Origin of the sequence: Enterobacter cloacae complex sp. CDL013, assembly GCF_049238805.1 — a bacterium.
GTDB lineage: Bacteria > Pseudomonadota > Gammaproteobacteria > Enterobacterales > Enterobacteriaceae > Enterobacter > Enterobacter hormaechei_C.
This window is the reverse complement of the sequence record NZ_JBMKGT010000007.1, coordinates 341,433-386,975: the sequence shown is the minus strand read 5'-3', so window position 1 is coordinate 386,975 and position 45,543 is coordinate 341,433. Positions and strand designations below refer to the sequence as shown.

The 45,543-nt window shown below is 52.2% G+C and carries 48 protein-coding genes and 1 pseudogene (1 of these 49 cut by a window edge); 28 read left to right on the top strand and 21 right to left on the bottom strand.

What is annotated here, in order from left to right; genetic code table 11:
* The first annotated feature begins 428 nt into the window (after nucleotides 1–428).
* The 7 genes from ACOTXD_RS16970 to ACOTXD_RS16940 all read left to right on the top strand — a co-directional run bounded on the left by ACOTXD_RS16970 (nucleotide 429) and on the right by ACOTXD_RS16940 (nucleotide 5,599).
* A complete protein-coding gene (locus tag ACOTXD_RS16970; RefSeq protein ID WP_241237784.1) occupies nucleotides 429–812 on the top strand; it encodes a hypothetical protein in 384 nt (127 codons plus the stop codon).
* On the top strand, nucleotides 805–1,146 hold the full coding sequence (locus tag ACOTXD_RS16965) for a hypothetical protein (RefSeq protein ID WP_023306399.1): 342 nt from the start codon (nucleotides 805–807) through the stop codon (nucleotides 1,144–1,146). Before ACOTXD_RS16970 ends, ACOTXD_RS16965 begins: the two co-directional genes overlap by 8 nt.
* Nucleotides 1,147–1,781: 635 nt before the next feature.
* Entirely contained in the window at nucleotides 1,782–2,003 is a 222-nt protein-coding gene (locus tag ACOTXD_RS16960) for a hypothetical protein (protein ID WP_126501413.1), read from the top strand.
* Nucleotides 2,000–2,362, top strand: coding sequence for a hypothetical protein (locus tag ACOTXD_RS16955; RefSeq protein WP_023306398.1), 363 nt, complete (start codon nucleotides 2,000–2,002; stop codon nucleotides 2,360–2,362). Before ACOTXD_RS16960 ends, ACOTXD_RS16955 begins: the two co-directional genes overlap by 4 nt.
* A 16-nt stretch (nucleotides 2,363–2,378) precedes the next feature.
* Nucleotides 2,379–3,410: a major capsid protein gene (locus tag ACOTXD_RS16950; protein ID WP_022649287.1), complete on the top strand. Its 1,032-nt coding sequence runs from the start codon at nucleotides 2,379–2,381 to the stop codon at nucleotides 3,408–3,410.
* Nucleotides 3,411–3,543: 133 nt separating this feature from the next.
* Nucleotides 3,544–3,741: a hypothetical protein gene (locus ACOTXD_RS16945; RefSeq protein WP_126501411.1), complete on the top strand. Its 198-nt coding sequence runs from the start codon at nucleotides 3,544–3,546 to the stop codon at nucleotides 3,739–3,741.
* Nucleotides 3,734–5,599 (top strand): cell envelope integrity protein TolA, encoded by a 1,866-nt coding sequence (locus ACOTXD_RS16940; RefSeq protein WP_126501409.1) that lies wholly within the window; start codon nucleotides 3,734–3,736, stop codon nucleotides 5,597–5,599. The genes ACOTXD_RS16945 and ACOTXD_RS16940 overlap by 8 nt, the downstream gene beginning before the upstream one ends.
* A 42-nt stretch (nucleotides 5,600–5,641) precedes the next feature.
* On the opposite strand, the gene ACOTXD_RS16935 is transcribed toward ACOTXD_RS16940, so the two are convergent.
* Both ACOTXD_RS16935 and ACOTXD_RS16930 read right to left on the bottom strand, forming a co-directional pair.
* Nucleotides 5,642–6,313: an EAL domain-containing protein gene (locus ACOTXD_RS16935; RefSeq protein WP_032676205.1), complete on the bottom strand. Its 672-nt coding sequence runs from the start codon at nucleotides 6,311–6,313 to the stop codon at nucleotides 5,642–5,644.
* Nucleotides 6,314–6,534: 221 nt separating this feature from the next.
* Nucleotides 6,535–8,208, bottom strand: a complete 1,674-nt coding sequence (locus ACOTXD_RS16930) for a tyrosine-type recombinase/integrase (RefSeq protein WP_164552222.1) — start codon at nucleotides 8,206–8,208, stop codon at nucleotides 6,535–6,537.
* Between the two features lie 112 nt (nucleotides 8,209–8,320).
* On the opposite strand from ACOTXD_RS16930, the gene rluB reads away from it, so the two are divergent.
* Nucleotides 8,321–9,196, top strand: coding sequence for a 23S rRNA pseudouridine(2605) synthase RluB (gene rluB / locus ACOTXD_RS16925; RefSeq protein ID WP_061856455.1), 876 nt, complete (start codon nucleotides 8,321–8,323; stop codon nucleotides 9,194–9,196).
* Nucleotides 9,197–9,232: 36 nt separating this feature from the next.
* Here rluB and cobO read toward each other — a convergent pair whose 3' ends face one another.
* A complete protein-coding gene (gene cobO, locus ACOTXD_RS16920) occupies nucleotides 9,233–9,823 on the bottom strand; it encodes a cob(I)yrinic acid a,c-diamide adenosyltransferase (protein WP_003856796.1) in 591 nt (196 codons plus the stop codon).
* Nucleotides 9,820–10,581, bottom strand: coding sequence for a YciK family oxidoreductase (locus ACOTXD_RS16915; RefSeq protein WP_017384219.1), 762 nt, complete (start codon nucleotides 10,579–10,581; stop codon nucleotides 9,820–9,822). Before ACOTXD_RS16915 ends, cobO begins: the two co-directional genes overlap by 4 nt.
* A 252-nt stretch (nucleotides 10,582–10,833) precedes the next feature.
* On the opposite strand from ACOTXD_RS16915, the gene sohB reads away from it, so the two are divergent.
* The gene (gene sohB, locus ACOTXD_RS16910; RefSeq protein ID WP_421766469.1) at nucleotides 10,834–11,880 is read left to right on the top strand and encodes a protease SohB; all 1,047 of its coding nucleotides are present in this window, start codon (nucleotides 10,834–10,836) and stop codon (nucleotides 11,878–11,880) included.
* 35 nt (nucleotides 11,881–11,915) lie between these two features.
* Here the strand turns inward: sohB and ACOTXD_RS16905 are convergent, their stop codons facing one another.
* Complete coding sequence (locus ACOTXD_RS16905; RefSeq protein WP_003856804.1) at nucleotides 11,916–12,167, bottom strand: YciN family protein; 252 nt, start codon at nucleotides 12,165–12,167, stop codon at nucleotides 11,916–11,918.
* A 398-nt stretch (nucleotides 12,168–12,565) separates the two neighbouring features.
* Between ACOTXD_RS16905 and topA the strand changes: the two genes are divergently transcribed.
* The 6 genes from topA (at nucleotide 12,566) to acnA (ending at nucleotide 20,051) form a co-directional block, all read left to right on the top strand.
* Nucleotides 12,566–15,163, top strand: coding sequence for a type I DNA topoisomerase (gene topA, locus ACOTXD_RS16900; RefSeq protein ID WP_003856806.1), 2,598 nt, complete (start codon nucleotides 12,566–12,568; stop codon nucleotides 15,161–15,163).
* A gap of 186 nt (nucleotides 15,164–15,349) precedes the next feature.
* Complete coding sequence (gene cysB / locus ACOTXD_RS16895; RefSeq protein WP_006810844.1) at nucleotides 15,350–16,324, top strand: HTH-type transcriptional regulator CysB; 975 nt, start codon at nucleotides 15,350–15,352, stop codon at nucleotides 16,322–16,324.
* 336 nt (nucleotides 16,325–16,660) lie between these two features.
* Nucleotides 16,661–16,801, top strand: coding sequence for a YmiA family putative membrane protein (locus ACOTXD_RS16890; protein ID WP_213083754.1), 141 nt, complete (start codon nucleotides 16,661–16,663; stop codon nucleotides 16,799–16,801).
* A 2-nt stretch (nucleotides 16,802–16,803) separates the two neighbouring features.
* Nucleotides 16,804–16,974, top strand: a complete 171-nt coding sequence (locus tag ACOTXD_RS16885) for a hypothetical protein (RefSeq protein ID WP_006810843.1) — start codon at nucleotides 16,804–16,806, stop codon at nucleotides 16,972–16,974.
* Between the two features lie 137 nt (nucleotides 16,975–17,111).
* Nucleotides 17,112–17,210, top strand: coding sequence for a small membrane protein YmiC (ymiC, locus tag ACOTXD_RS16880; protein WP_032103392.1), 99 nt, complete (start codon nucleotides 17,112–17,114; stop codon nucleotides 17,208–17,210).
* Nucleotides 17,211–17,375: 165 nt separating this feature from the next.
* Entirely contained in the window at nucleotides 17,376–20,051 is a 2,676-nt protein-coding gene (gene acnA / locus ACOTXD_RS16875; protein WP_022651350.1) for an aconitate hydratase AcnA, read from the top strand.
* A gap of 36 nt (nucleotides 20,052–20,087) precedes the next feature.
* Here acnA and ribA read toward each other — a convergent pair whose 3' ends face one another.
* The gene (gene ribA / locus ACOTXD_RS16870) at nucleotides 20,088–20,678 is read right to left on the bottom strand and encodes a GTP cyclohydrolase II (protein WP_061856454.1); all 591 of its coding nucleotides are present in this window, start codon (nucleotides 20,676–20,678) and stop codon (nucleotides 20,088–20,090) included.
* Nucleotides 20,679–20,875: 197 nt separating this feature from the next.
* Here ribA and pgpB point away from each other — a divergent pair, with 197 nt between their 5' ends.
* The 5 genes from pgpB to yciH all read left to right on the top strand — a co-directional run bounded on the left by pgpB (nucleotide 20,876) and on the right by yciH (nucleotide 24,524).
* Complete coding sequence (gene pgpB, locus ACOTXD_RS16865; RefSeq protein ID WP_003856815.1) at nucleotides 20,876–21,643, top strand: phosphatidylglycerophosphatase B; 768 nt, start codon at nucleotides 20,876–20,878, stop codon at nucleotides 21,641–21,643.
* Between the two features lie 148 nt (nucleotides 21,644–21,791).
* Nucleotides 21,792–22,100 (top strand): LapA family protein, encoded by a 309-nt coding sequence (locus ACOTXD_RS16860; protein ID WP_003856817.1) that lies wholly within the window; start codon nucleotides 21,792–21,794, stop codon nucleotides 22,098–22,100.
* Nucleotides 22,101–22,106: 6 nt separating this feature from the next.
* Entirely contained in the window at nucleotides 22,107–23,276 is a 1,170-nt protein-coding gene (lapB, locus tag ACOTXD_RS16855) for a lipopolysaccharide assembly protein LapB (RefSeq protein ID WP_003856819.1), read from the top strand.
* A gap of 184 nt (nucleotides 23,277–23,460) precedes the next feature.
* Entirely contained in the window at nucleotides 23,461–24,198 is a 738-nt protein-coding gene (gene pyrF / locus ACOTXD_RS16850) for an orotidine-5'-phosphate decarboxylase (RefSeq protein WP_003856820.1), read from the top strand.
* Nucleotides 24,198–24,524: a stress response translation initiation inhibitor YciH gene (yciH, locus tag ACOTXD_RS16845; protein WP_003856822.1), complete on the top strand. Its 327-nt coding sequence runs from the start codon at nucleotides 24,198–24,200 to the stop codon at nucleotides 24,522–24,524. Before pyrF ends, yciH begins: the two co-directional genes overlap by 1 nt.
* A 103-nt stretch (nucleotides 24,525–24,627) precedes the next feature.
* Here yciH and osmB read toward each other — a convergent pair whose 3' ends face one another.
* The 3 genes from osmB to ACOTXD_RS16830 all read right to left on the bottom strand — a co-directional run bounded on the left by osmB (nucleotide 24,628) and on the right by ACOTXD_RS16830 (nucleotide 26,081).
* Nucleotides 24,628–24,846 carry an osmotically-inducible lipoprotein OsmB gene (osmB, locus tag ACOTXD_RS16840; protein WP_003856823.1) on the bottom strand — a complete coding sequence of 73 codons (219 nt, stop codon included), beginning with the start codon at nucleotides 24,844–24,846 and terminating at the stop codon, nucleotides 24,628–24,630.
* Nucleotides 24,847–25,108: 262 nt separating this feature from the next.
* The gene (locus tag ACOTXD_RS16835; RefSeq protein ID WP_003856824.1) at nucleotides 25,109–25,861 is read right to left on the bottom strand and encodes a DNA-binding transcriptional regulator YciT; all 753 of its coding nucleotides are present in this window, start codon (nucleotides 25,859–25,861) and stop codon (nucleotides 25,109–25,111) included.
* A 37-nt stretch (nucleotides 25,862–25,898) separates the two neighbouring features.
* Nucleotides 25,899–26,081 (bottom strand): hypothetical protein, encoded by a 183-nt coding sequence (locus tag ACOTXD_RS16830; protein ID WP_003856825.1) that lies wholly within the window; start codon nucleotides 26,079–26,081, stop codon nucleotides 25,899–25,901.
* 191 nt (nucleotides 26,082–26,272) lie between these two features.
* Between ACOTXD_RS16830 and ACOTXD_RS16825 the strand changes: the two are divergent.
* Nucleotides 26,273–27,141 (top strand): annotated as a pseudogene (locus tag ACOTXD_RS16825) (crotonase/enoyl-CoA hydratase family protein).
* Here ACOTXD_RS16825 and pdeR read toward each other — a convergent pair.
* The 4 genes from pdeR to fabI all read right to left on the bottom strand — a co-directional run bounded on the left by pdeR (nucleotide 27,138) and on the right by fabI (nucleotide 33,284).
* On the bottom strand, nucleotides 27,138–29,129 hold the full coding sequence (pdeR, locus tag ACOTXD_RS16820; protein ID WP_003856827.1) for a cyclic di-GMP phosphodiesterase: 1,992 nt from the start codon (nucleotides 29,127–29,129) through the stop codon (nucleotides 27,138–27,140). The pseudogene ACOTXD_RS16825 and the gene pdeR overlap by 4 nt on opposite strands.
* Nucleotides 29,130–29,333: 204 nt before the next feature.
* Entirely contained in the window at nucleotides 29,334–31,268 is a 1,935-nt protein-coding gene (locus ACOTXD_RS16815) for an exoribonuclease II (RefSeq protein WP_023324795.1), read from the bottom strand.
* 88 nt (nucleotides 31,269–31,356) lie between these two features.
* Entirely contained in the window at nucleotides 31,357–32,343 is a 987-nt protein-coding gene (locus tag ACOTXD_RS16810; RefSeq protein ID WP_045333123.1) for a CMD domain-containing protein, read from the bottom strand.
* Between the two features lie 152 nt (nucleotides 32,344–32,495).
* Nucleotides 32,496–33,284, bottom strand: coding sequence for an enoyl-ACP reductase FabI (fabI, locus tag ACOTXD_RS16805; RefSeq protein WP_003856831.1), 789 nt, complete (start codon nucleotides 33,282–33,284; stop codon nucleotides 32,496–32,498).
* A gap of 393 nt (nucleotides 33,285–33,677) precedes the next feature.
* On the opposite strand from fabI, the gene ACOTXD_RS16800 reads away from it, so the two are divergent.
* Nucleotides 33,678–35,018: a sensor domain-containing diguanylate cyclase gene (locus tag ACOTXD_RS16800; protein ID WP_032658628.1), complete on the top strand. Its 1,341-nt coding sequence runs from the start codon at nucleotides 33,678–33,680 to the stop codon at nucleotides 35,016–35,018.
* A gap of 8 nt (nucleotides 35,019–35,026) precedes the next feature.
* Here ACOTXD_RS16800 and ACOTXD_RS16795 read toward each other — a convergent pair whose 3' ends face one another.
* Both ACOTXD_RS16795 and ACOTXD_RS16790 read right to left on the bottom strand, forming a co-directional pair.
* Entirely contained in the window at nucleotides 35,027–35,848 is an 822-nt protein-coding gene (locus ACOTXD_RS16795) for a helix-turn-helix transcriptional regulator (RefSeq protein WP_061856452.1), read from the bottom strand.
* 47 nt (nucleotides 35,849–35,895) lie between these two features.
* On the bottom strand, nucleotides 35,896–36,297 hold the full coding sequence (locus ACOTXD_RS16790) for a RidA family protein (RefSeq protein ID WP_003856835.1): 402 nt from the start codon (nucleotides 36,295–36,297) through the stop codon (nucleotides 35,896–35,898).
* Between the two features lie 132 nt (nucleotides 36,298–36,429).
* On the opposite strand from ACOTXD_RS16790, the gene ACOTXD_RS16785 reads away from it, so the two are divergent.
* Nucleotides 36,430–37,020 (top strand): TetR/AcrR family transcriptional regulator, encoded by a 591-nt coding sequence (locus tag ACOTXD_RS16785; protein WP_003856836.1) that lies wholly within the window; start codon nucleotides 36,430–36,432, stop codon nucleotides 37,018–37,020.
* Here ACOTXD_RS16785 and sapF read toward each other — a convergent pair.
* The 6 genes from sapF to pspF form a co-directional block, all read right to left on the bottom strand.
* Nucleotides 37,017–37,823, bottom strand: coding sequence for a putrescine export ABC transporter ATP-binding protein SapF (sapF, locus tag ACOTXD_RS16780; protein WP_003856838.1), 807 nt, complete (start codon nucleotides 37,821–37,823; stop codon nucleotides 37,017–37,019). The two genes, ACOTXD_RS16785 and sapF, sit on opposite strands and share 4 nt — an antisense overlap.
* 1 nt (nucleotide 37,824) lies before the next feature.
* Nucleotides 37,825–38,817 (bottom strand): putrescine export ABC transporter ATP-binding protein SapD, encoded by a 993-nt coding sequence (gene sapD / locus ACOTXD_RS16775; protein WP_003856840.1) that lies wholly within the window; start codon nucleotides 38,815–38,817, stop codon nucleotides 37,825–37,827.
* Nucleotides 38,817–39,707, bottom strand: coding sequence for a putrescine export ABC transporter permease SapC (gene sapC, locus ACOTXD_RS16770; protein WP_003856843.1), 891 nt, complete (start codon nucleotides 39,705–39,707; stop codon nucleotides 38,817–38,819). The genes sapD and sapC overlap by 1 nt, the downstream gene beginning before the upstream one ends.
* The gene (sapB, locus tag ACOTXD_RS16765; protein ID WP_003856845.1) at nucleotides 39,694–40,659 is read right to left on the bottom strand and encodes a putrescine export ABC transporter permease SapB; all 966 of its coding nucleotides are present in this window, start codon (nucleotides 40,657–40,659) and stop codon (nucleotides 39,694–39,696) included. Before sapB ends, sapC begins: the two co-directional genes overlap by 14 nt.
* Entirely contained in the window at nucleotides 40,656–42,296 is a 1,641-nt protein-coding gene (sapA, locus tag ACOTXD_RS16760; protein WP_003856847.1) for an ABC transporter substrate-binding protein SapA, read from the bottom strand. The genes sapB and sapA overlap by 4 nt, the downstream gene beginning before the upstream one ends.
* Nucleotides 42,297–42,384: 88 nt before the next feature.
* Nucleotides 42,385–43,377: a phage shock protein operon transcriptional activator gene (gene pspF / locus ACOTXD_RS16755; protein WP_160863291.1), complete on the bottom strand. Its 993-nt coding sequence runs from the start codon at nucleotides 43,375–43,377 to the stop codon at nucleotides 42,385–42,387.
* Nucleotides 43,378–43,528: 151 nt separating this feature from the next.
* Between pspF and pspA the strand changes: the two genes are divergently transcribed.
* The 5 genes from pspA to ACOTXD_RS16730 form a co-directional block, all read left to right on the top strand.
* The gene (gene pspA, locus ACOTXD_RS16750; RefSeq protein ID WP_022651342.1) at nucleotides 43,529–44,197 is read left to right on the top strand and encodes a phage shock protein PspA; all 669 of its coding nucleotides are present in this window, start codon (nucleotides 43,529–43,531) and stop codon (nucleotides 44,195–44,197) included.
* A gap of 49 nt (nucleotides 44,198–44,246) precedes the next feature.
* Nucleotides 44,247–44,471: an envelope stress response membrane protein PspB gene (pspB, locus tag ACOTXD_RS16745; protein ID WP_003856853.1), complete on the top strand. Its 225-nt coding sequence runs from the start codon at nucleotides 44,247–44,249 to the stop codon at nucleotides 44,469–44,471.
* Nucleotides 44,471–44,830, top strand: coding sequence for an envelope stress response membrane protein PspC (gene pspC, locus ACOTXD_RS16740; protein WP_045346336.1), 360 nt, complete (start codon nucleotides 44,471–44,473; stop codon nucleotides 44,828–44,830). Before pspB ends, pspC begins: the two co-directional genes overlap by 1 nt.
* 12 nt (nucleotides 44,831–44,842) lie before the next feature.
* A complete protein-coding gene (gene pspD / locus ACOTXD_RS16735) occupies nucleotides 44,843–45,067 on the top strand; it encodes a phage shock protein PspD (RefSeq protein ID WP_003856857.1) in 225 nt (74 codons plus the stop codon).
* Between the two features lie 195 nt (nucleotides 45,068–45,262).
* Nucleotides 45,263–45,543: the start of a sugar phosphorylase gene (locus ACOTXD_RS16730; RefSeq protein WP_126501407.1), read on the top strand. The gene runs 1,417 nt beyond the window's last position; only the first 281 of its 1,698 coding nucleotides appear in the window; its start codon is at nucleotides 45,263–45,265; the stop codon falls past the right edge of the window.

Below are 45,543 nucleotides of genomic sequence, written 5' to 3'. Positions count from 1 at the left end.
TACCAGACACCAGCTGAATTCGCAACAGACTGGCGAAACAGGAAATATGAAGAAAAACCAACCGACATTACTAACTGAAGGTTGTAGCTAATCCTGGGGGCAGGTCAGAAACCCTGCATTACTTCTATAAATCCAAACCGACAAAGATCAGCTACGGTGACATTATCGAACGTTCTGGATGTTCGCAAGGTGGTGTGATGTTCTGGCTACATTCTCTTAAATCTTTCGGTGTGATCGATTTTAAAGAAGCTGGACATCTCGACATAACAATAAAATCTATGATCTCGGATTATGAGATCATTTATTCGAACGACTAAATAACAACAATCGGGAAACTTTTATGATCATCGCTATGTATTGGTTATTTGCATTTTACGCAGTATGGACATTAACGAGAAAACACGGAAGTTTCCCTCTACGAGGAATGAATGGGACGAAAAGAACGAAGTAACATTGTTAGAATCGAAAAAGCCACTCGCGCCAGCAAACGTAAATACACCTCTTCTCTACAAGACCTCGCAAGAGAGTCTATTCCAGGAAAATGGATCACCGAAATAATAGAATACCCTGCAACGGTGCCCGTAGGGGCAGAGTTTGAACTATTGCAGGATGTTTTATCGTCAACGGATAACGTCTTCTATAAACCACGCCGCCGCCGTGAATACCGTGTTGATTCATCGAATCTTAAGAAGTGGCAGCTATACGCAGAAAACTATATTGACTGGGTGGGATATTCCCAAACTAACGGCTTATCTCACCACATACAAGATTTTGACATTCTCTTTGACGACAAGGAAAACAACAATGAATAATAAAACTTTGGACATCGTGAACAACGTGAACACCCTAATTAACTCTTTCCACGATATTTGGCATTTACCAACCCTACAGCTTGTTAATAAGGCGTGGCGTGAGAGAACGCCCTCCGTGCTCCTGGAGGCGGTGCAATACACTGAACAGGCAATCACTGCCCTTGAACACTGGTATGCTGCTGTAGAGCACCTGGTGCAGATGAACGGGGATACCGTCACCGTGGATCAGGCGTGGCGCATTGCCAATGATATGGAGGAGCTTGCCCTCGCTATGGAACACACCACCGTTGAACTCGGAGAGCTTGCCATCCAGATCGCGGAAGAATGCGCATAACATAAAAGTTACGAAATGCCTTGACTTATTGTGCTATTTATGTCATAATTAGAGTTATAGGGTAAGAATTCGAATCACTTCTCCCTCCTGAATGCCGTTTCCCATAGCGGCACTCTTTCCATTCGAATGTTCTCTCTGAAAGTGTTGGTTCTTTCTTCTTTGTCTTGTTTAGTTCCGAAGGAATGCGCGGGATGTAATGTCTCGTTGTGTTGGTATTGCATCGCAATCACCGCGCATCTCCGACTTTTTCAGAAAGGGCATTCGCTCTTTACTCATTCATTCCGTTAGGGTGAATGTAGTCAGACTGAATAAATGCCGTCAGTGGTAGTTACGTTCAGGCTGGCAATCTCTTATTACTATTCCAGTGGTGATATTGAGATTCCATTCCCACTTCTCGCCATGACAGAAGGGCTTCTGTTTTGAAGTGGGAGCAATGACGGGCGATCCTTCTTCTGTTATTCGTAACAGTTGCGCCCTTCATTATTTTAGATGTCATTCTTTAACATCATGATCCTCCGAAACGAAAATGATTTTAACAGAATGCTTTCTAACAAGGGCATATCTCCTGGCGACTTCGGTCGCCTTTCTTACGCTCAATGCGTAACAGAAAAGTTAATAAAACGCGAAGGAACAACATGTTTCTATTAAATAACAAATCGCGTGTACTCAAATATAAAAATGATGTTCTCACCGTCAATCCTCAGATGATTGAGATGGTGGCTCAGTATGCTGGTTGTTCGGTTGATGAAGTGATCAAAGCGATGGATACGTGTTTTCCTGACGAATCACCAAAACAAGAAACAACTATTCAGGATTTGATTGCACGTAAAGTAAATAAGGAATCAACCAAACAATGATTATTGACCTATCAGAAGTCTTTCCGGTACGTAAAAGCTACACAGATATTGTGAGTGCTGCGACCGACAATTTTGCAGCAGTAGACAGTAAAGTGTTTGCTTCTCTTCCTGCTGATGTGCAGTGCGGCGATGTGCTCGATATCACTGGCGCTCTCTATACCTCTGGGAATGTGGCTTATGTCGTCGTCTCAGACTTCGTTAAAGCTGGTAGTAATAAGCCTGTGAACGTCCTACGCGCTCCTAACGTTGGATCATACGTTGCCCTCAAGAGCGACAATCTCAACGCAGCTAACCACGCAGCAGCGATCAGCGCATTACAGGCGCAAGGCTTCGCCACTCGTGAATTTTTCACCTCTTAAGCAAGGAAGATAAATAATGATTATTGGAAACGAGCGTATCGACCTTTCCCCATTATTCCAACTAACCAGCACCAGAAATTTCCTACTCAGTTCTCTAAATCTCTTTGATGGTGTGGGCGTTTCTTCTCATAAAGTTAGTGTGTCCCGTCTGCTGGAAGATAACACCAGCCTGTTCAACCAGCCTACGGCGCGTTTCTCAAACGAGCATAACACCACGCAGCGTCAGAGCGGCAAAGAATGGCTAATCGAGCTTCCGTATTTCCTTCGTGAAGATCTGATCACTCCGTCAGATATTCAGGGCAAGCGTAAGCCAGGAAGCGATATTCAAGAAACAGTGACGGACATTTACAGCGATTACATGGGTAAACACGCTGTAGCGTTTATGCGAACCCGTGAAAGTTACCTCGCACGATCACTCTTCTCTGGTCAGGTGTATACACCTAAGACAGACGATCTGTTAATCGACTTTGGCGACCTGTTCGGCGTAGCCCCGATGAATGCCACTCTTGATCTGTCAGCTACAGATAGCAGCACTCTACGTGCGATTGACGACATGGTGAGTCAAATCACCGAAGCGGCACAAAGCCAGGCGGCGGCAGTGGAGCGAATTATTGTTTTCGCCAAGGGTGGATTCTATAGCGATCTGCGTTTCAGTCCTGCGATGGAGGCGGCTTTCCGCTATGTCAGCCCACTTGATGAAGGGAACGTAGTGTTCCAGCATCGTGAACTACTTCCAGGTGTAAGCACCTTTTCGATCCCTGGCTCAAATGTAGATGTGATCAAGGTGACAGATCCGCTCCTGATCGCACAAATGGGTGATGCCGACGCTATCGCCATCCCGCAATTCGCTAAGGGAAGTGGTATTTACACCAATATCTACGGCGCGGCTTCGTCAACGTTCGAACTCCTTAATGCTGCACCTGCGGAAGTTTATAGCTGGAGCTTCGAAAGTGAGCGCGGAAACACGATCAACGTGATCTCGGAAAACTCAGCACTGCCAGTTAACCACGGCCTGAACTTCTCCGTTCACATTAAAGCCTCAGAATAACGAGCGATAGACGGTAGTTCTTCCCGTCTGAAATAAAGAAGAGCTTTTAATCAGGGGCGTAGGGAACTGGAACACGCAAAGCAAATGCGCCAGCCCTTGCCCCTTTTTATTTCCAGAATATGAGGAAAGATAGATGCAAGTGATTTTAAAAAGCGCGGGGCTTCACCTCGCCGTAAATGCTGAAACAGCAGAAGAGTTATTAAATCTGGCGGGAGTGTGTCGTGTGCTTGAAATAGATCACGGTCATCTACGTCAGTTATTACATCGTGGGCGTAGTGTATCAGATGCACTTAATTATCCGGTGAGTAAGAAAGGCGGTGGCGATGCTTGATATTTCGGTCAGTCAGATCCGCAATACGGTTACATTCGTGGTGGATAAGCAGAGCATTGCTCTGGCTAAAGCCGCAGCGGATAACCTTCAAAAGCACTTCCAGAAAATAGCCGATCCCAAGATTCGCTTCCAGGCTCAGAAGCAGCGCAGACAGAAAGCTCGTCAACAAGCCGATGATGCACGTTTTAATGATAAACCTCGTGATACGAAGGAAATGAAAGCCCAACGTGCGGCGCAGAAGCAGAAAGCCAGGGATGAAAAGGCCAATCTGAAAGCGAAGCAGCAGCTACAGAAGCGCCAAGAGACAGCCGAGCTTAAACTTCGCCATGCAGGGCTACAAGTGTCAGGAATTAAAGGTAAATACGGACTTGATCCTAAATCTCAATATGAAGCGTTACGTTTCATACGTCAGCAAACAGAGGAATTTGCCAAAGGCAATCTGACCAGTGCCCGTATGAACGCATCTATTCGTGAGCGTGTAACCCTGTTACGCAGAGAAGCCGCACAGCAAGCCAAAGTGACACAGGCACAGCGTACCCAGTATGCCGCAGCAGCCACTAAGCTAAAGGCTCAGAAGGGCGGGAATGCTCCTATCGTCGGTGGTGGGGTATTAGGAAGCCTTGCGTTAACGGCTGGCTCCCTCGGAGTGGGGCAGCGAATTGTTGACAAAGGGAATGAAAATCTTGACCTGGTGCGACAGTCGGCTCTTGTTAAGACAAATCCTAATGCAATCAAGACAATGGTAGCCTGGGGGCAGCAACATGGGGTTGACTCAGCTAATACATCTAAAGCCGTTGATAATATGAAAGATGTTCATGAACGCCTCGCCATGACTGTTAACGATGCTCAAATGAAGAATGGCGAATGGAAGGGTGGGGATGGTGGCATTACGTCGATAATGAACAAATTTGGATGGAGTAAGGATCAGATTTCCAAGTTCCAAGATTCACCACTCGATTTTGTTCAAGCTACAGTGAATGAAGGGCAACGCCGTGGTATGTCACAGGCTCAGATTGGTACGCTGATTGAGAGTTTAGGTGATGACCTGATGCACTACACAGATATGTTCATGAATAACGGAGCTGAGTATAACAAGACGCTGAAACAGCTTGTGGAAAGTGGTCAAACTCTTAACGACGAGCAAATCAAACAAACCTACGCTTACGGCGATCTGTCTGTGGCAATGGGTAATCTGATGAATGGTGTGGATAATTCTTTATTCACCGGATTCATGAAAGGCTTCGCTGATGGTGGTGATGACCTTGTGAAGAACACCAAAGTGATTACTGAATCGGCTGGAATGCTCGGAGAGGGGTTAGGCAATCTCTCGAAAGAAATCACCGGATTTGTGGGTGAGATTTCCAGTGTGGTGAGTGATATCAATGCTGGGCTTCGCTCTCGTTTCCCAGAGTGGTTTAGCAATGCTAACAAACCAGCGGCACAGAGTTTGTATGATGGTGCTGTTACAGGAAGTGCCAACAGTGCTGCCGATTGGGTGCAGGACAAGACAGGGTTTAATACCCGTAGTGTCGGTCATGCTGTTAAAGGTTGGTTAGGAATAGATGATAAGCCTACAGGGACAGCGGTAGAACAGTACGGCCTGAATGGTGATTCTCTGCGAGGGGGAGCGCTTCGTGATTCTGCTATATCATCCCTAACCAGCACCAATAGTGCGCCATCGTACAACCTTGCACCTGTATTCAATCTCAATCTTGAAGCGTCTGTTCCGCTCACCATCGCCAGCGATAGCTCAAGATTAAGCGATTACATTGATTTCCAGGCGAGAGCCTCACAAGCAAGTTTCGCACAGTCACTAACCTTGTCAGCCTTGAGCGGTCAAAGCAGTACAGGCGGGTGATACATCAAAGGGGCGTAAGCCCCTTTTTTGATGGTTTCAACACTACAGCAATAAATCCACGTTTTTAAAAGGGACAGATTTAAAAAGATACCCCTGTAATCCCCAAATCCCCACCTCACGCAGTAACCCCATATGATCTCTATTCTCAATCCCTTCAATAATAATTTTGTCACAGTGTTTTTTGATTGATGCAATCAGCTGGTTGAAGGTTGGTTTCTGCACCTGTTCATTAAAGAAGCAGCGATCTACCTTTACAACCTCAAAGTATCCTTCCATCAAACTAACTACATTCGCGTTTCCTGCGCCAAGGTCATCGAGCCATAGCCCATTTACACCCTGGCTCAGCGATTTTAATAAGGGACTTTTCAATCCCTTATCCAAACCAGGGAAATGCTCAGAAAGTTCAAGTTTGATGAATGGCATCGATTCGAAAGTTTGTCTAAGTATGTAGTCATGACGTATCAGAAAAGCCATTTGCTGATCAATGTTCAGTGTACAAAATAGATTCTTTTGCTCGAACCACGTTTGCTTAATGGCAATGTTTCCACATTGTTCGTATAGGAAAAGCCGCTTCCTATCTAAATCCCAAGATGAAATTACGAACTCAGGGTGAAGGGGACGTCCATCTGAGGTAATGAAGCGAGTGAGAAGCTCAACGCCTAACAACCTCTCGTCAATGCTCACAATTATTTCCGCGATAAATTGAGTCTGCATGTGTTTACTCCATGAATGTAACAGACTGATAATGATGCATTTAAAAATGCTGATCAATAAAAGCGATCAATTAGCAATATACGATTGATAATAACGATTGATATAAGCGATTGAAATATGGGGGGAAAATAAATTTCAGATCATTCCTAATCATGGGTTAGGGGGATGAGGATTTATGTGTTCTTGAGCGGGAAGATATAAATGGGGCATCAGCCCCTTTTTTAGTTCTGGAAGTCAACTACACATAACAGGTCTTTAAGCGGTGGGCGATGCGTGTAAATAGAGGTGACGCCTAAACTTTGGGTTCGGGAATGACCAACTACAAACTGCATCAAAGGTAAAGACACGCCCCCAGATGCAAGGCAATGGCTTACGAAGGTGTGACGAAGACTATGTATGCGCCTTTTTAGCCCAAACTCATCATAATCAGGGATACCTGTTTCATTCATCAACTTACCCCATTCGACTGTTGCTGTGGTGTAGTTAGGTAAGTCACTGAAAATCAGATCACCATCGTTTAGAGCATCGGCAAGACTGAGTAAACCTGACTCTAAAACCTTATTGAGTGGTATCTGGCGTTGGGCATGTTCGGTTTTCCCGTCTTCTATATAAATGTACCAGCGTGAAGTTTCTTCATCTAAACGGATGTCCCGCTTTCTGATAGAGGCAATCTCGCCACGTCGAGCACCAGTATAAATGAGGGTGAGGAAGTACCATTTGCGCCAATCGTTATTTTCCAGTGAGAACAGCTTGGTTTTAAGCTTACTCAACTCAGTGTTGCTGAAATGACCTCTCCGATTAGGCTTCACCTCATATGTGATTCCATCGGTTGGGGATTTCTCTAACTGGTCTTTGGTTTCGACGAGGTAAGTTTTAAAAAGCGAGCGCCAGATCTTGAGATGTTTTTCAACATGCTGACTACTGATCAGATCTTCCTCTGGTACGTCATAATCAATGCATTCAGGCAAAGATAGGCGCTTGTATGGCAGCTTAGTACGAGTAGGTAAGTTTTCGGTCACTTTCAGCGCTTCACGAATATCTTGCTTAGTAACCCGATCAATCGGTTTATCACCAATAACGTAAATCAGCACATCAAAGAAACGCTGGTTCTCGTTAGCGATGCTTGCTCGCCATTTTTGACCTTTTTCTTCAACATACTGCGTCCATGCTTCGGAAAGTTTGATTGCTTGGCTTGCGGTATCTTTAACTTCCGTTGAAAAAGCCTGGTTTGTTTCAACCCTACTTTGGGGTGAAGATTTTAGTTTCTGCTCTTCTAACTGATTTTGCAGTGTTGCAATGAGTTGGCGATATCGTAGCAAATCTTTCGAATAGAATGCTTCATAGGCTTGCGCGACGGTCGCGCGGCTCATATCAAGTGCAGCACCTACTTGATTCGCAAAGGGCAAATCTCCCTTGGAAAGTTCAAGTTTATTCATGTGAAGACTTGCAAGCACTTCGTTTGCTGTCTGATCGCTACCATTAACCACGCGTTGGAAGTGAGCTTCCGAATAGCCTTGTGCGGCTTCTACCGTATCTGAAGCAGATAATAGACAATTAGGATGTATGTTTCTGTGCCACTGTCCTAACTCCGGCAGACGCTCCACCTCTGCAATATCTCTTTCGAGTGCATGTAGAAGATAGTTGTCAAAGTCCTGCTTAGTGGCAGCTCGGTAGCCTTGCATTTTGCGTTTGAACTCTTCGAGGCTCATCGTTCCATTCTGCACAAGGGGAATGAAAGGGCGGATCTGATTCATGATCACTTCTGCTTGCTTTCGGCTATCAGTACCGAGACTCAGACGCACAAAACTTGTTGAATCATTTAGTCTAAAGTTAGTGTAGTATGTGCGCCCACGAATCATTGTGTGTGACAGCTTGTGTGACACGTTGTTTGCCATGCTGTGTACCATGAAAGAGTTACAGATCAGTGAGTTAAGTCGATTTATTGGCTAACTCGTTGTTTTAGAAAGTATACCAGACGCCTGTGAAGGCGACACCTGAGGAAGCTCAATGAGCGAGAAGTTACAGAAAGTGCTGGCGCGTGCCGGCCACGGTTCGCGCCGTGAAATCGAAGCCATTATTGAAGCAGGCCGCGTGAGTGTGGACGGTAAAATCGCCACGCTCGGTGACCGCGTTGAAATCGTACCGGGGCTGAAGATCCGCATTGACGGCCATCTTATCTCCGTGAAAGAGTCTGCTGAACAGATCTGCCGCGTGCTGGCTTACTACAAGCCGGAAGGCGAACTGTGTACCCGCAACGATCCGGAAGGTCGCCCGACGGTGTTTGACCGTCTGCCAAAACTGCGTGGCGCCCGCTGGATTGCCGTAGGACGTCTGGACGTGAACACCTGCGGCCTGCTGCTGTTCACCACCGATGGTGAACTGGCAAACCGTCTGATGCACCCGAGTCGTGAAGTGGAACGTGAATACGCCGTTCGTGTTTTCGGCCAGGTTGATGAGAACAAACTGCGCGACCTGTCGCGTGGCGTTCAACTGGAGGACGGCCCAGCGGCGTTCAAAACCATCAAGTTTACCGGTGGTGAAGGCATTAACCAGTGGTACAACGTTACCCTGACAGAGGGACGTAACCGCGAGGTGCGTCGTCTGTGGGAAGCGGTCGGTGTCCAGGTAAGTCGCTTGATTCGCGTCCGCTATGGCGACATTCTGCTGCCGAAAGGCCTGCCACGTGGCGGCTATACCGAGCTGGATCTGCCGCAAACCAACTACCTGCGCGATCTGGTTGGCCTGACGCCAGAAACCTCGTCGAAAGTGGCGGTAGAGAAAGATCGTCGTCGCATGAAGGCGAATCAGATCCGCCGTGCGGTGAAGCGTCACAGCCAGGTCAGCAGCAATCGCCGCTCTGGCAGCCGTAATAACAACGGTTAATTGAAAAGCCCGGTGAATACACCGGGCTTTTTTTCTTCAGTAATCAATCCCAATTTGCGCTTTGATTCCCGCATCGAACGCATGCTTAACCGGACGCAGCTCGCTGACGGTATCGGCCAGCTCCAGAATATCCCGATGACACCCGCGCCCCGTGACAATAACCGTCTGATGCGCTGGGCGGTTTTTCAGGGCAGCCAGCACGGCCTCCAGCGACAGATAGTCGTAGGCGACCATATAGGTGATCTCATCCAGCAACACCATGTTCAACGACGGGTCAGAGAGCATCCTTTTAGCATGCTCCCAGACGGCGAGGCAGGCTGCGGTATCGGTTTCTCGGTTCTGGGTATCCCAGGTAAAACCGGTCGCCATCACCTGAAACTCAACGCCATGCGGCTCGAGCAGATTACGCTCGCCGTTGGGCCATTCACCCTTGATAAACTGGATCACGCCCACTTTCTGCCCATGTCCGACTGCGCGGGTGGCGGTACCAAATGCGGCGGTGGTTTTTCCTTTACCGTTGCCGGTGAACACGATGAGGATCCCGCGCTCGTCCTGAGCGGCTGCCACGCGTGCATCAACCTGTTCTTTCAGACGCTGCTGGCGCTGCTGATGACGATCTTCACTCATTGCGATATCCCCGGTTTGCGGCCTGGCTGGGCATCGAAGGTCATTCCGGTTTTACGACGGCTGTCGTCACCCATCAGCCACAGGTAAAGAGGCATAATATCGGCCGGGGTTTTAAGCTTTTGCGGATCTTCTGTCGGGAAGGCGCTGGCACGCATTTTGGTGCGCGTACCGCCCGGGTTAATACAGTTAACCCGCAGGTGGCGGCTTTGGTACTCTTCGGCCAGCACCTGCATCATTCCTTCGGTGGCAAATTTTGAGACGGCGTAAGCCCCCCAGTTCGCACGCCCCTGACGCCCCACGCTGGAGGAGGTAAAGACCAGCGAGCCGGAATCGGAGTTGAGTAATAAAGGAAGCAAGGCCTGGGTCAGAAAAAACGTCCCGTTGACGTTAACCTGCATCACCTGCTGCCAAATCTCTGGATCCTGTTCATCCATCGGGCGCACTTCGCCCAGTAACCCCGCGTTGTGCAGTACGCCATCCAGACGCGGATAATGCGTGCTGATACGCTGGGCAAGGGCCTGACATGACGCTGGCGTACAGGTCAGCAGATCGAGCGTATACCAGGGCGTGGGGGTACCGCCGGCGTTTTCGATTTCACGGGCGACGGCCTTGAGCTTTTCTTCATTACGTCCCAGCAGAATAAGGCTCGCACCGTATTCAGAATAGGTCAGCGCCGCTTCGCGACCAATCCCGTCGCTGGCACCGGTAACCAGAATGATGCGGTTCTGTAGAAGGTTTTTTTGTGGCTGATAATGCACGGTGGCTCCTCAGGCGCATTGGGCGTAACTTGCACCTTTATTTATGACTTTTCGGCTTTATGCCCGAAACAGCGTCAGAATTCAATCAGTCTACAGGACAGATCGCTGGGAAATTAACAATTTGCAAAGATTTAAACCAGAAACGGGGGATTCCTGAAGCCGCCTCGCAGAGGTAATGTCCAGAGCGAGACGCCTGCGCAGGGCTGTTGTACACTGGCGTGAAAGATTCGTGGTTAAATCAAGGTGGAACGCGTGGAATTACTTTCTCAGTATGGGTTGTTTTTGGCCAAAATCGCGACGGTGGTTATAGCTGTCGCGGTGATTGCCGTCCTGATTGTCAACCTGACGCAGCGTAAGCGTCAGCGTGGTGAGTTACGCATTACCCGCCTGAGCGAACAGTATAAAGAGATGCAGGAGGAGATGTCTCTGGCGCTGCTTGACGATCATCAACAGAAGCTGTGGCTAAAAGCCCAGAAGAAAAAACATAAGCATGACGCCAAAGCTGCGAAGGCGAAAGCTAAACTCGCCACGCCACAGGCTGACGCAAAACCGCGCGTCTATGTGCTCGATTTTAAAGGTAGCATGGATGCGCATGAAGTCTCCTCACTGCGTGAAGAAGTGACGGCGGTGCTGGCCGTGGCGACAGTCCAGGATCAGGTGGTGGTACGCCTTGAAAGCCCGGGTGGCGTAGTGCATGGGTATGGACTGGCGGCTTCGCAGTTACAACGTCTGCGGGATAAACAGATCCCGCTCACCGTGGCGGTAGATAAGGTCGCGGCGAGTGGCGGCTATATGATGGCGTGCGTGGCGGATAAAATCGTCGCGGCACCGTTCTCCATTATCGGCTCGATTGGGGTAGTCGCGCAGATCCCTAACTTCAATCGTTTCCTGAAAAATAAAGAGATCGACATTGAACTGCATACGGCGGGCCAGTACAAACGTACGCTGACGCTGCTCGGCGAAAATACCGAAGAGGGACGGCAGAAATTCCGGGAAGATCTGAACGAAACCCACCATCTGTTCAAAGATTTCGTGCACCGCATGCGCCCAACGCTGGACATTGAGCAGGTGGCTACGGGCGAACACTGGTACGGCACGCAGGCGCAGGAGAAAGGGCTGGTGGATGAAGTGGGTACCAGCGACGACCTCCTGCTCAACCTGATGGAAGGCCGTGAGCTGGTGGGGGTGCGCTTCACCCGACGTAAGCGCCTGCTCGACCGTTTTACCAATAGCGCGGCAGAAAGCGCGGATCGCCTGCTGCTACGCTGGTTGCAGCGCGGACAAAAGCCGCTGCTGTAAAGAAAAACGCGAGGCAGATGCCTCGCGTTTTCGTTTTAATCGACCAGGTGGTACTTCTCTGAGAGGGTATGCGCCAGGTATTTAAACATGTTAAATACGGCGGTGCTTTTTGGGGTGGGTAATCCTTGTTCATCAAGGAAGTATTCACCGCTGAACACCAGCACGCCATTACGTTGTTCCACGCCAGTCGCTTCAATCCCCGCCAGGGTGTCTTCATGGTCGCGAATGAGTTTGTTTGCTTCGATAAGCAGTGAAGCTCGGTCAATGGGTTGGGTCGTATTCTGCATATTCCACTCCTTAAACAGTGACAATAGTCTACGCCTGGGTCGCTTCGGGGGCAAATTTTCCCTGTTATCCGAGGGGATAAGGAACAGGGGCTGGCTGGCGGGATTTGCTTTTGCATGCTAATAAAGTTGCGTAACGAATTTTATCAGGTACAGTGTGCGCTTTCGTCATTCTGGCAACAGAATTGCTTGACATTCGACCGGGAATTCGTCACGAATGAACTTTGATGTGAGAAAAATACCCGAAAACTCAATGACCTGGATGTCGCCATTCTGACGTTCGGTAACACATAGGGGTTGATATCCCCTGACGACGTCGCAATATCAATGGCTCGTCGTCAGCGGAAGGGAAATCAACGTGCGGCGTATTCCTGGAAGAATTAAATTAGGTAAAGGTGAATATGGGTAAAGCTCTCGTCATCGTTGAGTCCCCGGCAAAAGCCAAAACGATCAATAAATATCTGGGCAATGACTACGTGGTTAAGTCCAGCGTTGGTCACATTCGCGACTTGCCGACCAGTGGCTCAGCCAGCAAAAAGAGCGCAGACTCTACCTCCACCAAAGGGGCTAAAAAGCCTAAAAAGGATGAACGTAGCGCGCTTGTCAACCGCATGGGTGTTAACCCATGGCACAACTGGGATGCACATTACGAAGTGCTGCCAGGCAAAGAAAAAGTCGTTAACGAGCTGAAACAGCTTGCTGAAAAAGCAGACCACATTTATCTCGCAACCGACCTTGACCGCGAAGGGGAGGCCATCGCATGGCACCTGCGGGAAGTGATCGGGGGTGATGACAAACGCTACAGCCGTGTAGTGTTCAACGAAATTACAAAGAATGCGATTCGTCAGGCGTTTGAAAAGCCGGGTGAACTGAATATCGACCGTGTTAACGCTCAGCAGGCGCGTCGCTTTATGGACCGCGTTGTAGGCTACATGGTCTCGCCGTTGCTGTGGAAAAAGGTCGCTCGCGGCCTGTCTGCGGGGCGTGTGCAGTCTGTTGCTGTTCGTCTTGTTGTTGAGCGTGAACGCGAGATCAAAGCGTTCGTCCCGGAAGAGTTCTGGGAAGTGGATGCGAATGTCACCACGCCGGGCGGCGATGCGCTGCCGTTGCAGGTGAGCCACCACAACGACAAACCGTTCCGACCTGAAAATCGCGATCAGACCATGGCCGCCGTGGCGCTGCTGGAAAAAGCGCGTTATCAGGTTCTGGATCGTGAAGACAAACCGACCAGCAGCAAGCCTGGCGCACCGTTTATCACGTCAACGCTTCAGCAGGCGGCGAGTACGCGTCTGGGTTACGGCGTGAAGAAAACCATGATGATGGCCCAGCGTTTGTATGAAGCGGGTTACATCACCTACATGCGTACTGACTCCACCAACCTGAGCCAGGACGCTGTCAACATGGTGCGCGGCTATATCGAGGACAACTTCGGTAAGAAATATCTGCCGGACAGTCCTAATCAGTACGCCAGCAAAGAGAATTCTCAGGAAGCGCACGAAGCGATTCGACCTTCTGACGTTTCCGTTCTGGCAGAATCGCTGAAAGATATGGAAGCGGACGCCCAGAAGCTGTATCAGCTGATTTGGCGCCAGTTCGTAGCCTGCCAGATGACGCCAGCGAAATACGACTCCACCACGCTGACCGTCGGCGCGGGTGATTTCCGCCTGAAAGCGCGCGGCCGTATTCTGCGCTTCGACGGCTGGACAAAAGTGATGCCTGCGCTGCGTAAAGGTGATGAAGACAGAACGCTGCCTTCAGTCAACAAAGGTGACGAGCTGTCGCTGGTTGATCTGGTCCCGGCTCAGCACTTCACCAAGCCACCTGCGCGCTTTAGCGAAGCATCGCTGGTGAAAGAGCTGGAAAAACGCGGCATCGGTCGCCCGTCCACCTATGCGTCAATCATTTCGACCATTCAGGATCGTGGATACGTTCGCGTTGAGAACCGTCGTTTCTATGCTGAAAAAATGGGGGAGATTGTCACCGACCGTCTGGAAGCGAACTTCCGCGAGTTGATGAACTATGACTTCACCGCGCAGATGGAAGACAGCCTCGATGAGGTTGCCAGCCATAAGGCAGAGTGGAAGAAAGTTCTCGACAGCTTCTTCAGCGATTTTACCAATCAGCTTGAGAAAGCCGAGAAAGATCCTGAAGAGGGCGGCATGCTGCCGAACCAGATGGTACTGACGAGCATCGACTGCCCAACCTGTGGCCGTAAAATGGGGATCCGTACCGCGACCACGGGCGTGTTCCTCGGTTGCTCTGGTTATGCGCTGTCACCGAAAGAGCGTTGCAAAACCACCATCAACCTCGTGCCGGAGAACGAAGTTCTCAACGTGCTGGAAGGGGACGATGCGGAGACTAACGCACTGCGCGCCAAACGCCGCTGTAAGAAATGCGGCACGGCGATGGACAGCTACCTGATCGATCCAAAACGCAAACTGCACGTTTGTGGCAATAACCCGACCTGCGATGGTTATGAGATCGAAGAAGGTGAGTTCCGCATTAAGGGCTATGACGGTCCGATCGTTGAGTGTGAGAAATGTGGTTCCGAAATGCACCTGAAAATGGGACGCTTCGGTAAGTACATGGCATGCACCAACGACGACTGTAAAAACACGCGTAAGATCCTGCGTAACGGTGAAGTTGCGCCGCCGAAGGAAGATCCGGTTCCGCTTCCTGAGCTGCCGTGTGAGAAGTCAGACGCGTATTTCGTGCTACGTGACGGCGCTGCCGGGGTATTCCTGGCGGCCAACACCTTCCCGAAATCGCGCGAAACCCGTGCGCCGCTGGTAGAAGAGTTGTACCGCTTCCGTGACCGTCTGCCGGAAAAACTGCGTTACCTGGCCGATGCGCCACAGCAGGATCCGGAAGGCAACAAAACCGTGGTGCGCTTCAGCCGTAAAACGAAGCAGCAGTACGTGGCGGCAGAGAAAGAGGGCAAAGCGACCGGATGGTCAGCCTTCTTCGTCGACGGGAAATGGGTTGAAGGCAAGAAATAATCTTCCCTTACCGTAATTTACCTGTGAAAGGGCCGGACTTCCGGCCCTTTTTTATTACGTAGTTATTATTTTTTGTTCCGTACTATACAGCCTGGCTATAAATGATATAGTGGTTATAGTTAACCCGTTTCTTATTATTAAATCGTCTTAAGCGATTGACTCATGCGCTAAATCGGATGGTCTGGCATGAAATTACAGCAGCTTCGCTATATCGTTGAGGTCGTCAATCATAACCTCAATGTCTCTTCCACCGCAGAGGGTCTTTATACCTCGCAGCCCGGCATCAGCAAGCAGGTGCGTATGCTGGAGGATGAGTTAGGTATTCAGATCTTTGCCCGCAGCGGTAAGCACCTGACTCAGGTCACGCCGGCTGGACAGGAAATCATACGCATCGCACGGGAAGTGCTCTCCAAAGTCGACGCCATTAAATCCGTCGCTGGGGAACATACCTGGCCGGATAAAGGCTCTCTGTATATTGCCACCACGCACACCCAGGCGCGTTATGCGCTTCCCGGGGTGATCAAAGGTTTCATCGAACGCTATCCCCGCGTTTCCCTGCATATGCATCAGGGCTCACCGACGCAAATCGCAGAGGCCGTATCTAAAGGCAATGCAGACTTCGCTATCGCGACGGAAGCCCTCCATCTGTACGATGATCTGGTCATGCTCCCGTGCTACCACTGGAACCGCTCTATTGTCGTGACCCCGGATCACCCGCTGGCGGGGAAGGGCGAAGTGACAATCGAAGAACTGGCGCAATACCCGCTGGTGACCTATACGTTCGGCTTTACGGGCCGTTCTGAACTGGACACCGCGTTTAACCGCGCCGGATTAACGCCACGGATTGTCTTTACGGCGACGGATGCGGACGTCATAAAAACATATGTGCGTCTGGGCCTGGGCGTTGGGGTTATTGCCAGCATGGCGGTAGATCCTGTCTCAGACCCGGATCTGGTGCGTCTGGATGCGCATGATATTTTCAGCCACAGCACCACCAAGATAGGTTTTCGTCGCAGCACGTTCCTGCGCAGCTATATGTATGATTTTATTCAACGCTTCGCGCCACATTTAACGCGCGACGTGGTGGATACAGCTGTAGCGTTACGCTCCAATGAAGACATCGAAGAGATGTTTAAAGACATTAAACTTCCCGCCAAATAATCACACCCGGTATCTTTCTGGTACGGAAAGATACCGTCATTCCCCTTTAAACCTGAATTAGAATTATCATCATCTACGTCCACTGTCATATATCGTCATAACCCATTAAATGACTATGGTTTTACTGTCGCAAATTTGCGACAAAAGTAGAAACTAATTTACAGGTGTGCAAATTATTCTTTTCAATTATTTATTTCGGGTCAAAAGATTGAATTTTCCCAGGCCCAGATACGTAAATTCACTGGCTTTTCGGCTAAAGTTTCTTTAGGATTTATCTCATCAGATGATTACTTGTGCCAATTGTTTGGTCTCTAAATGATAAGCGATGTCGATTGTATGAGGTTAGCAATGCCGTCAGGAAGTGAAGAACCGCAAAGGGATCCCGCGCTTAAGCGTAAAGCCTGGCTGGCGGTCTTTCTTGGCTCTGCCCTGTTCTGGGTGGTGGTTGCTCTTCTTGTCTGGAATTACTGGGGTTGATTATGGTCATGACGGTGCGTACAGAAGCGAGAAAAGAGATGTGTCAGCTTCGTGACAATGCTCACAAAGCCCGTAAGGCGCCAGCAACCAGCGTGCCAGCTTCCTGGAAACTGACGCCACAGCAGCAGGCCTTTATTGATGTGTTCGCGGAAGACGAACCCAAAAAACAATAATTTTGAATTTTGCGTAATGATGCAAATAGTCTGAATAAAGACTGTGCGCTTTTGTACTCCTTAATAAATACACATCAGCAATATAGAACGAGGGCAGACCTCGCAACCTTAAATAATTAAAGTCTGGTGTCCCTATGATGAATAACATGACAACCGTAAAATACTGGTCATGGCTCGGCGTATTCTCAGCGTCGATCCTCTTCTGGTGTCAGCTCCTCTGGCTGGCCTTGCACTAAATCGTAAAACCTCGCCACGGCGGGGTTTTTTGTTTTATCCCTCGTGTTGGACCATTCCTAAATTTATCAATTTGGGTTGTTATCAAAACGTTACGACATCTTTGTGTTATCTTTAATTACAGCCCTGATGATTGTCAGGACATCCCTGTTTTTAAGGAGGAGCTTATGTCGTTAACCCTACGCGAAGCCAGTAAGGACACATTACAGGCGGAAAATAAAACCTGGCGCTACTATAGCTTACCGCTGGCTGCCAGAACGCTTGGGGACATTTCGCGGTTACCCAAGTCGTTGAAAGTCTTACTGGAAAACCTCTTGCGCTGGCAGGATGGCGACTCGGTTACCGAGGAGGATATCCAGGCTCTGGCAGGGTGGCTGAAGAATGCACATGCAGACAGAGAAATTGCCTATCGCCCGGCCAGGGTGCTTATGCAGGATTTCACCGGCGTACCAGCGGTTGTGGATTTGGCTGCCATGCGTGAAGCCGTTAAGCGTCTCGGGGGCGATACTGCTAAGGTTAACCCCCTGTCCCCGGTAGACCTCGTCATTGACCACTCCGTCACCGTCGATCACTTTGGTGACGACGATGCTTTCGGCGAAAACGTCCGTCTGGAGATGGAACGTAACCATGAACGCTACGTATTTCTGAAATGGGGTCAGCAGGCGTTCAGCCGCTTCAGCGTTGTTCCACCGGGCACCGGCATTTGTCACCAGGTCAACCTGGAATATCTCGGCAAAGCCGTCTGGAGTGAATTGCAGGATAAAGAGTGGGTGGCTTACCCGGATACGCTGGTGGGCACCGATTCACACACAACCATGATTAACGGCCTTGGCGTTCTGGGTTGGGGCGTCGGTGGTATTGAAGCGGAAGCGGCCATGCTCGGCCAGCCGGTATCAATGCTCATTCCCGATGTGGTGGGCTTTAAGCTGACCGGTAAATTGTCCGAAGGCATCACCGCCACGGATCTGGTTCTGACGGTCACCCAGATGCTGCGTAAGCATGGTGTGGTGGGTAAATTCGTTGAATTTTATGGCGATGGTCTGGATTCCTTGCCGCTGGCGGACCGGGCCACCATCGCCAACATGGCGCCGGAATATGGCGCGACCTGCGGCTTTTTCCCGATTGATAGCGTTACGCTGGAGTATATGCGCCTCAGTGGTCGCAGCGAGGAGCAGGTGGCTCTCGTTGAGGCCTACACCAAAGCGCAGGGCATGTGGCGTAACCCGGGTGACGAGCCGGTATTTACCAGTACGCTGGAACTGGATATGGGCACCGTTGAGGCAAGCCTCGCAGGGCCAAAACGTCCGCAGGACCGCGTCGCCCTGAGCAACGTTCCCAAAGCCTTTGCCGCCAGCAATGAGCTGGAGGTTAACGCCGCGCAAAAAGATCACCGTCCGGTGGACTATGTTCTGAACGGGCATCAGTATCAGCTTCCTGACGGCGCCGTGGTGATCGCCGCTATCACTTCCTGTACCAACACGTCCAACCCGAGTGTGTTAATGGCTGCCGGGCTGCTGGCAAAAAAAGCGGTAGAACTGGGGCTCAAGCCACAGCCATGGGTTAAAGCCTCTCTGGCGCCTGGTTCGAAAGTGGTTTCCGATTATCTGGCGCAGGCCAGACTCACGCCTTACCTCGACGAGCTGGGCTTCAACCTGGTGGGCTACGGCTGTACGACCTGTATCGGTAACTCTGGTCCACTGCCTGAGCCTATTGAAGTGGCGATCAGGCAGGGTGATTTGACCGTTGGCGCGGTACTTTCTGGTAACCGAAACTTTGAAGGGCGTATTCATCCGCTGGTGAAAACCAACTGGCTGGCCTCGCCGCCGCTGGTTGTAGCCTATGCGCTGGCCGGAAACATGAACATTAACCTGGCGACCGATCCGATTGGTCACGATCGCAAAAATGAACCGGTCTATCTGAAAGACATCTGGCCATCATCGCGTGAAATTGCGCGCGCGGTAGAGAAAGTTTCCACCGAGATGTTCCGCAAAGAGTATGCGGAAGTGTTCGAAGGCACAGCGGAATGGAAAGCGATCGACGTGGTGGGTTCCGATACCTATGACTGGCAGGATGATTCCACCTATATTCGCCTGTCGCCATTCTTCGACGAAATGCTGGCGGAGCCTGCACCGCTGAAAGATATTCACGGCGCGCGGATCCTGGCGATGCTGGGCGATTCCGTCACCACCGACCATATCTCTCCGGCGGGGAGCATCAAGGCGGACAGTCCGGCAGGTCGGTATCTGCAAAGCCGTGGCGTGGAACGTCGCGATTTCAACTCCTACGGTTCGCGCCGTGGTAACCACGAAGTGATGATGCGCGGGACCTTTGCCAACATCCGCATTCGCAATGAAATGGTTCCGGGCGTGGAAGGGGGCATGACGCGCCACCTGCCGGATACAGAGGTCATTTCAATTTATGACGCAGCCATGAAGTATCAGCAGGAGGGGACGCCGCTGGCCGTTATTGCCGGTAAAGAGTACGGCTCCGGTTCCAGTCGCGACTGGGCGGCAAAAGGTCCGCGTCTGCTCGGGGTTCGCGTGGTGATTGCCGAATCCTTTGAACGTATCCACCGCTCAAACCTGATCGGCATGGGGATCTTGCCGCTGGAGTTCCCGCAGGGCGTGACGCGTAAAACGCTGGGTCTGACCGGGGAAGAGCAGATTGATATCAGCGGTCTGCAAAATCTGCAACCGGGTAAAACCGTTCCGGTGAAATTAACGCGCGCAGATGGTACGACAGAAGTGCTGGATTGCCGGTGTCGTATTGATACGGCAACAGAGCTGACCTATTACCAGAACGACGGCATTTTACATTATGTAATTCGTAAGATGCTGGACTGATAAAAACGCCCGGCACATGTGCCGGGCGTTTTGCGTTTACTCGCTCAGCAGATGCCCCATTTTGGCGGCTTTAGTATCGAGGTAGTGCGCGTTTTTCGGGTTGCGGCCGACAATCAGCGGCACGCGTTCCACGATATTGATGCCCGCTTCAGTGAGTATTTCCACTTTTTTCGGGTTATTGGTCAACAGACGCACTTCGTCCACACCCAGCAGCTTGAACATATCTGCGCACAGGGTGAAATCGCGCTCGTCAGCAGCAAAGCCGAGCTGATGGTTCGCTTCGACGGTATCGTAGCCCTGATCCTGCAACGCGTAGGCGCGGATTTTATTCAGCAGGCCAATATTGCGTCCTTCCTGACGGTGATACAGCAGAACGCCACGTCCTTCCTCTGCGATATGAGAAAGGGCGGCTTCAAGCTGGAAACCGCAGTCGCACCGCAGGCTGAACAGCGCGTCACCGGTCAGACACTCTGAATGAACGCGGGACAGCGCCGGCGTTTGCCCCGAAATGTCGCCGAATACCAGGGCGACGTGATCTTGCCCGGTTGCCAGTTCTTCAAAACCCACCATCAGGAAATCGCCCCATGGGGTTGGCAGTTTGGCTTCTGCCACACGTTTAAGCTGCATGTGATTCTCCAGACCAGGCTGACACGTTTCGTGCCTTTGCCCCATTATGCTTTCTGTATTGGACTATTTTGCCACAAGCCCGGCAACTTCACCTAATCACCACCACGCTTTACAAACGTTAAACGCACAATCCGACATATCCACCAGAATGAAGAAATTCAGTTATGATTGTGGTGCTTAGTGAAAAAGGAGAGGACATGCTTTCGATTGCCAGACGAACGGCCGCAGGTGCCGCCGTATTGCTCGTTATACCCCTGGTCGTTTGGTTCTCCGGCTGGATGTGGCAGCCCGGACAAAACGAGACGTGGCTGAAAGCCCTATACTGGATAACCGAGACGGTCACCCAGCCGTGGGGGATTATTACACACGTGCTGCTCTGTGGCTGGTTCCTGTGGTGCCTGCGCTTTCGCCTTCGTGCGGCGCTGGTACTGTTTGCCATTCTCGGCGGGGCCATACTCATCGGGCAGGGGGTGAAGTCGTGGGTGAAAGATCGCGTGCAGGAACCCCGTCCTTTCGTCGTCTGGCTGGAAAAAACGCACCATGTTCCGGTGGATGAGTTCTACAATTTAAAGCGTAAAGATCGCGGTGCGCTGGTAAAGGAGCAACTTGCGGAACAGCAGGATATCCCGACCTTTTTACGCAAACACTGGCAAAAAGAGACCGGCTTTGCGTTTCCTTCCGGGCATACGATGTTTGCTGCCAGCTGGGCGCTACTTGGCGTAGGACTGCTGTGGCCGCGTCGGCGTACCCTCACGATTGCGATTTTGCTGGTCTGGGCGACAGGCGTAATGGGCAGCCGGATGCTGCTGGGGATGCACTGGCCGCGTGATTTGGTGGTGGCAACGCTGATCTCGTGGGTACTGGTGACGCTGGCGACCTGGCTTGCACAACGTTTTTGTGGACCCCTGACGCCGCCGCCGGAAGAGAAGGAAGAAATAGCCGAAAGGGAGTCTGGCGGAACCTGAAGGTTGATATTCCGCATTTTGACCATAAATCCATGTAGGGCGCGTTACTTTTTCCATTTCGCGCCCGCCACTAAAATGGTAGCTTATAAGGCTGATTGCAGTGAGTTGAACACGCTTTATACGCTCGAACCACATAACGGGAAGTCATGTGAAATATTTACTCATTTTCTTACTGGTGTTGGCGATTTTCGTCATTTCAGTCACATTGGGCGCGCAAAACGATCAACAGGTAAGTTTCAACTATCTGCTGGCGCAGGGCGAGTACCGGGTGTCGAGCCTGCTGGCTGTGTTATTCGCGGCGGGGTTTGTCATCGGCTGGCTTGTATGCGGCCTGTTCTGGCTTAAGGTTCGTGTTTCTCTTGTTCGCGCTGAACGTAAAATTAAACGACTTGAACATCAACTTACGCCTGCGTCTGACATTCCGGCGAGCTCTGGTGTGCCGGTAGTCAAGGAATAATCGAATATGCTGGAGTTGTTGTTTCTGCTTTTGCCTGTCGCCGCAGCCTATGGCTGGTATATGGGCCGCAGAAGCGCGCAACAAACAAAACAGGATGAAGCAAACCGACTCTCCCGTGACTACGTAGCGGGGGTGAACTTCCTGCTGAGCAATCAGCAGGATAAAGCGGTGGATCTGTTCCTCGATATGCTTAAAGAGGATACCGGCACCGTTGAGGCGCATCTCACCCTGGGAAACCTGTTCCGCTCGCGCGGAGAGGTTGACCGTGCCATTCGTATCCACCAGACCTTGATGGAAAGCGCTTCGTTGACCTATGAGCAACGGTTGCTGGCCGTGCAGCAGCTGGGGCGAGATTATATGGCCGCGGGGCTTTACGATCGCGCCGAGGATATGTTCTCTCAGCTGGTGGATGAGACGGACTTCCGTATCGGTGCGCTTCAGCAGCTTCTGCAAATCTATCAGGCCACCAGCGACTGGCAAAAAGCGATTGATACCGCTGAACGGCTGGTCAAACTCGGCAAAGACAAACAGCGCGTCGAAATTGCCCACTTCTATTGCGAGCTGGCTCTCCAGCAGATGGGTAGCGATGACATGGATAAAGCCATGGCACTGTTAAAGAAAGGCGCAGCGGCCGATCGCAACAGCGCGCGCATCTCGATCATGATGGGGCGGGTCTTTATGGCTAACGGTGATTACGCCAAAGCCGTGGAGAGCCTGCTTCGCGTTATCGATCAGGACAAAGAGCTGGTCAGCGAAACGTTGGAAATGCTGCAAACCTGCTATCAGCAGCTCGGTAAGCAGGACGAGTGGGTTGCGTTTCTGCGTCGCTGTGTTGAAGAGAATACAGGTGCCACAGCCGAGCTGATGCTGTCAGATGTCGTCGAAGAGCATGAAGGAAGCGATACCGCCCAGGTATACATTACCCGTCAGTTGCAGCGTCATCCTACCATGCGTGTCTTCCATAAGCTGATGGATTACCACCTTAATGACGCAGAAGAAGGGCGCGCTAAAGAGAGCCTGATGGTGCTGCGAGACATGGTGGGTGAACAGGTGCGCAGCAAACCGCGCTATCGCTGCCAGAAATGCGGCTTCACCGCCTATTCGCTCTACTGGCATTGCCCTTCCTGCCGGGCGTGGTCCACCATTAAGCCAATCCGAGGTCTGGACGGACAGTAATTTTTTAAAACGCTGCACTTTAGTTACAACATACTAATGGTTACAGTAATTCCATCAGCACCGTGCGGTCTGGGGTTCAGCAGGAAAAGCATTCGATTCTGTTCATTTACCCCGAGGGCAGGTAGAATGCACGCCGTTTATCTGTTCCGCGCCGCTGCGCGCCCATAGACGAAAAGGGCTGGTCATGACGTCTGTTACATCCTCCACTTCCCGCGTAGTTACCGATTCTCCCGTAGTTGTTGCCCTGGATTACAATAACCGTGACGCCGCACTGGCCTTTGTTGATGGCATTGATCCCCGCGATTGCCGTCTGAAAGTAGGCAAAGAGATGTTTACGCTGTTCGGCCCACAAATCGTCCGCGATCTGCATCAACGTGGTTTCGACGTTTTCCTCGACCTGAAATTCCACGACATTCCAAATACCACTGCGCACGCCGTTGCTGCGGCAGCTGAACTCGGCGTGTGGATGGTTAACGTACATGCATCGGGCGGGGCACGCATGATGACGGCTGCGCGCGAAGCGCTGGTGCCGTTTGGTAATGACGCTCCGCTTCTGATCGCCGTCACCGTGCTGACCAGTATGGATGAATCCGACCTGCGCGACCTGGGTGTGACGTTGTCACCTGCCGAACATGCAGAGCGTCTGGCGCGCCTCACGCAACAGTGTGGTCTCGATGGCGTGGTCTGTTCGGCTCAGGAGGCGGTTCGCTTCAAATCTGAGTTAGGCCGCGATTTTAAACTGGTGACGCCAGGTATTCGTCCAGCAGGCAGCGAGTCAGGGGATCAGCGACGTATCATGACGCCAGAGCAGGCGCTGAGCGCGGGTGTAGACTATATGGTGATTGGTCGCCCGGTGACGCAATCCGCTCATCCGGCAGAGACCCTGAAAGCGATTAATGCATCACTGAAAAAGGGGGCATAATGCGTGACGCCAACAGTCGTCTGGTCTATTCAACGGATACCGGGCGCATTGAAGAGCCAAAAGAGAAAGCTGAACGTCCAAAAGGCGATGGTATCGTGCGAATTCAGCGCCAGACCAGCGGCAGAAAAGGGAAAGGCGTTTGCCTTGTCACCGGCATTGACCTGGATGATGCAGACCTGGTAAAGCTCGCCGCTGAGCTTAAAAAGAAGTGCGGATGCGGTGGGGCAGTAAAAGACGGCATTATTGAGATTCAGGGCGATAAACGAGATTTAATTAAAACGCTGCTGGAAGCCAAAGGAATGAAAGTCAAACTGGCGGGCGGCTAAAATAAATGAGCCACGGACATTGCCGTGGCTCTTTTTTTACGTGCGTAAGTCAGACCTGAAAATACTTAATATATTATTATGCCGGTGAGAGCCGTTATGGTGATTATTTGCCCACCTGGTGACCGATAATACCACCTACGGCAGCACCACCTAATGTACCCAGCGTACTACCATCCGTTAATACTGCACCACCAAGCGCACCAGCACCGGCACCAATCGCGGTGTTACGGTCACGTTTAGACCAGTTAGAGCAAGCGCTCAGGGACATTGCTACAGTGATTGCCAGAACAGCGGCGGCTAATTTTTTGCTGGTAAAGGTCATAATACTTTCTCCTGAATTATCGATTCACGGAAAGGAATGCACTTTAAGTATAGACAATATCCATACTTAAATTCTGTTCCCGTGAAAGCTGGTCGCGCAGGCGTTTCATCATCACGCAGGTGATAGTCACTTCCTGTTATATCGCTAATACTAATTTTACGTGTTTAGAACGGTTTCAACAGGTAAAAACTCTTAAAGGAAGGGTCGGAATACTCTCAGAGAAAGGTTTAAGTGCGCCCATTATTCGGGCGCAGCAGGATAATCAGGCTGTTTTTTTTACAATATCGACAGTCAGACCGTCTTGTTCTAATTGCTGGCGATATTCATCACGCAAACGCTCATCCGTGATTACACGGCTGAAGCGCGAGGCCGGCCCCATCGTATAAGGGTGTACGGCGCCAAACTTAGAGCTGTCGGTCAGCACAATCGCTTCACACTCTTTGGCGAGTACGGCGTTAACCACGTCTGAACGCATCATGTCGCGGCCGGTAAAGCCGGTGTCGGGCTGCCAGCCATCAATACCTATGAATGCCTTACTGAAGTGAACTTGCTGAACATATTGGCGCGTTAATGGCCCCACCATGCTTTCGCTTTTCTTCTGGTAAATGCCGCCCAGCAGAATCACCTCGCAGCGAGTTTCCTTCAACAGATGGGCAATATAGCTGCTTACGGTGATGATGGTAACGTCTTTTTGATCGGCAAGCGTGCGCGCCAGAAGGGCGTTACTGCTGCCATTTTCAATAAAGACGGTCTCACCGTTATTCACCAGGGATGCAGCAAACTCCGCCAGCTCCCGCTTGAGCGCATAATTGTTCATCATGCGGGTTTCAACGTCGTCGCTGTCCAGTGGAACGGCATATCCGTGCGCACGCCGCAGGTAGCTCTGTTTTTCCAGAAGATTCAGATCCTGACGAATGGTGACTTCAGAAACGCCGGTGGCTTTAGCGAGATCGACCACGCTTACGCGTCCCTGATCGATCACCATCTGCAAAATGATTTGTTGTCGGGAGTTCATAGCATCCATTTAAAAGGCAAGGTCGGAAACGACGTGGTTACACTTCCCACGGGGCTTTAGGTTGAGTGGATTCTGGAGCGTTATCAGCGCCGTTCTCAGCCAGCAGTTCAGACTTGAGGATCTCAAGATTACGGATAGCAGAGTGATAATCGCCTGCGACAAGAATATCCAGCACAGTATCAATACGCTGCGCCACGGCTGTTGCATCAATGTTAGACATAAGCTCACCCTGAAGCGAAAAGTTAATATTATCAATGATGCAGAAAATTGATTCAAAAGAGAAGGTAAAAAATGCAATAACCAAAGTCCATAAATGAAAGTGATAAATTTAACCCCCGTCTGCTGCGGGTTGTAGGGGTGGATTAGTCTAAAACTGCGCGCAACGCGCTTTTTTATAAGAGGAATTCGACTATGACAGTTATCAACCAGACAACCTGCACATTGTTTACTGATGCTGAACGATTCACTCAACTGGCGGCTTATTATGAGGCCGAACGGCGTACGGTGTGGATGATGTTACGTGCCACGCCACGGCCTTGCTTCAACCATGCGCTGATCGAGGAGATCATGAATCTCTCCTGGCTGGTTCGACAGTCCGGATTTGTCGTTGATTTTTGGGTCACCGGATCGCTGGTCCCCGACATCTACAATACCGGCGGTGATTTACAGTTCTTCGTTGAGTGCATCAAAAACAACCGACGCGAAGCGTTACGCGCCTATGCCCGGGCCTGTGTGGACTGCGTTCATGCCGCCTCGCGAGGGTTTGATACCGGCGCTGTCACGCTGGCTATGGTGGAAGGAAGCGCTTTAGGGGGCGGGTTTGAAGCCGCCTGGCGCATCATTTCATTCTGGCCCAGCGCGATGCTCGATTAGGCTTTCCGGAAATCGCGTTCAATCTGTTCCCGGGCATGGGCGGCTATTCACTGGTGGCGCGTCGTGCCGGCATGAAAATGGCGGAGGCGCTGATCTACAAAGGTGAGACGCATACGGCGGAATGGTATGAGCAGCATGGTCTTGTGGATCTCTTATTTGAGCCGTTACAGAGCTATGTTTCGGTGCGGACGTTTATCGACACGCTACAGCCGAAGCTGAACGGCGTAAGGGCCATGCTGCGTGCACGTACGCGCGTGCTGCCACTTCCGCGAAGCGAGTTGATGGACATTACTGAGGATTGGGTTGATGCCGCCTTCTGCCTTGAACCGAAGGATATCGCCTACATGGAGCGGCTGGTTATGCTGCAAAATCGCCATCAGGCGACGGGCTTACGCAAAGCCAGCTAACGGACATTCCTGGCCTGATAACGTTTTAGCCATCGCTCGAATGCGGCAGCGGGCATGGGCTTAGCAAAAAGATAACCCTGCCGTTCGTTGACGCCATTCTTCGTCAGAAAGGCGTCTTCTTTTGCACTTTCCACCCCTTCAGCAATGACCTGCAAATTTAACGCCTGGGCCACGGCGACTATCGCACGCACCAGCGACTGTGAAATGGACTGCTTATGGATATCCCGCACGAAAGACTGGTCAAGCTTAATGGCATCGATAGGGAAGCGCGCCAGTTGCGACAGGGAAGAGTACCCCGTACCAAAGTCATCCAGATGAATTTGCGCTCCCAGGCGGCTAAATTGCTGGATCACTGACAGGGCCAGTTCTTCATTTTCAATGAGACAGCTTTCGGTTAATTCCACGTCAATCGGGCAGTATTCAAAATTCAGGTCTTTCAGCGCCTGCTTCAGGTCACTGAAGATGGTCTGGTCCGCCAGCTGACGGGCGGAGACGTTGACCGCGACGCGCATGTTGATCCCCTTGTCGCGCCATTTTGCTACCTGGCGCACCACATCAAGCATAACCCAGCGGCCCAGAGGCACAATCAGCCCTGATTCCTCGGCATAGGAGATAAACTCCATCGGCGGGATCAGGCCACGCTCTGGCGACTGCCAGCGCACCAGCGCCTCCAGACTTCTGACTTCGCCGCGCCAGGTCATTTTGGGCTGGTAGTGGATTAACAGCTGATCGTTATCCAGCGCTTTACGCAGGTTGGTATCCAGCCACAGGTATTCAAATACGCGCTGGTTCATCTCTGGCGAGAAGACGCAGAATTTGCCCCGGCCATTTTCTTTGGCGGTGTACATGGCGGTGTCGGCATTGCGAATGACGCTTTCGCGATCGTTACCGTGCTGGGGCGCAAGCGCGATGCCCAGCGAGCAGCCGGTGTAAACCTCAATCAGTCCGATGCGGAAAGGTTGACGCAGTCGGGTCAGTATTCGCGACGCCATCGCTTCCAGCGCGCCCTGCGAGGTATCGGTGGCCATCACGATAAACTCATCCCCACCCAGGCGCGCCAGGGTTTGTCCTTCGTCCAGGCAGCTCAGGATCGCCAGCGCAACGGCCTGTAGCAGCTGGTCGCCAAACATATGCCCATAGGCATCGTTCACTTTTTTAAAATTATCCAGATCGAGATAAACTACGCCAACCTGCGTGTCACCCCGAGCGGTGATGGCATCAGAGATCAGCTCATGGATGGCATTTCGGTTAGGCAAACCGGTAATCGTATCCGTATTGGCGAGAACGCGCAGGCGCTCCTGGGCCCGACGCTCCTCGGTTATGTCGGTACCTGAACAGATGAGGAAAATTTCATTTTTTCCGCTGCCGCTGTGAACAAATTTATTTCTGAAGAGAAACAGGCGCTGCCCCTTGCGGGTCTTGATCCAGCGTTCAACTTCGTAGGAGCTGCCGTTACGAAAAAAACCGGTGATGTTGCGTTTGGAGGCCGCGGCTTCGCTGCGGCTCATAAACAGTTTGAACACGTTTTGCCCGATAACTTCCTGTTCCTTCAGGCCCGTATATTCTTCACTTAAACGGTTGAAGCGCTGAATATTCCCGTTCTGGTCGAGGATCACAATCACGGAGTTAGCCTCGGAAACTACCTGTTCGGCGAAGGAGAGCCCCTGCGCCAGGTCGCGCGCAACGGAAGGGGTATCGTTCCAGGCTGATGCCGTTCCTGCCCACTCATTTTTGTTAATTTTACGGCCGACAAGATGAACGGGAACGTCCACACCGTACAAAGGCAGGGTCATGGCAATGCTGGAGGTGATTACGGTGAGCTGGCGGATCAGCGCGGCCTGTTCATCATCCAGCGCAACCACCTGAATGATGTCAGCGCTTTCACTGGCAGCAAGATGCAGAGCATTGCTGTCTGCTGTCAGTCGCCACCAGGGGCTATGCGTACCCATGTAACGAAACAGCAAATTCTGCTCCAGATCGTCCATCACGTTTTCTCCCGCGGCTGCTGAGTAGCGCACAAATTATTCATTTGCAGTCGACAATGACGGCTCTCTTTTACTGTAGATAATTCTGGAGAAATGTGGCGTTGGGAAACAGAAAAGTGTGAGAAAAAACGATGATTTTGCGGGAGATAATTCAGGAGAGAACTCCCGGCCACCCCTTAACGGAACGGCCAGAAGTTTACGCGGTTATCAGGCGACAGGGCGCGCGATAATACTGCGGGTTTCCATGCGCACTTCAGCGATGGTGACATCAATCACGTCAGTGACCTTGTAAACCGTTTCGCCTTTAATTTGCACGGTCCCGTTTTCCTGGCTACAAACCAGTTCGTCGCGGACGGCATGCAGGAACGGGGCAGGAATAAAGGCAACGGCGCCATTATCCACCAGGCGAACGCGCATACCGCCGCGGCTGATGTCAATGATTTCAGCCGGGAAACGGGTATCAGTCCCTGCCTTATCATTCAGGAAGCGCGCGTACAACCAGTCGCCGACATCACGCTCCGCCATACGGTTGAGACGGCGACGTTCTGCCATCTGCAATGTCGTACCATCCTGTGGGCGGGCAACAGATTCCCCTTTGATGATCGCTTTCAGCAGACGATGGTTAACCATGTCGCCGTACTTACGGATCGGGGAGGTCCAGGTCGCATAAGCCTCAAGGCCAAGGCCGAAGTGCGGGCCAGGCTCGGTGCTGATTTCCGCAAAGGACTGGAAGCGGCGAATACGGCTGTCGAGGAACCCTGACGGCTGTGCGTCCAGCTCGCGGCGCAGTTTGCAGAAACCTTGCAGGGTCAGCACTTCCTCAGGATCGACGTGTACGTCATGGGTTTTCAGCAGGGCAGCCAGCGCTTCGGTGTTCGCCGGATCAAACCCGGTGTGCACGTTGTAAATGCCAAAGCCTAATTTGTCGCGCAGCACGCGTGCAGCACAAATGTTGGCGGAAATCATCGCTTCTTCAACGATGCGGTTGGCAATACGGCGCGGCTCAGCGACGATATTCAGCACTTCACCTTTTTCACCCAGCACAAAACGGTAGTCCGGACGATCTTTGAAGACCAGCGCGTGAGTTTGACGCCATTCGCTGCGGCTCAGGCAGACGCGGTGCAACAGACGAATTTGTGCGGCAATGTTGTCCGACTCGGGTTTCCAGTTGCCCGTGTTCTCCAGCCAGTCGGACACGTCGTCATAGGCCAGCTTGGCTTTGGATTCGATGGTGGCGGCGAAGAATTCAATATCTTCTTCAATGGTACCGTCAGCCGCAATGGTCATCCGACATGCCAGCACCGGACGTACTTCATGCGCACGCAGCGAACAAAGATCGTCGGAAAGTTCACGCGGCAACATCGGAATGTTAAAGCCCGGCAGGTAGTTGGTGAACGAGCGCACTTTGGCCATCTCGTCCAGCCTGCTGCCTTCGACAATCCATGCGGTAGGGTCGGCGATGGCGACGGTCAGATGCAGTTTGCCATCGACTGTCTCTTCGGCATACAGCGCATCGTCCATATCCTCGGTGCTGGCGCTGTCAATGGTGACAAAGTCCAGCGCCGTCAGATCGCGACGTTCCAGACCTTCGTCCTGCATTTCAGTCGCCACGCCATCAGGCGCTTCTTTTTCGAGATTGTGGCGCGCCAGCGTCACCCACCATGGGACGAAATGGTCGTCGCCGAAGGTAATGTATTGGGTAAGCTCGGCGTAGAAACCGCGATCGCCTTTTAAAGGATGACGGCGCATCTCAGCAACCGCCCAGTCACCCTCAACAAAATCATGCTCAACGCCACGCGCGGCGCGGCACGGAATAGCATCTTTCAGGAGAGGATGGTCCGGCACGACGGAAAGACGATCGTCTTTTTTATGCACTTTCCCGACAAAGCGGGTCAGGAAAGGTTCGATCAGTGCTTCCGGCTCGGCAGACTCTCGTTCCTTTTCGGTATGAATAACGGCCGAAATACGGTCGCCATGCATCACTTTCTTCATCTGAGGAGGCGGAATGAAGTAGCTCTTCTGCCCATCAACTTCAAGAAAGCCAAAGCCCTTTTCCGTGGCTTTTACGACCCCTTCTGCACGCGGCGTCTGGGAATGCAGTTGCTGTTTAAGCTGCGCTAGCAGCGGGTTGTCCTGAAACATAATGTTCTATTTTCGTAGCCATTGAGCGGCTGACAGTTTTACGCGAATCTCACTGCTACAGCAAGCGCTCTTTAGGTAAAGAGTATGGTTATTCCTCTTTGCCGAGCGCCACACGCAGACGGTCCAGCCAGCCATAAAATGCATCTCGGGTTAGCAGATTGATGGCCTTCTCTGGCGAGAGACCTGACCCGGTCAGGGGCGTTAACTGGGCGGCGCTAAAGCGATCCGGAGAGGCGACGAGCAGCGCACGAGCGGCTGAGATCATCGAAGACGCGGGGCCTTCACTTAGCGGATGGTTAAGCAGAATTTCGCCCGTCAGATTAAGCAGCATCGGCTCATGACACAGCACAGGGGTGAGCGCTTCAAGCGCCGGTTCCGCCTGCCAGCGTGAGAGCGCCTCAAGCTGAAGCGCACTGGCATATTTTAGCTCAACCGCGGGTAGCGTGGCGGTCCATCTGCTGAAGCTAACCGGCAGCGTATGGGGCTGAATGTGGTGCCCGGGCAACCAGCGTACCGGATGGCCAAGCAATGCCTGAAATACCGCGACCACTCGCGCCTGAAAACCGACAAAGCCGATGATCTGGTTGATAAGCACAATGTCATACGTTGTGAGTCCAACCTCATCAAGCTGGTTTTGGGCTTTGTCATCGATCACATCGGGTGAGCTTGCTAACTGGCGGGCATACTGGGTAATTTCTGCAAGGCGTCGATTGCTTTCCCGGGAGGAGTCCGGCCCCGGAAGAGGGGCGAGCAGGGCAGCGTAGTGGTTACAGAGCCGCTGAACACCACACGCCTGGGCAACCGTTAATGCCGTGCTCAGCCTGTCGTAGGCGCTGAGCGTATGCAGACGGCTCACGGGAGTATCAAGCGGGAACAAAAGATGACACAGGGTTCGGGCAGGCGCAAGCCAACCAGCACAGCTTGCGAGAATGTCATCGGGCAGGGCTAAATCGAGCAAAAAACGGTCGTCGACGTTAGCGGCTTCGGGCACCAGCGGCAGAACGTCCGTCTGCGAATGATTCGACTGGGTTTCATGATACCAGTGGCCTTTGCCGGAAAAACGGCGTTGTTCCATGGGCGTTCCTTGATCTCAAAATGGCGATCAATATCCTGGCGTAAGGCGGATGAGGGGAAAAATATTGTTAGGTGATAACAAATAGCAGAACGGAATAACGAGGAGCGGGGCGGTGAGAAACTCTCTTCCCTGGCGGGAAGAGAGTGACAAGCTTATTTGATTTCCAGCTCGTTCATTGCAGCGATGTTGAAGCCGCCGTCAACGTGAACCACTTCGCCGGAGATACCTGCGGAAAGGTCAGAGCACAGGAATGCCGCAGAGTTACCCACATCTTCGATGGTAACGGTACGACGAATCGGGGTAACCGCTTCGCAGTGTGCCAGCATTTTACGGAAATCTTTGATACCGGAAGCGGCCAGGGTACGGATTGGACCCGCAGAAATAGCGTTAACACGCACGCCTTCAGGACCCATTGCGTTCGCCATGTAGCGCACGTTGGCTTCCAGAGACGCTTTCGCCAGACCCATAACGTTGTAGTTAGGGATAGCACGTTCTGCGCCGAGGTAGGACAGGGTCAGCAGGGCTGCGCCCGGGTTCAGCATCGCGCGGCAGGATTTTGCCATTGCAACGAAGCTGTAGGAGCTGATGTCGTGGGCGATTTTGAAGCCATCACGGGTAACCGCGTTCACATAGTCGCCGTCCAGCTGGTCGCCAGGAGCGAAGCCGATGGAGTGAACAAAACCGTCGAATTTCGGCCATGCTTTTGCCAGTTCAGCAAACATGCCATCAATGCTTTCGTCTTGTGCAACGTCACATTCCAGAACAATGCTGGAACCCAGCTGCGCGGCAAATTCTTCAACACGGCCTTTCAGCTTGTCGTTCTGGTAGGTGAACGCCAGCTCAGCGCCTTCGCGATGCATTGCCTGTGCGATGCCGTATGCGATGGACAGTTTGCTGGCAACGCCAGTCACCAGAATGCGCTTACCGGAAAGAAAACCCATAGCTTTAATCCTTATATTCATTGCTTATTTTGCCTTGTAATTCATAGCGTTACAGGCAGTATTTCAAAATCATTCGAAATTAGCTCGAAATTATAGCCCACTCACAGCCCCATGTGTCACGATATTTCTCGCTCCTACGCCGTGAATGGGCTCACGGAAGAGGTTGAACTGACTCTTCATCAGGCCGTTTCGTGTGTATCCCAGCAGTATATCACCGCACGCGGGGTTCGCCTCATCCAACCAGCGGGCACCGTGACGCCGCCCTCATGCTGATGTGTCCAGCGCCTTTTGCGCAAAATGATCCGTTTAGCCCTTTAAACGCTTTAAAATTGCGCGAGGGTCGATAACGGCTATGCCATTTTGAGTCTTTATCTGTGTGCGGTAAGAAGGAAGATGAAAAATATAACGTTGGCCGAAAAACTGATCATGCTGTCAGGTGCGGCGCTTTTTGCGCTTATGATCGCGGTGAACTCCTTTTGCGTGAATGATAATCCTGGTTTCAGGGTGCCTATGACCACCTATTTGATCGTCATGATTGCGCTGTTCTTTCTGGATACCATTATCTTTATTTTTATCCAGATGCTGTATGCCTCCGACCGATCGCGTTTTTCCTTATTCATTCTGAGCCTGGCATTTCTTAGTGGGCTGGTTTATTTCATTGAGACGATCATTGTCATTCAGCTTCCGGAGCATGCTGGTTTTACCCAGGCGGCAAAAACCAACGATACGGCGGTATTCTATTTTTTTCGGCAGCTGAGCTTTATCGTATTACTGGCGCTGGCGGTCCGTGTGGAAAAAATCACGATACGATCCACGCTCAGATTCCGAAATAAGATCAGCATGACGTTAGCATTAATGATGACACTGGTTATGTTTCCGATGCTGGCCCATTATCTCAGCAGCTACCATCCGGCCTGGACATTAACGATTGCAGCATACGAAGATGAACATCATTATCCTGTCTGGGATATCAGGTACGTAAACGTTCTGATCCTGCTCTGGTCGGCTTTACTTTGTTATATGATCTCTGTGACACGCCTGGCGTCCGGGATCTGGAACAGTATTATTGTGGTTTGCCTTTCCGCCATCGTTTACAATTTTTTCCTCTTACTGCTTGATACTTACAATCTGTCGCTCTGGTATATCAGCCGGGCAGTAGAGGTCCTCAGCAAATTATTTGTGATTTGTACCTTAATATTCCATGTCTTTAACCTGTTGAAAATTTTCGGCGATCGGGTTGATCGCGATCCGCTTACTCAGATCTACAACCGTAAATATTTTTATGAGGCACTTCCGCGGGTCCGCTCGCTCAGGACAGAAAAGGGGACCAGCATTATGATGCTGGACATCGACAACTTTAAGTCGATTAACGATAACTGGGGGCATCTTGTGGGGGATCGCGTGATTCTGGCGGTCGTGGATATTATCAAAGACAGCATACGCGATAACGACATCTTTGCCCGACTGGGAGGCGAGGAATTTGGTCTGCTGCTGCCGGATACCGACGGTAAGCAGGCTATGGCCGTCGCGGAGCGTATTCGCCAGAACGTTCAACAGCGCACCGGGCCGGGCTATCATTATGCTCTCCCTGTAAAGGTCACATTAAGTATCGGCGTGTGCTCAGCCATTCAGAATAACGTCAACGGCAATGATATTATGCGTGACGTGGACGAGGCGTTGTATGAGGCTAAGCACAACGGTAAAAACAGAATTGTTACCAGACAGGCTGAATGAAGCTGAGGTTACAGGATGGGGATGAAAACATCAAAATCGACAGACTCGTCGCTGTACGCATTAATTTTCATCAGGTAAATACCGTCGCGCAACGTCAGGCGTTGGTTTACCATCGCCTTAACGAAGGCAATCTTGTTAAACGCGCTGTAGATTTCCCAGCTACCGCTAAAGGGCATTCTTGCGTATCTCCCACGCACAATGCAGAATTTTTTATTTGTCACCGTGTCGCTTTGTAACGCGTACGATATTAATACCTCGACCAGATACGATCGGCTTTTGCCTAACTCGGGGCGGCGGGGCATCAGAATAATTTTATCGATATCATGGCGGTTTTCTGTCAGGAGCTTTTTGATTTTTTTAGTAATATCATGCACTGAGGTATCAAAAAGATGATCGTGTTCGATAATTTCATGCGTATAGATAAACGTTTCATCCAGATAGCAGACCTCGAGCTCAGGCGTTTCATGTTCGCTTAATAAAAAAGAAGGCTGTAAGATGTCAAAATTCCACCCTCTGGCACATCTGTACTCAGAGGGTGTCAGCCCCATCATTTTTTTAAAGGCTCTGGAAAATCCCTGACTGCTCTGGTAATGGAATAAATACGCAATATCCGTCACCGGAATCGACGTCATTCTCAGCATAATGGCGGCACGGCTTAACCTCCGTCGGAGAATATATTCACCTAAAGAGAGCCGATACTTCTCTTTAAACCATGTTTCGATGGTTCTTCTGCTGTATCCAATATCTGCAACCAAATCACCAATGTGTAAAATAGTAAAGTTATTTTCTTCTACCCAGGAGAGAATATAGTTGCTGATGCTGTCTTTCATTTGTGCGTCAGTGATAGCTTAACGGTAAATCAGTTTACTGCCAGATGTTAATTCGCGGGCGTAGGGATCCTGGCGATAACCTTAATTTCGAAATCAAAACCCGCAAGCCAGTTAACGCCTATTGCTGTCCAGTTTGGGTAAGGGGGGTGCGGAAACGCCAGTTTTTTTGCTTCCATGATGGCGGGGAACTGGTTTTCAGGATCGGTATGAAACGTCGTGACATCAATCAGATCGTCAAAAGTACACCCTGCGGCTGCCAGAGTCGCCCGTAAATTATCGAACGCCAGCTGCACCTGAGCGGGGAAGTCGGGTTCAGGTGTGCCATCGCTGCGGCTGCCAACCTGACCGGAAACAAATAACAGATCGCCAGAGCGGATTGCTGCTGAATAGCCATGCTCTTCATAGAGGGCATGCCGATTAGCCGGAAAGACGGGGTCACGTGGATGCATGGCTTTTCCTTTTCTGTCAGAGGTATTGTTGTGGTTACGCAGTAGAAGTAACATACGCGATGTATGTCAAAAATGTAATCCACATACGCCGCGTATGTCAAATTATAATTACCGCTTAATGAAGGAAGTCCCATGGCTACAAAACGTCGTGCTGAAACGGCCCAGGAAAATCGCGAGAAAATGATTCAGGCGGCGCGGAAGGCATTTGCTGAAAAAGGCTATGCCGCAGCGTCAATGGATGAACTCACGGCAAGCGTGGGGTTAACACGCGGCGCGCTATATCATAATTTCAACGACAAGAAGGGATTACTGGCGGCGGTGGTCGCGCAGATAGACAGCGAAATGGCAGCAAACGCGAAAGCGATTGCCGCCGCCGCCGATGATGACTGGGAGCGACTGCTGGCGGAGGGCATCGCCTATATCAAAATGGCGCTCGTTCCGGAAGTTCAGCGTATCGTCCTTCTTGACGGCCCGGCTGTTCTGGGCGACCCGGCGCAATGGCCCAGCCAGAACAACTGCCTTGAGTCGACCCGTCAGACCATCGAAAAAATGATGGAGTGCAACGTAATCAAAAAGATGGATGCCAGAGTCGCAGCCCATCTGCTGAACGGCGCTGCGCTGAATGCGGCTCTGCTGATTGCCGCGAGTGATGAACCGCAGAAGACCCTTCCGCATGCTATAGAGGTGTTTACTCTGCTGGCAAGCGGGTTACGCAACGGCTAACGATCTTTACGCCACGCGTCCGCCGTCAATGCTTCACCAAAGTGTCCGGCAATCAGGCGTTTTGTCAGGTCATGGAGCGGGGAAGCCAGTACGTCAGCGGTACTGCCGCGCTCGACCACTTCTCCCTGGTGCATCACCAGCACCTGGTCGCTGATGTGTTTCATCATGCCCAGGTGCTGAGTCACGTAAATATAAGAGATCCCCTGCTTTTCCTGTAACTCCAGCATCAGGTTAATGAGCTGCGAACGCATCGACATATCCAGCGACGCCAGCGCTTCGTCGGCGATAATAACTTTCGGGCGCAGGATCAGCGCGCGGGCCAGACCGAGACGCTGTTTTTGGCCCGGGGCCAGCATGTGCGGGTAATAGCTGACATGGTCGGGCAGGAGGCCTACCAGACGCAGGGTTTCGACAATCCGTTTGCGACGCGCTTCCGGCTCCAGGTCGGTATTCAACCGCAGCGGGAAATCCAGGATCTGGGAAATACGCTGGCGCGGGTTCAGGGACGTCGACGGATCCTGAAAAATCATCCGGATGCGCTGACTGCGAAAAGAATAGTCCCCAAATTCCAGAGGATGATCGTCAATCAGTATTTCACCGCCGCTTGGCTCGACCATGCCCGCGAGCATTTTTGCCAGGGTCGATTTGCCCGAGCCGTTTTCACCGATAATCGCCAGCGTCTGCTTTTCGCGCAGCGTAAAGCTCAGCGGTTTAACCGCCTCGACGGTCTGACGGTGAAACAGGCCGGTGCGATAGCGAAAGGTCTTACTCAGGTTACGTACTTCCAGTAAGGTTTCGACCATTTCACTCTCTCTCCATGTTCAGCGGGAAATGACAGGCAAACAGATGGTTTTTCGGCCCTGTCAGGCGCGGTGTTTCAATGCATTTACGCTGAGCATACGGGCAACGCGGTCCCAGACGGCAGCCAATGGGCAGCGATTCCAGCAGCGGTATCGCGCCAGGCAGCGTATTCAGACGGCTTTTGTGCGGCATCGCGCTGCCAAAGTCCGGGATCGCCCTGATCAGCGCCTGCGTGTAGGGATGATGTGGCGTCGTCACCAGGTCTTCACTTGGCGCGGTTTCTACCGTCTGGCCGCAATACATTACATCAATTTTATCCGCCCACTTGCTCAGCATTTGCAGGTCGTGGCTGATCAGCAAAATGGTGGTGTTGTTATTCTGGTTCAGACGCGTGAGCAGGCGGAAAATCTGGGCCTGGGTGGTTGGCTCCATCGCGTTCGTTGGTTCGTCCGCAATCAGCAGACGCGGCTGATTCGCCAGGGCGATGGCAATCATCACTTTCTGGCATTCACCGTCGGTCAGTTCGTAGGGGAAACTGCGCATCGCGTCTTTATGGTCTTTGATCCCGACACGGTGCAACAGCTCAATGGCACGGCGTTTGCGCCAGCCGAAACGCTGCCACCAGCGGCCTTTATAGGTCCAGCCGGGGATGTTCTGCATCAGCTGTTTCCCGACGCGCTCGGACGGATCGAGACAGGATTGCGGCTCCTGGAAAATCATCGAGACGTTATGGCCCACCAGTTTACGGCGTTCGCGCGGGGAGAGACGCAACAGATCGATGTCGTCGAAGCGCATACGATCGGCGGTCACCCGCCAGTTGTCTTTCGCCACGCCGCAAATGGCCTTGGCGATCAGACTTTTCCCCGAACCCGATTCGCCCACCAGCCCGCGGATTTCGCCCTCTGCGAGCGTAATACTGATGCGATCCACGGCCTTGACCCAGCCTTCGCCCGTTTTAATTTCTATCGTGAGGTTGCGGATATCGAGTAACGGCATTATTGCACCCCCGCATTGATTGCGCGGCGAATCCCGTCGCCCAGCAGGTTAACGAGCAGCACGCTCACCATGATGGCCGCGCCCGGCAGCATGACCGTCCACGGCGCAACGTAAATCAGCTCCAGCGCATCGCCGAGCATGGCGCCCCATTCCGGGGAGGGAAGCTGCGCGCCAAGGTCCAGGAAGCCCAGCGCTGCGATATCCAGAATCGCCATCGACAGGGCGCGAGTGATCTCCGTCACCAGCCCGGCGGCAATGTTAGGCAGCACGGCAAACCACAAAATATTAAACGTGGTGGCGCCATCCAGACGGGCGGCGACGACATACTCTTTTTCCAGCTCGTCGTGAACCAGGCTGTAAACCGAACGCACCATGCGCGGCAGAATGGCCAGCCAGACGGCGAACATCGCATGGGTGAGGTGCGGCCCCGCGAAGGCCACGACGATAATCGCCAGCAGCAGCGAAGGAATAGAGAGCAGGGTATCAAGAATATGGTTAAGCACGGCCGACCGCAGCCCGTGGGTTGAGCCGGCAAAAATGCCCAGCGCCAGGCCGCAGATCGCGGCAGCCAGGGTGACCACGAACGCGCCGCCTACCGTAGGTGCGGCGCCGCTCAGTAAACGACTTAGCACGTCGCGTCCGAGATCGTCAGTCCCCAGGAAGAACGAAACCTCCCCGTAACGCGACCACGACGGCGGTAAAAGCTGATAACCAAGGAACTGCTGATCGATGCCATACGGTGCAAACCACGAACCCAAAACGCACAGCAACACGAGGCCAATGCAGCCGTAAAAGCCGATCATCGCCGTGGTGTCGCCGTAAAAATTACGCCACACGGTACGTAGCGCACCGGGCGTGCGCTTTTCGCTGTAGACGTTATCGTAAGGCATACCATTCCTTATGCTTCAATGGGTTGGCCATGGCACCCAAAATATCGGAAACAACGTTAACAATAATGACCAGGGAGCCAATCACCATCACGCCGGCAGAGATCGCCGCGTAATCCTGCTGGCGAATGGCGTTGATCATCCAGCGTCCAAGGCCCGGCCAGCTGAAAACCATCTCGGTGATCATCGCCAGCGTCAGCATGGTTGAAAATTGCAGCCCAAGACGTGGGATTACGGGTGGCAGCGCATTGTGCAGCACATGGCGACGGAGAATCGTCAGGCGAGACAGTCCGCGCGTGGCGGCGGCCTTCACATAGTTTTGATCGAAGACGTCGATAGTGCTGATACGCATCAGGCGAATTACTTCGGTCGTCGGCGCGACGGCCAGCGTGAGCACCGGCAGCACCATGTGGCGCAGCGCGCTCACGATCATTTCGTCGCGCCAGACTGAATCAGAAAGCCAGGCGTCAACAATGGCGAAGCCGCTCACCGTTTGCACGTTATACAGCAGATCAAAACGGCCAGATACCGGCAGCCAGCCTAACGTCAGTGAGAAGAAGAGGGTAAGCAGTAGCGCCAGCCAGAAAACAGGGATGGAAAAGCCAATTAAGGCAAGCGCGCTGATGAATTTATCCTGCCACTTATTACGATAAATGCCCGCCAGCATCCCCACCGGGATCCCCACCATGAGGGCAAAGCCAAAGGCGAGTACACACAGCTCCATGGTGGCCGGGAAAACCACTTTCAGCTGCTCGGAGATGAGCTGTCCGTTAATGCTGGACACGCCAAAATCCCAGTGTAGCAGGCCATTAAACCAGAACAGCCAGGCGTCCCAGAGGGATGAGCCCTGAAGCGGGGCGTGCGGCGTAAAGTAGCTCAGGCTAAAGCCGACAAAGGTCAGGAAGAACAGGGTGACCAGCAGTAACAGCAGCCGACGCAAGGTAAATATAATCATGGTTTCTTCACCTCTTGTTCTTTCTCACGGGTGACGCCCGCGAAGGAGGCGTTACCAAACGGGCTGAGTACCAGCCCTTTAATATCGTAACGGTAGGCCTGGAGGCGCAGGGAAGAGGCAAGCGGCAACACGGGAAGTTCTCTGGCCAGAATATTTTGCGCTTCATCATAGGCCTCAATGCGTGAGGCAAGCTGTTGAGACGCCAACGCTTTTTGCAGCACGGCATCAAATTCCCGGTTACACCAGTGGGCGTAGTTGGTCTGGGAGTTGATTGCCGCACAGCTCAGCAGAGGACGGAAGAAGCTGTCCGGGTCGTTACTGTCGGTGGACCAGCCAGCCAGCGTTAAGTCGTGATTCATGTCCATCAGACGCGCCTCCTGAAAACGGCCTTCGACAGGCACGATGATCACCTTAACGCCCACCTGCGCCATATCAGCCTGCAACAGCTCAGCCGTTTTAAGCGGGCTGGGGTTCCACGCCTGAGAGCTGGTGGGCACCCACAGCTGTAGCGTCAGGTTTTCTGCCCCCAGCGCTTTAAGCTGTTCGCGCGCTTTCGCCGGATTATATTCGGTAATCTTCGCCTCGCCGTCATAGGCCCAGGAGGCGCGCGGAAGAATAGAGGCGGCGGTTTCCGCGGTCCCGTAGTAAATCGACTGCATCAGACGCTGATTGTTGATCGCTAACGCCAGCGCATGGCGCACGGCCGGATTATTCAGCGGCGGCTTATCGGTGTTAAACGCCAGATAAGCGATGTTCATTCCCGGGCGCAGGGTCAGGCGCAGGCGTGGGTCGTCGCGCAAAATGGTCAACTGGCTGGCCGCAGGCCAGGCAAGCACGTCGCACTCGCCGGTCAGCAGTTTGGAGAGTCGGCCTGTTCCACCTGAACCCAGATCGACAATGACCTGCGGCATCAGCGGTTTGCCGCGCCAGAAACGATCGTGGCGTTGCAGGCGAATGTATTGTCCGGCGCGGTACTCTGCTAACTGGAACGGACCTGTGCCCACAGGCTCACGATCGAGACGTTCCTGACGATCCTTTTTCGTCAGCTGATCCGCGTATTCGGCTGACATGACCGAGGCGTAGTGCGTTGCCAGATGCCAGAGGAAGGAGGCATCCGGGCGCGTCAGGCGAAACTCAACCGTACGGTTATCCAGTTTGCGAACGCTTTTGACCGAGTCCGCGAATTGCAGACTGTCGAAATAGGGGAAGTTCCCGCCATTAACGTTATGCCACGGATGATTGCGGTTGAATATGCGCTGGAAGGTGAAAACCACGTCATCCGCGTTGAGTTTACGGGTTGGCGTAAACCACGGAGTGTGCTGAAAGGCGACATCATCGCGTAGACGAAAGCGGTATGTGGCGCCGTTATCAAGCACTTCCCAACTTTCAGCAAGCTCCGGAACCAGCCGATAGGTATAAGGATCGACGTCGAGCAGGCGATCGTAGAGCTGTGCGGCCAGCGTATCAACAATCAGGCCGCTCCCCGCTTTTTGTGGGTTAAAGGTATCAACTTGCCCGCTGACGCAATAGACGAAACCACTCTCTCGGATATCAGGGGGCACAGCGCGATCGGGCGCAGCAAAGGCCAGATTGCTGAACAGACCGAGTGCAAACAGGGACGATAAAACCAGGCGCATAGTTTTTAAGGTTTTTAGATTCGATCTGCAAAGTGTATCGCACTTACGCCTGCTTCGTAAAAATGTCTGGGGGTAAGTGCTGATAATGTCAGCGCATTTGATGTTTTTTGAGCAATGCCCTTAACTGATGGTAGGTCAGACCCAGCAGTTCAGCCGCCCGTTTCTGATTATATTTCGCCTCTTTCAGGCTCTGCTCGAGCAAGTTTTGTTCCTGCTGATGCTGGAACTGGCGTAAATCGAGCGGCAACGCCGGATCCTGCTGGCGCGTCGCCGGAACCGGGGGCTGTTTATCCTCGCGACGAAACGGATCGAGAATAATGTTGTCCAGTTCGGTTTCGCTGCTGCCATGCCGGTAAACGGACCGTTCCACCACGTTTTTCAGTTCACGAATATTGCCCGGCCAGTGGTAACCGAGCAGGGTCTCAGTGGCCTGTTCGCTAAAGCCCGGAAAGAGCGGCAGGCCCAGTTCCCGACACATCTGAATGGCAAACTGATCGGCCAGCAGCATGATATCGCTGCGCCGCTCCCGCAGCGGCGGCAGCTGAACGACATCGAAAGCCAGCCTGTCCAGCAGGTCGGCGCGGAATTTGTCTTCTGCCACCATCGCGGGCAGGTCGGCGTTAGTAGCGCACACCAGGCGAACGTTAACCTGGAGCGGCTGACTGCCGCCAACGCGTTCCAGTTCGCCATACTCAATGACGCGCAGCAGCTTTTCCTGCACCAGCATCGGCGCGGTCGCCAGCTCGTCGAGAAAGAGCGTTCCGCCATCGGCGCGCTCAAAGCGTCCGGGATGGCGTTTTTGTGCGCCGGTAAAGGCGCCAGCTTCATGACCAAACAGCTCGGTGTCGAGCAGATTTTCATTCAACGCCGCGCAGTTAAGGGAAATAAAAGGGCCGTCCCAGCGGCCAGACAGAAAGTGCAGGCGGTTAGCGATAAGTTCTTTACCCGTTCCGCGCTCACCGATAATCAGCACCGGTTTATTCAGCGGCGCGAGGCGCGAAACCTGTTCAAGCACTTCCAGGAAGCTGTTGGCTTCGCCAAGCAAATTATCTTTATATTCAGCCATGATGAAATTAACCACTCCTTAGTGATATTCACCAGGTGAGAATAGCCGCTGGATGGATAAATATCAATCACATTGAGTAAAATCAATAAGATAAAAAGTTGGCATGGGATTTGTATTATCTGTTCAGCAGGGCATCGCCCGATAACAGAACTATGAGGATTGAATTATGGGTATTTTTTCTCGTTTTGCCGACATCGTGAACGCCAACATCAACTCGCTGCTGGAGAAAGCGGAAGATCCGCAGAAGCTGGTGCGCCTGATGATTCAGGAGATGGAAGACACGCTGGTTGAAGTACGCTCCACCTCCGCCCGCGCGCTGGCAGAGAAAAAGCAGTTAACACGTCGTATCGAGCAGGCGACTGCCCAGCTTAACGAGTGGCAGGAAAAAGCGGAACTGGCGCTGCGTAAAGATAAAGAAGATCTGGCCCGCGCTGCGCTGATTGAGAAGCAGAAGCTGACCGACATGGTTGCCACGCTGGAACATGAAGTGACGCTGGTGGATGATACTCTGACGCGTATGAAGAAAGAGATTGGTGAGCTTGAAAACAAACTCAGCGAAACCCGTGCACGTCAACAGGCGCTGGCGCTGCGCCACCAGGCTGCAAGCTCGTCCCGCGACGTGCGTCGCCAGCTGGACAGCGGCAAACTGGATGAAGCAATGGCGCGTTTCGAATCGTTTGAACGTCGTATCGACCACATGGAAGCGGAAGCCGAAAGCCACAGCATCGGTAAGCAGAAAACCCTGGATCAGCAGTTTGCTGACCTGAAGGCCGATGATGAAATTAGCGAGCAACTGGCTGCGCTGAAAGCCAAAATGAAACAAGACAACCAATAATAATTCCTGCGGCACCTGAGCGTGCCGCATCGTTAGACAAGGAGTACACATGAGCGCGCTTTTTCTGGCTATACCCCTGACCATTTTCGTGCTGTTTGTTCTGCCCATCTGGTTATGGCTGCACTACAGCAACCGCTCTTCACGCGGTGAGCTGTCGCAGAGTGAACAACAGCGGCTGGCGCAGCTCTCTGCCGAGGCAAATAAAATGCGCGAACGTATTCAGGCGCTGGAAGCCATCCTGGACGCGGAACACCCAAACTGGAGGGAACGGTAATGGCTGGACTGAATCTGAATAAAAAACTGTGGCGGATCCCACAGCAGGGCATGGTTCGGGGCGTTTGCGCCGGGCTGGCGCACTATCTGGATGTCCCGGTAAAACTGGTGCGTGTGGTCACCGTATTGTCGATTTTCTTCGGTCTGGCCTTTATTACACTGGTGGCATACATCATTCTGTCGTTTGTACTCGATCCTATGCCGGAAGGTGAGCTGAATGCTGAGAACACGCCAACCAGCAGAGATCTCCTGAACGCGGTGGATGAACAGCTGAGCGCAGGGGAGAAGCGATTGCGCGAGATGGAACGTTATGTCACCTCCGATACCTTTACGCTGAGAAGTCGTTTTCGTCAGCTTTAAGAGAGAACTTACATGAAACAAAACTGGCAACAGGCCGGTCAGAAGGTAAAACCCGGCCTGAAAATCGCAGGTAAACTGGTTCTGATGACGGCGTTACGTTATGGCCCGGCCGGTGTGGCGGGTTGGGCGATCAAGTCTGTTGCCCGCAAGCCGGTCAGAATGATGCTGGCGGTCGCTCTGGAGCCGCTGTTACAGAAACTGGCAAAACGCGTTTCCCGGCGCTACCTGTCACGCTAGTTCCTCCCGCATAAGCCCTTTCTCCCCCAGAGAAGGGGCATGACTTTCCTTTCTGCGTTTCTTCTGCTTTTCTGCTTTCTTTGCGGCAGCTCACAATAATGCGTTGCGCTGCGCTGAGAATGCTGCTTTCTGCCCCCGGGTCCGTTGACAGATATTTTTCATGGGAGTAGATTGCCACTCCGTGGGACCGCTACCATGGAAAATAATGTGAACGCAAAAATTAAAAAACTCATCAATCATATCTACGGTGAATCATTTTCAGATGCACACCTTAACGTGTTATTAACTAAGCTTGTAAAAGCGGCGGCTAATATTACGGAAAAGCGTAAGTCAGGCTGGGATGAAAAAGACGTTGTGCTGATTACCTATGCCGATCAGTTCTCCACAAAAGGGGAGCAAGCGTTGCCGGTATTTACCCGGTTCTATAATGAATGGCTTTCTCGTACGTTTTCCCATGTCCATCTGTTACCTTTTTA

Bases quoted from the DNA above. Each gene is read 5' to 3' on its own strand.
- cobO (WP_003856796.1), bottom strand. From the start codon at position 9,823: ATGAGTGAAGATCGTCATCAGCAGCGCCAGCAGCGTCTGAAAGAACAG.
- ACOTXD_RS16960 (WP_126501413.1), top strand. From the start codon at position 1,782: ATGTTTCTATTAAATAACAAATCGCGTGTACTCAAATATAAAAATGAT.
- pspD (WP_003856857.1), top strand. From the start codon at position 44,843: ATGAAACAAAACTGGCAACAGGCCGGTCAGAAGGTAAAACCCGGCCTG.
- cysB (WP_006810844.1), top strand. From the start codon at position 15,350: ATGAAATTACAGCAGCTTCGCTATATCGTTGAGGTCGTCAATCATAAC.
- acnA (WP_022651350.1), top strand. From the start codon at position 17,376: ATGTCGTTAACCCTACGCGAAGCCAGTAAGGACACATTACAGGCGGAA.
- ACOTXD_RS16890 (WP_213083754.1), top strand. From the start codon at position 16,661: ATGAGGTTAGCAATGCCGTCAGGAAGTGAAGAACCGCAAAGGGATCCC.
- ACOTXD_RS16815 (WP_023324795.1), bottom strand. From the start codon at position 31,268: ATGTTTCAGGACAACCCGCTGCTAGCGCAGCTTAAACAGCAACTGCAT.
- pspC (WP_045346336.1), top strand. From the start codon at position 44,471: ATGGCTGGACTGAATCTGAATAAAAAACTGTGGCGGATCCCACAGCAG.
- sapB (WP_003856845.1), bottom strand. From the start codon at position 40,659: ATGATTATATTTACCTTGCGTCGGCTGCTGTTACTGCTGGTCACCCTG.
- ACOTXD_RS16810 (WP_045333123.1), bottom strand. From the start codon at position 32,343: ATGGAACAACGCCGTTTTTCCGGCAAAGGCCACTGGTATCATGAAACC.
- lapB (WP_003856819.1), top strand. From the start codon at position 22,107: ATGCTGGAGTTGTTGTTTCTGCTTTTGCCTGTCGCCGCAGCCTATGGC.
- pyrF (WP_003856820.1), top strand. From the start codon at position 23,461: ATGACGTCTGTTACATCCTCCACTTCCCGCGTAGTTACCGATTCTCCC.
- ACOTXD_RS16790 (WP_003856835.1), bottom strand. From the start codon at position 36,297: ATGCATCCACGTGACCCCGTCTTTCCGGCTAATCGGCATGCCCTCTAT.
- rluB (WP_061856455.1), top strand. From the start codon at position 8,321: ATGAGCGAGAAGTTACAGAAAGTGCTGGCGCGTGCCGGCCACGGTTCG.
- ACOTXD_RS16785 (WP_003856836.1), top strand. From the start codon at position 36,430: ATGGCTACAAAACGTCGTGCTGAAACGGCCCAGGAAAATCGCGAGAAA.
- sapD (WP_003856840.1), bottom strand. From the start codon at position 38,817: ATGCCGTTACTCGATATCCGCAACCTCACGATAGAAATTAAAACGGGC.
- yciH (WP_003856822.1), top strand. From the start codon at position 24,198: ATGCGTGACGCCAACAGTCGTCTGGTCTATTCAACGGATACCGGGCGC.
- ACOTXD_RS16950 (WP_022649287.1), top strand. From the start codon at position 2,379: ATGATTATTGGAAACGAGCGTATCGACCTTTCCCCATTATTCCAACTA.
- ACOTXD_RS16830 (WP_003856825.1), bottom strand. From the start codon at position 26,081: ATGTCTAACATTGATGCAACAGCCGTGGCGCAGCGTATTGATACTGTG.
- ACOTXD_RS16945 (WP_126501411.1), top strand. From the start codon at position 3,544: ATGCAAGTGATTTTAAAAAGCGCGGGGCTTCACCTCGCCGTAAATGCT.
- fabI (WP_003856831.1), bottom strand. From the start codon at position 33,284: ATGGGTTTTCTTTCCGGTAAGCGCATTCTGGTGACTGGCGTTGCCAGC.
- ribA (WP_061856454.1), bottom strand. From the start codon at position 20,678: ATGCAGCTTAAACGTGTGGCAGAAGCCAAACTGCCAACCCCATGGGGC.
- ACOTXD_RS16930 (WP_164552222.1), bottom strand. From the start codon at position 8,208: ATGGCAAACAACGTGTCACACAAGCTGTCACACACAATGATTCGTGGG.
- ACOTXD_RS16905 (WP_003856804.1), bottom strand. From the start codon at position 12,167: ATGCAGAATACGACCCAACCCATTGACCGAGCTTCACTGCTTATCGAA.
- ACOTXD_RS16935 (WP_032676205.1), bottom strand. From the start codon at position 6,313: ATGCAGACTCAATTTATCGCGGAAATAATTGTGAGCATTGACGAGAGG.
- pgpB (WP_003856815.1), top strand. From the start codon at position 20,876: ATGCTTTCGATTGCCAGACGAACGGCCGCAGGTGCCGCCGTATTGCTC.
- pspB (WP_003856853.1), top strand. From the start codon at position 44,247: ATGAGCGCGCTTTTTCTGGCTATACCCCTGACCATTTTCGTGCTGTTT.
- sapC (WP_003856843.1), bottom strand. From the start codon at position 39,707: ATGCCTTACGATAACGTCTACAGCGAAAAGCGCACGCCCGGTGCGCTA.
- osmB (WP_003856823.1), bottom strand. From the start codon at position 24,846: ATGACCTTTACCAGCAAAAAATTAGCCGCCGCTGTTCTGGCAATCACT.
- pspA (WP_022651342.1), top strand. From the start codon at position 43,529: ATGGGTATTTTTTCTCGTTTTGCCGACATCGTGAACGCCAACATCAAC.
- ACOTXD_RS16970 (WP_241237784.1), top strand. From the start codon at position 429: ATGGGACGAAAAGAACGAAGTAACATTGTTAGAATCGAAAAAGCCACT.
- ymiC (WP_032103392.1), top strand. From the start codon at position 17,112: ATGAATAACATGACAACCGTAAAATACTGGTCATGGCTCGGCGTATTC.
- sapA (WP_003856847.1), bottom strand. From the start codon at position 42,296: ATGCGCCTGGTTTTATCGTCCCTGTTTGCACTCGGTCTGTTCAGCAAT.
- ACOTXD_RS16955 (WP_023306398.1), top strand. From the start codon at position 2,000: ATGATTATTGACCTATCAGAAGTCTTTCCGGTACGTAAAAGCTACACA.
- ACOTXD_RS16795 (WP_061856452.1), bottom strand. From the start codon at position 35,848: ATGAAAGACAGCATCAGCAACTATATTCTCTCCTGGGTAGAAGAAAAT.
- ACOTXD_RS16835 (WP_003856824.1), bottom strand. From the start codon at position 25,861: ATGAACTCCCGACAACAAATCATTTTGCAGATGGTGATCGATCAGGGA.
- ACOTXD_RS16940 (WP_126501409.1), top strand. From the start codon at position 3,734: ATGCTTGATATTTCGGTCAGTCAGATCCGCAATACGGTTACATTCGTG.
- sapF (WP_003856838.1), bottom strand. From the start codon at position 37,823: ATGGTCGAAACCTTACTGGAAGTACGTAACCTGAGTAAGACCTTTCGC.
- ACOTXD_RS16885 (WP_006810843.1), top strand. From the start codon at position 16,804: ATGGTCATGACGGTGCGTACAGAAGCGAGAAAAGAGATGTGTCAGCTT.
- topA (WP_003856806.1), top strand. From the start codon at position 12,566: ATGGGTAAAGCTCTCGTCATCGTTGAGTCCCCGGCAAAAGCCAAAACG.
- ACOTXD_RS16800 (WP_032658628.1), top strand. From the start codon at position 33,678: ATGAAAAATATAACGTTGGCCGAAAAACTGATCATGCTGTCAGGTGCG.
- ACOTXD_RS16965 (WP_023306399.1), top strand. From the start codon at position 805: ATGAATAATAAAACTTTGGACATCGTGAACAACGTGAACACCCTAATT.